51 protein-coding genes and 1 tRNA gene (1 of these 52 running past the window's edge) are annotated in these 57,671 nt (G+C 51.9%); 34 read left to right on the top strand and 18 right to left on the bottom strand.

Annotation, left to right across the window (positions count from 1 at the left end):
- The 5 genes from ABWV33_RS11820 to ABWV33_RS11840 all read left to right on the top strand — a co-directional run.
- Nucleotides 1-688 (top strand): calcium-binding protein (locus tag ABWV33_RS11820; RefSeq protein ID WP_353330948.1); only part of this gene is annotated, 688 nt, incomplete at its 5' end.
- Nucleotides 689-1,726: 1,038 nt separating this feature from the next.
- On the top strand, nt 1,727-2,032 hold the full coding sequence (locus ABWV33_RS11825; protein WP_353330950.1) for an NHL repeat-containing protein: 306 nt from the start codon (nt 1,727-1,729) through the stop codon (nt 2,030-2,032).
- 17 nt (nt 2,033-2,049) lie between these two features.
- Nucleotides 2,050-2,160: a hypothetical protein gene (locus ABWV33_RS11830; protein WP_353331491.1), complete on the top strand. Its 111-nt coding sequence runs from the start codon at nt 2,050-2,052 to the stop codon at nt 2,158-2,160.
- A gap of 209 nt (nt 2,161-2,369) precedes the next feature.
- The gene (locus ABWV33_RS11835) at nt 2,370-4,106 is read left to right on the top strand and encodes a calcium-binding protein (RefSeq protein WP_353330952.1); all 1,737 of its coding nucleotides are present in this window, start codon (nt 2,370-2,372) and stop codon (nt 4,104-4,106) included.
- A gap of 599 nt (nt 4,107-4,705) precedes the next feature.
- Complete coding sequence (locus ABWV33_RS11840; protein WP_353330954.1) at nt 4,706-5,578, top strand: mechanosensitive ion channel family protein; 873 nt, start codon at nt 4,706-4,708, stop codon at nt 5,576-5,578.
- Here the strand turns inward: ABWV33_RS11840 and cls are convergent.
- A complete protein-coding gene (cls, locus tag ABWV33_RS11845) occupies nt 5,562-6,974 on the bottom strand; it encodes a cardiolipin synthase (RefSeq protein ID WP_353330956.1) in 1,413 nt (470 codons plus the stop codon). The genes ABWV33_RS11840 and cls overlap by 17 nt on opposite strands.
- Before the next feature lie 243 nt (nt 6,975-7,217).
- On the opposite strand from cls, the gene ABWV33_RS11850 reads away from it, so the two are divergent.
- Complete coding sequence (locus tag ABWV33_RS11850) at nt 7,218-8,489, top strand: AI-2E family transporter (protein WP_353330958.1); 1,272 nt, start codon at nt 7,218-7,220, stop codon at nt 8,487-8,489.
- Between the two features lie 867 nt (nt 8,490-9,356).
- Here the strand turns inward: ABWV33_RS11850 and hpt are convergent.
- Nucleotides 9,357-9,905, bottom strand: coding sequence for a hypoxanthine phosphoribosyltransferase (hpt, locus tag ABWV33_RS11855; protein WP_164617245.1), 549 nt, complete (start codon nt 9,903-9,905; stop codon nt 9,357-9,359).
- 72 nt (nt 9,906-9,977) lie between these two features.
- Here hpt and ABWV33_RS11860 point away from each other — a divergent pair, with 72 nt between their 5' ends.
- Entirely contained in the window at nt 9,978-10,421 is a 444-nt protein-coding gene (locus tag ABWV33_RS11860; RefSeq protein WP_113824189.1) for a type II toxin-antitoxin system RatA family toxin, read from the top strand.
- 36 nt (nt 10,422-10,457) lie between these two features.
- Complete coding sequence (locus ABWV33_RS11865; protein ID WP_353330960.1) at nt 10,458-11,759, top strand: MmgE/PrpD family protein; 1,302 nt, start codon at nt 10,458-10,460, stop codon at nt 11,757-11,759.
- Nucleotides 11,760-11,803: 44 nt separating this feature from the next.
- Here the strand turns inward: ABWV33_RS11865 and guaB are convergent, their stop codons facing one another.
- The gene (guaB, locus tag ABWV33_RS11870) at nt 11,804-13,252 is read right to left on the bottom strand and encodes an IMP dehydrogenase (RefSeq protein ID WP_113824191.1); all 1,449 of its coding nucleotides are present in this window, start codon (nt 13,250-13,252) and stop codon (nt 11,804-11,806) included.
- A gap of 230 nt (nt 13,253-13,482) precedes the next feature.
- Here guaB and ABWV33_RS11875 point away from each other — a divergent pair, with 230 nt between their 5' ends.
- Nucleotides 13,483-15,531: an ASKHA domain-containing protein gene (locus ABWV33_RS11875; protein ID WP_353330962.1), complete on the top strand. Its 2,049-nt coding sequence runs from the start codon at nt 13,483-13,485 to the stop codon at nt 15,529-15,531.
- Nucleotides 15,532-15,724: 193 nt separating this feature from the next.
- Here the strand turns inward: ABWV33_RS11875 and mepK are convergent, their stop codons facing one another.
- Nucleotides 15,725-16,294 (bottom strand): peptidoglycan L,D-endopeptidase MepK, encoded by a 570-nt coding sequence (gene mepK, locus ABWV33_RS11880; RefSeq protein WP_113824193.1) that lies wholly within the window; start codon nt 16,292-16,294, stop codon nt 15,725-15,727.
- 369 nt (nt 16,295-16,663) lie between these two features.
- Here mepK and ABWV33_RS11885 point away from each other — a divergent pair, with 369 nt between their 5' ends.
- From ABWV33_RS11885 to ABWV33_RS11900, 4 genes are read left to right on the top strand one after another with little or no spacing between them, the layout of a single operon-like run.
- Entirely contained in the window at nt 16,664-18,277 is a 1,614-nt protein-coding gene (locus ABWV33_RS11885; protein ID WP_353330964.1) for a L,D-transpeptidase family protein, read from the top strand.
- Nucleotides 18,278-18,315: 38 nt separating this feature from the next.
- The gene (gene lpxD, locus ABWV33_RS11890) at nt 18,316-19,392 is read left to right on the top strand and encodes a UDP-3-O-(3-hydroxymyristoyl)glucosamine N-acyltransferase (protein ID WP_353330966.1); all 1,077 of its coding nucleotides are present in this window, start codon (nt 18,316-18,318) and stop codon (nt 19,390-19,392) included.
- A 47-nt stretch (nt 19,393-19,439) separates the two neighbouring features.
- Complete coding sequence (locus ABWV33_RS11895; RefSeq protein WP_113824196.1) at nt 19,440-19,697, top strand: acyl carrier protein; 258 nt, start codon at nt 19,440-19,442, stop codon at nt 19,695-19,697.
- Nucleotides 19,698-19,710: 13 nt separating this feature from the next.
- A complete protein-coding gene (locus ABWV33_RS11900; RefSeq protein ID WP_353330968.1) occupies nt 19,711-20,919 on the top strand; it encodes a beta-ketoacyl-[acyl-carrier-protein] synthase family protein in 1,209 nt (402 codons plus the stop codon).
- A 441-nt stretch (nt 20,920-21,360) separates the two neighbouring features.
- Here the strand turns inward: ABWV33_RS11900 and ABWV33_RS11905 are convergent, their stop codons facing one another.
- Entirely contained in the window at nt 21,361-21,969 is a 609-nt protein-coding gene (locus tag ABWV33_RS11905; protein ID WP_174217225.1) for an invasion associated locus B family protein, read from the bottom strand.
- Between the two features lie 456 nt (nt 21,970-22,425).
- Here ABWV33_RS11905 and ABWV33_RS11910 point away from each other — a divergent pair, with 456 nt between their 5' ends.
- Nucleotides 22,426-23,967 (top strand): helicase HerA-like domain-containing protein, encoded by a 1,542-nt coding sequence (locus ABWV33_RS11910; RefSeq protein ID WP_353330970.1) that lies wholly within the window; start codon nt 22,426-22,428, stop codon nt 23,965-23,967.
- Between the two features lie 77 nt (nt 23,968-24,044).
- Here the strand turns inward: ABWV33_RS11910 and ABWV33_RS11915 are convergent, their stop codons facing one another.
- The 5 genes from ABWV33_RS11915 to ABWV33_RS11935 form a co-directional block, all read right to left on the bottom strand.
- A complete protein-coding gene (locus ABWV33_RS11915; RefSeq protein ID WP_353330972.1) occupies nt 24,045-25,349 on the bottom strand; it encodes a branched-chain amino acid ABC transporter permease in 1,305 nt (434 codons plus the stop codon).
- Nucleotides 25,346-26,359 (bottom strand): branched-chain amino acid ABC transporter permease, encoded by a 1,014-nt coding sequence (locus ABWV33_RS11920; RefSeq protein ID WP_113824201.1) that lies wholly within the window; start codon nt 26,357-26,359, stop codon nt 25,346-25,348. The genes ABWV33_RS11915 and ABWV33_RS11920 overlap by 4 nt, the downstream gene beginning before the upstream one ends.
- Nucleotides 26,360-27,073: an ABC transporter ATP-binding protein gene (locus ABWV33_RS11925; protein ID WP_353330974.1), complete on the bottom strand. Its 714-nt coding sequence runs from the start codon at nt 27,071-27,073 to the stop codon at nt 26,360-26,362.
- Nucleotides 27,074-27,152: 79 nt separating this feature from the next.
- Nucleotides 27,153-27,938: an ABC transporter ATP-binding protein gene (locus ABWV33_RS11930; RefSeq protein WP_113824203.1), complete on the bottom strand. Its 786-nt coding sequence runs from the start codon at nt 27,936-27,938 to the stop codon at nt 27,153-27,155.
- A 131-nt stretch (nt 27,939-28,069) separates the two neighbouring features.
- Entirely contained in the window at nt 28,070-29,266 is a 1,197-nt protein-coding gene (locus tag ABWV33_RS11935; protein WP_121999608.1) for an ABC transporter substrate-binding protein, read from the bottom strand.
- Between the two features lie 170 nt (nt 29,267-29,436).
- Between ABWV33_RS11935 and ABWV33_RS11940 the strand changes: the two genes are divergently transcribed.
- Nucleotides 29,437-30,552, top strand: a complete 1,116-nt coding sequence (locus ABWV33_RS11940) for a PQQ-dependent sugar dehydrogenase (protein WP_353330977.1) — start codon at nt 29,437-29,439, stop codon at nt 30,550-30,552.
- A gap of 33 nt (nt 30,553-30,585) precedes the next feature.
- Nucleotides 30,586-30,999, top strand: coding sequence for a hypothetical protein (locus ABWV33_RS11945; protein WP_353330979.1), 414 nt, complete (start codon nt 30,586-30,588; stop codon nt 30,997-30,999).
- 6 nt (nt 31,000-31,005) lie between these two features.
- Here ABWV33_RS11945 and ABWV33_RS11950 read toward each other — a convergent pair whose 3' ends face one another.
- Entirely contained in the window at nt 31,006-32,010 is a 1,005-nt protein-coding gene (locus tag ABWV33_RS11950; protein WP_113824207.1) for a GlxA family transcriptional regulator, read from the bottom strand.
- A gap of 168 nt (nt 32,011-32,178) precedes the next feature.
- Here ABWV33_RS11950 and ABWV33_RS11955 point away from each other — a divergent pair, with 168 nt between their 5' ends.
- Nucleotides 32,179-33,549, top strand: coding sequence for a class II 3-deoxy-7-phosphoheptulonate synthase (locus tag ABWV33_RS11955; protein ID WP_113824208.1), 1,371 nt, complete (start codon nt 32,179-32,181; stop codon nt 33,547-33,549).
- A gap of 90 nt (nt 33,550-33,639) precedes the next feature.
- Here the strand turns inward: ABWV33_RS11955 and ABWV33_RS11960 are convergent, their stop codons facing one another.
- Nucleotides 33,640-34,329, bottom strand: a complete 690-nt coding sequence (locus ABWV33_RS11960; RefSeq protein WP_353330981.1) for a PAS domain-containing protein — start codon at nt 34,327-34,329, stop codon at nt 33,640-33,642.
- 241 nt (nt 34,330-34,570) lie between these two features.
- Here ABWV33_RS11960 and ABWV33_RS11965 point away from each other — a divergent pair, with 241 nt between their 5' ends.
- The 10 genes from ABWV33_RS11965 (at nt 34,571) to phoB (ending at nt 44,243) form a co-directional block, all read left to right on the top strand.
- The gene (locus tag ABWV33_RS11965; RefSeq protein ID WP_353330983.1) at nt 34,571-35,461 is read left to right on the top strand and encodes a YicC/YloC family endoribonuclease; all 891 of its coding nucleotides are present in this window, start codon (nt 34,571-34,573) and stop codon (nt 35,459-35,461) included.
- A gap of 19 nt (nt 35,462-35,480) precedes the next feature.
- Nucleotides 35,481-36,122, top strand: coding sequence for a guanylate kinase (gmk, locus tag ABWV33_RS11970; RefSeq protein ID WP_113824211.1), 642 nt, complete (start codon nt 35,481-35,483; stop codon nt 36,120-36,122).
- A complete protein-coding gene (locus tag ABWV33_RS11975; protein WP_164617221.1) occupies nt 36,119-36,643 on the top strand; it encodes a gamma carbonic anhydrase family protein in 525 nt (174 codons plus the stop codon). Before gmk ends, ABWV33_RS11975 begins: the two co-directional genes overlap by 4 nt.
- Nucleotides 36,644-36,779: 136 nt before the next feature.
- A complete protein-coding gene (locus ABWV33_RS11980) occupies nt 36,780-37,826 on the top strand; it encodes a sensor histidine kinase (protein WP_353330985.1) in 1,047 nt (348 codons plus the stop codon).
- Nucleotides 37,827-38,024: 198 nt separating this feature from the next.
- Entirely contained in the window at nt 38,025-39,080 is a 1,056-nt protein-coding gene (locus ABWV33_RS11985; protein WP_113824214.1) for a substrate-binding domain-containing protein, read from the top strand.
- A gap of 99 nt (nt 39,081-39,179) precedes the next feature.
- A complete protein-coding gene (gene pstC / locus ABWV33_RS11990; protein ID WP_353330987.1) occupies nt 39,180-40,658 on the top strand; it encodes a phosphate ABC transporter permease subunit PstC in 1,479 nt (492 codons plus the stop codon).
- Entirely contained in the window at nt 40,655-42,010 is a 1,356-nt protein-coding gene (gene pstA / locus ABWV33_RS11995) for a phosphate ABC transporter permease PstA (RefSeq protein ID WP_353330989.1), read from the top strand. Before pstC ends, pstA begins: the two co-directional genes overlap by 4 nt.
- A 14-nt stretch (nt 42,011-42,024) precedes the next feature.
- Nucleotides 42,025-42,822 (top strand): phosphate ABC transporter ATP-binding protein PstB, encoded by a 798-nt coding sequence (pstB, locus tag ABWV33_RS12000; RefSeq protein ID WP_113824217.1) that lies wholly within the window; start codon nt 42,025-42,027, stop codon nt 42,820-42,822.
- A 17-nt stretch (nt 42,823-42,839) separates the two neighbouring features.
- Nucleotides 42,840-43,547, top strand: coding sequence for a phosphate signaling complex protein PhoU (phoU, locus tag ABWV33_RS12005; protein WP_113824218.1), 708 nt, complete (start codon nt 42,840-42,842; stop codon nt 43,545-43,547).
- Nucleotides 43,548-43,553: 6 nt separating this feature from the next.
- Nucleotides 43,554-44,243 carry a phosphate regulon transcriptional regulator PhoB gene (phoB, locus tag ABWV33_RS12010; protein WP_113824219.1) on the top strand — a complete coding sequence of 230 codons (690 nt, stop codon included), beginning with the start codon at nt 43,554-43,556 and terminating at the stop codon, nt 44,241-44,243.
- 3 nt (nt 44,244-44,246) lie between these two features.
- Here the strand turns inward: phoB and ABWV33_RS12015 are convergent, their stop codons facing one another.
- Entirely contained in the window at nt 44,247-45,158 is a 912-nt protein-coding gene (locus ABWV33_RS12015; protein WP_353330992.1) for a LysR family transcriptional regulator, read from the bottom strand.
- 97 nt (nt 45,159-45,255) lie between these two features.
- On the opposite strand from ABWV33_RS12015, the gene ABWV33_RS12020 reads away from it, so the two are divergent.
- Nucleotides 45,256-46,482 carry an acyl-CoA dehydrogenase gene (locus ABWV33_RS12020; RefSeq protein ID WP_353330994.1) on the top strand — a complete coding sequence of 409 codons (1,227 nt, stop codon included), beginning with the start codon at nt 45,256-45,258 and terminating at the stop codon, nt 46,480-46,482.
- Between the two features lie 160 nt (nt 46,483-46,642).
- Nucleotides 46,643-48,403 carry a SulP family inorganic anion transporter gene (locus ABWV33_RS12025; protein ID WP_353330996.1) on the top strand — a complete coding sequence of 587 codons (1,761 nt, stop codon included), beginning with the start codon at nt 46,643-46,645 and terminating at the stop codon, nt 48,401-48,403.
- 43 nt (nt 48,404-48,446) lie between these two features.
- Here ABWV33_RS12025 and ABWV33_RS12030 read toward each other — a convergent pair.
- Nucleotides 48,447-48,520 (bottom strand) — tRNA-Gly (locus ABWV33_RS12030).
- 180 nt (nt 48,521-48,700) lie between these two features.
- Between ABWV33_RS12030 and ABWV33_RS12035 the strand changes: the two genes are divergently transcribed.
- The 3 genes from ABWV33_RS12035 (at nt 48,701) to ABWV33_RS12045 (ending at nt 51,435) form a co-directional block, all read left to right on the top strand.
- Complete coding sequence (locus ABWV33_RS12035) at nt 48,701-49,819, top strand: acyltransferase family protein (protein WP_353330998.1); 1,119 nt, start codon at nt 48,701-48,703, stop codon at nt 49,817-49,819.
- Between the two features lie 185 nt (nt 49,820-50,004).
- Entirely contained in the window at nt 50,005-50,205 is a 201-nt protein-coding gene (locus ABWV33_RS12040; protein ID WP_353330999.1) for a hypothetical protein, read from the top strand.
- 459 nt (nt 50,206-50,664) lie between these two features.
- Complete coding sequence (locus tag ABWV33_RS12045) at nt 50,665-51,435, top strand: SDR family oxidoreductase (protein ID WP_113824225.1); 771 nt, start codon at nt 50,665-50,667, stop codon at nt 51,433-51,435.
- On the opposite strand, the gene ABWV33_RS12050 is transcribed toward ABWV33_RS12045, so the two are convergent.
- The 4 genes from ABWV33_RS12050 to ABWV33_RS12065 are packed head-to-tail and all read right to left on the bottom strand — an operon-like array spanning nt 51,436 to nt 56,317.
- A complete protein-coding gene (locus tag ABWV33_RS12050) occupies nt 51,436-52,305 on the bottom strand; it encodes an acyl-CoA thioesterase (RefSeq protein WP_353331001.1) in 870 nt (289 codons plus the stop codon).
- Nucleotides 52,306-52,315: 10 nt separating this feature from the next.
- On the bottom strand, nt 52,316-54,277 hold the full coding sequence (locus tag ABWV33_RS12055; RefSeq protein WP_353331003.1) for an acetoacetate--CoA ligase: 1,962 nt from the start codon (nt 54,275-54,277) through the stop codon (nt 52,316-52,318).
- A complete protein-coding gene (locus ABWV33_RS12060; RefSeq protein WP_353331005.1) occupies nt 54,274-55,512 on the bottom strand; it encodes a serine hydrolase domain-containing protein in 1,239 nt (412 codons plus the stop codon). Before ABWV33_RS12060 ends, ABWV33_RS12055 begins: the two co-directional genes overlap by 4 nt.
- A gap of 55 nt (nt 55,513-55,567) precedes the next feature.
- Nucleotides 55,568-56,317: an enoyl-CoA hydratase/isomerase family protein gene (locus tag ABWV33_RS12065; protein WP_353331007.1), complete on the bottom strand. Its 750-nt coding sequence runs from the start codon at nt 56,315-56,317 to the stop codon at nt 55,568-55,570.
- 182 nt (nt 56,318-56,499) lie between these two features.
- Here ABWV33_RS12065 and ABWV33_RS12070 point away from each other — a divergent pair, with 182 nt between their 5' ends.
- Both ABWV33_RS12070 and ABWV33_RS12075 read left to right on the top strand, forming a co-directional pair.
- Nucleotides 56,500-57,105 carry a glutathione S-transferase family protein gene (locus tag ABWV33_RS12070; protein ID WP_121999586.1) on the top strand — a complete coding sequence of 202 codons (606 nt, stop codon included), beginning with the start codon at nt 56,500-56,502 and terminating at the stop codon, nt 57,103-57,105.
- On the top strand, nt 57,105-57,671 hold the 5' portion of the coding sequence (locus ABWV33_RS12075; protein WP_353331009.1) for an SDR family NAD(P)-dependent oxidoreductase. The gene runs 165 nt beyond the window's last position; 567 of the gene's 732 nt are visible here — the first part of the coding sequence; it begins with the start codon at nt 57,105-57,107; the stop codon falls past the right edge of the window. The genes ABWV33_RS12070 and ABWV33_RS12075 overlap by 1 nt, the downstream gene beginning before the upstream one ends.

A 57,671-nucleotide genomic window follows, 5' to 3' on the forward strand; every position in this document is an offset into this window, starting at 1 on the left:
AGCTGATATTGATTTGACCGGCAACGAGCTGGCGCAATACCTTCTGGGGAATGCGGGTGAAAACTACCTGAAGACTGGAGGCGGTGCGGCCGATTTCATGAGGGGGATGCAAGGCGATGACAAGTACCGAGTCTACAATACTGCAGATTCTGTCGTTGAAAGTTCCGGGCAAGGCACTGACAAAGTTTACACTTCTGTCAACTACGCTCTGATGGCCTCTTCCCACGTTGAGTATCTTCAAACCAATAGTTCAAGCGGCACCAGTGACATTGGGCTTACGGGGAATGAGCTGGCGCAAACGATCATCGGCAATACGGGTGACAACCGCATAGACGGCAAAGATGGTACCGATATTCTCCGAGGATTGGGTGGCAGCGATACCTTTGCGTTCTCCAGTTCTTTGGGGGCCGGAAACGTCGATACGGTTCTCGATTTCAACGTAGCAGATGACCAATTTGAATTGGAAGATGCGGTCTTCTCTGCGCTGTCCCTAGGCACCTTGGGAGCAAGCAGTTTCGTCGCCAATGTTGCTGGGCAAGCGGTAGATGCTTTGGACCGTGTCATTTATGATGTTAATGACGGTGGATTGCTCTACGATGTGGACGGAGTAGGAGGAGCGGACGCCATTCAGTTCGCGTCGCTTTCCGCGGGTTTGACGCTTTCGAACAATGATTTTGTTATTGTGTAAACCCAAGCGTTACGCTGTCGCGAATTGGACAAGTCCAAAAATTGTGTCCGTGGTATTTGCGATTCAACCAGTGCAGTTGCAGAGTCATTGCGTGCCGTCACCATTAGTGAGGTGAATTGGGGTAACCTCTTCATCTGGGATAGTTCCATTCGGAAGCTTTTAGTAAAAATGTTTCCCCATCATGACGATGGCATGGTTCATGCTGATGCAGGTCAACAGAAATGTTCAGGGCAAACTTGGCAATTTTCTTTGCTTCGGAAGCCGAAATTGCATCATTCTAATTGGCACCGATGAAACCGACAGAAGCTGCCGTTTCATAGACCGGCGTATCCCGTTAGACATAGTCGTCCATTAGTTTCTAGGGGTGCAATGAGGCTGCCTTTAGCCTGAGCTTAGCGCGAATACTTGCACTCATCGGTTGGGATGTTGTTCATTATTCCTATTAAGGCGATTGACCGTTTCTCACCGAACTCGGGCAAGACACCGGACGGAGTATTCGCGCTCCACTTAGGCTTCCCAACTCTCCAGACTGTGCAATCTGAACGTACGCTTGACCAATAGATTTTTCCCTAAGGTCAGCAGTAAGGATGATGGTCTCATTAACACCTATGGCTTGGACCGAGACGAATTAAGCATTCATTTTTCTCCGCAGTTGGACGCATCCACGATGCTGTTAAAAAATTTTCGATGGTTTTCTGCGTCGATTAGCACGTCATGATCGTGTTCCACTTAAGGTGCCTTCTTAGCGCTAGAATAATCGGAAGAAACCTGTCTTTTGTCACGCTCGTCGCACGTCGAAATCGCTCCTACTAGACGCAACAACGACCACATCCGGTCGCTAAAGGGGCCCAAGAGTTGGCACTAAGCGAAGCGAGGCAAATAGTGTATGCTTTGGGTTTAAAGCCTCGCGTGTTGGATGCGACGAGCTACAGGGTTTATCGGTATCTTGCAGATGGCTCTATGGACTAGAAATTTTCATCCCCGCTTACAGATGCGAGCACAACGATCCGCGAAGGTGAGGCGCTTGCAGACGGCGGCGTGCTTTTGGTTATGGAAGGCAACAAAAGGCTTTCACTGACCAAAATGACCGATGCCGGTATTTTAGACATTGGCTTTGGAACCAACGACCGTGTGAACATCCTTTTCAATGCATTCGAGCAATCCCCTCATACTGTAGATGGTGGCGCTAATGGTGAAATCTATCTGGCCGGAGAAGCCGACCGAGATTTTGTCGTTGTACGTCTGAATGCGGATGGGTCGCTGGATACAAATTTAGGCGCAGATCGGACCGGGTATATAAAACACCTGTCGGAACAGCCGGTGACAACGGTCTGGAAGTTCTGATCTAGGATGATGGTAAAATTGTCGTCCTCGGAAATCGCCAGAATTCAGATATCAACCAATTGGATGCTGTCACAGTTCGCTACAAACCCGGTGGAACACTGGACACCGCTTTTGGTGAGAATGGCTGAACTGTTGTTCGAAACGCAGAAGATGGATCGGCCCAGTTGCTGGATGACGGAAGCATCGTTGTCGCGGGTACCCGAGGTATTTTTTTCTGACCAAGAACGGTCTGTTCGATCACTCATTTTCAAAGGCTATTACAGTCGATTCCATTGTTACACTTCGAAACGACACCCCTATTCTCCTGTTAAACACGGCAGGTGTATTTGACGAAGAGTTGTCAGCACTGAACGATGGCGCAGGGGACTTTGACGGTGCATTCCTAACACTTGGAGGTTTGGACGGTCGTGATGCGCGGGACGAATTTAATTTCAAACTGAACCAGTCCAGTACATTTTCGGTTCCCGGAAATTCTCTCTTAAACGACGAGAATACCTTCGCAAAATTTTCTAACTCTGGCGGCCAATTGAAATTTGAATTCACCGGAACTGGCGGCGTGACCCCGCCCACCGCTCCGGTTCACGAGGTGGTGTATACCATAGCTTACGTCAATACAGCATTAAGCCGTCCAAAAACTTTCTTTTTCGATTGGACGTTCAACGACGGCAACATGGGTAATCAAGGTAGCGGCGGTGACTTACACACCAGCGGAGCCACAAGCGTTTCAATCCACGGTAACAACGTTGAAAGATTGATAGCGGATGACCTGAACGCCATGGCGATTGATGAAGGCTATTATGCAACCGAGTTTGTGACCTTTAGATTTACAGCGACGGATATTTTGCGGCGGAACAAGGAGTTGTCAGTTTCGGATGAACGCTTTGGAATGGGCACGACCGTTGAATCTGACACATTCGAACTTGTCCTACGATCCGGCACCAATATCGACTATGAATATGGGAGGGACGCCGGTCCGATTGGCTTCGTTGTCTCTGGCCATCGCGCGGGAAACCCAGAGGATGTTTTAGGCGAGCAAACTTTTTCTCTGATGATAAACGATATTGAGGTTGAAGGACCATCTCGGCTGATAGGCGCTGCAGGTAATGAGTACATATTTTCGACAGGCGGAAATGACACGTTGCGAGGTGGCGAAGGTGATGACAGGCTTCATGTGTCTATCTCGACCGCATTGCCGGGTGTTTATGACAGTGGAGATGGTCTGGATTCTCTGATTTTGCATTCTTCTAGTGCGTCTCGCAGAGACCTGCGATCTCACGATATCAGAAACATCGAATCGTTGGCGATCAAAGCCGGGCACATAATCGTGTCCGGGCAACAATTCCGTGAGTGGGGGGGAGGACTGCAGCTCAGCCACAGGGTCGTGAACGTCCACAATCGTATCCTGGAAATTCAATTTGGAGAGATTACGAAAGTGGATCTGTCGAACAGTATGGAGACAGTGATCCATGGTGGAAATAGTGATGATAAGGTCCGCATAGCTGCGGGTGATCAATTTACCAAAACAATAGGGTCTCTGGCGCGCGATCACGTGTTGGGTGGATTGGGCGGCGACCAGATGTTGGGTGGGTTGGGTGATGATACATTGATCGGTGGCGATAGCGAGGATTTGACGATTATCGTCACAGTCAGTACCGACGCCGAAATTTATAACAATTCGAATGGTGTTCGGATCACATCGGAGCAAGGCAATGATGTCACTCGCAGCGACGTAGAGTCTGTTCAGTTTTTTGGTGGGACACTTGACTACGCCGCACTTGCTGCCGTGGCCCAAGATGCAACGGTGACCGGTACGGACACCTCCGAGAACGTAAAAGGATCTGCGGCCTCAGAACAGATTAGCGGGTTAGGTGGGGCTGATTGGATTACTCCGGGTGGCGGCAACGACACGATCAATGGCGGCGCGGGCTCGGATTACGCACTGTTTTCCGGCAATCGGGCTGACTACACATTAACGCGGACCACGGCCACCGAGGTAACCGTGTCCGGTGCAGATGGCGTGGACGATGTGGGGAATGTCGAATATTTCCAGTGCTGCGGTCAGTATCAAGAGTAGCGATGTGCAGAAAGCGGTTCTTTCGAAGTGACCAGATCTATCCAAGCTAAATCTGGCACTATTGTAGACAAACGAACCGTGGTTTCCTGCAAGATATTGTTTGAAAAGTATGTCATTTTTCAATTTGGAGCGAAAATTCTTCTGCATCGCTCGAATAGTTAGGCACTGCTGGAACAGACGTTGTAAGACTGTTTTCGGATCACAGGCCACAAACTCCAAACTTGGAAAACTCATTTGCATTGCACTACTATCACCGGGGGCCGCCACACAGAAAGGCTGGTCAAAGCAATTTTCACGTGCAACGAATTGTGCCAAATACCTTAACTTGAGGCGACCTAGTGGAGAACTCCAGCGGAACGATCTCTTCTTTTGTGACAGAGGTTACAAACGGCTTCCAAAGCTGGATGACTTCTTTTACGTTTGAAGCCCTATTTTGGCCTTTGGCTTTTGTCCTTCTGGTTTTCCTTTTCAGGCGATGGTTTTCTGCACTCTGCTTGTCAGCAATGCGGGTTCTGCTTAAGCGGTTTCAGGTGGAATTATCTGACGAAGTGGCCCAGTAATTTCGAACTGCTGCTCAAATCCTGGTTGTCACGTTCGCGGTGTTTGCGGCCAGTGAAAATCTGGTTTCCGATGGTGTTGGCAAAGTCTTTCTTGACCGGGTTCTCGCATCCATTGCCACAATCGCGATCTTTGGCGCTTGGTTTCAACTAAGCGGGCCATTTGCCTCTTTGTTAAGAAGCGAAAACTCTCAACGCATTGCGGTTGAAGCTGATTGGATACAACGTTTGACCCAATTTGCGATCTTGCTTTTCGGTCTGACATCGCTTTTGAAAGTCTGGCAGATAGACATTACCGGAGCGTTGACAGGTGTGGGTGTCCTTGGTGCAGGGTTAGCCATCGCCACTCAGGATCTGATTAGAAACCTGGTCGCGGGAATGACAAATATCAGCGAAAAGCGGTTTGAAACAGGTGATGCCATTCAGATTGAAGGACAGTTTGTCGGGACAGTGAAACGCATCGATTTGAGATCGACACTGATCGTCGGTTTCGATCAAATTCCCCGCTATATCCCCAATTCTGATTTGTCGAACTCCATTGTTCTGAACTACTCGGCGCGAAAACACCGGCGGATCATGCTAAAAGTGCCATTGGTGCTGTCCGCAACACAGGAACAAATCGAAACCGTCCGGGATGCGCTCAGGAACTATTGCACAACGTCCGGAGATTTCTATTTGGACGAAGACGCTCCTAACTATGTTTATGTTGGGGACTTGGGGCCGAGCTCTGTTGATATCCTGATCTATATCTGGACGAACGGACCGGATTATGAAGAGTACCTTGCGGTTTCCGAACGATTGACCCTAGCTATTTTGAAAATTACGAGGGATGCCAACACGGCATTGGCTTATCCAACGCAGACCCTAAAGGTCGACCCCACTTTGGATTTTGAGAGCCTCAAAGCAAAGGGCTGAACAGGCGAGCCAAAGGCGCACCGTGCCGCTGTTTGAAATTTCGATCTGACACGGACTGGGTCAAACGGAATGATCGCTTGAAATCAGCTTCGAACATTGCCGCCGTTTTTTCAGCAGTTTCTTCACCAAAAACGATGGCGGTCTCTTCAAAATTCAAGCGGCAGGAGCGATTGTCCAGATTGGTTGTGCCGATCGAGGATATCATATCATCTACCAAAATGACTTTCTGGTGCATGAACCCTTCGTTGTACCTCCAGACCTCTACGCCCGCCTCCATGACCTCGTCAAAGTATGCTAGTGCCGCAAGCCAGGGGATCTGATGGTCGACCACTTCTGGCGTCAAAACCTTCACGTCAACGCCACGCATGGCCGCCAGTTTAAGGCATGTAAGAATATCTGTTTCCGGGACAAAGTAAGGTGACGCAATCCAGAGCCGACTGGTTGCAGCATTGATCAAGCTGCAAAAGTAAAAACTGCCGGTGTCAAATACGTCCCCCGGGCCAGTGGCCAACATAACACCGTCTCTGTTGGCATCAGCAACTTCGATATCCCAATTCAACGAAGCAATTAGGCTCTCTTTTGTGGCCCAGTGCCAATCTTCAACAAAGATGAGCTGTAGTTGCTGGACAACAGGGCCGGTTAACCGAGCATGAGTATCGCGCCAAAGGCCAAACTTTGGATTTTCGCCCATGTACTCGTCGCCCATGTTCAATCCGCCGGTAAATCCGACTTTCCCGTCAACAACGACCGTTTTCCTATGGTTTCTGAAATTGATTTGAAACCGGCTCTTGGGTCCTCCTCTTGCATGCGCATTAACAACCTCAACACCCCCGGCAGAAAGGCTGTCGAGATAAGGTTTGGGTAGTTTGATGCAACCAACGGCGTCGTAGATCAGGCGAACCTTCACACGATTGCGCGCACGATCCAACAGAACATCCCGCAGTCTTCCACCAACTTTGTCATCATTAATGATGTAGGACTGTACGAGCACATAATCTTGGGCGGCGGCAATCGCATCAAAAATCGCAGAGAACGTTTCCTGACCATCGATCAGCAGGTCCATATCGTTCCCTGAACCAACCGGTATGTCACCAATTTTCTCAAGAGCCGCGTATATTCCGGCATTGTCTTCAATTCTTGGAGGGAACTTTTCCTTAAAGGTCTTCAGCCCACTGATGACTTCGTCACTATCCCGACGCCCCGTCAGGTAGCCCTCAAAGTGGAAACTGCCCAGAAATAGAAATGCCGGAACTGCCACATAAGGGGCCGCTAGCAAAAAGGCGACCCAAGCGACCGACCCTTGTGGTGTTCGCGCATGCCGAACCGCTAAGACTGCACAATACACAGCAGCAGCTTCTAGCAGTAAAAAGAGAAACAGACCTATTTGAAAAGACAATGAAACCTCATATCGAAAGTGATCTTACTTTCGACAGGCTAGTGCATAAAATGAAATTCTCATAAGTGTTTTGAAACTCGCTCCACGCAAGGTCTGTTCGGTTTCAGATTAAACCCTGTTCACTGCATTTTTGTCGCTTTGGGTAGGCACATTCACAAAAATTCTCGACCTTACTCGACTGACCTGTACGATGCATTTGCAAAACCAAATGGGAGCCACACTATTTGGTAGGGGGAGTATTCGATGACCAAAACAGATGAGCAGGCCCATTCGCCTGTACCGGTTGCGTGGACTCCAACATGGTTTCTTACGATTGTGACCCTTCCTATTCTTCTCGGATTGCTCTGGTTTGGTCGGGACTTTTTAATGCCGGTTGCGCTTGCGACGCTTCTCTTCATTTTGAACATGGCGCTAATCGATCGCCTGAACTCGGCGACTTTCGCCGGACGAAACGTACCACGCTGGGTGGCCTATATTGGTGCGACTGCCCTGATTTTCGCGCTTCTCTTATTGTTGGGATACAGCGTTGCATCACAGGCTGAGGCGTTTCAAACCGAACTGCCAAAATACACCGAAAGGTTGGCGCAAATCAGGGTTCAACTGCAGGGCTTCATAGGCTCTGAAAACCTGACTGCCGCCGAAACCTCCATTGAAAACTTCGATGTCGAGGGCCTGTTAACCGGATTTGCGTCGTCTACAGCAAGTGTTGCTGGCAACGTCGGATTGATCCTGATGTATCTGGCCTTCATGTTGGCCGAGCGTGGGGCGTTTACCGAAAAACTGCCTCGCTTGTGTAACACGACAGAGCAGGCACAGCGCGTGAAAGACATCTTGGATGCTATCTCTGCGGGTGTGCGTCAGTACATGTGGATCAACGCCGCAACCAGTGCGATGAGCGGAACGCTCGCCTTTATTGTTCTCAAATTTCTTGGCGTGGATTTTGCAATTTTTCTCGCGTTCAGCGTCTTCTTGCTAAATTTCATACCAAATATCGGTTCATTCCTCGCTGTATTGTTCCCGACGCTCGTAGCATTCCTTCAGTTTGACACCCTAACGCCCGCACTGATCGTCGTCGTTGTCTATGGCGGTGGGGACGCAATCATCGGAAACATCGTGCAACCCCGCCTTCAGGGGAAGTCACTCAATCTCAGTACCTTTTTTGTAATGCTCGCTCTGACATTCTGGGGCATGATGTGGGGCGGGGTAGGCGCTTTTATCGCGGTTCCTCTTACTGTGGTGATTATGATCATCTGCTCGCAAATCCCGGGGCTTCGGCCGTTTGCTAAGTTGTTGTCCAGTGACGGAATTTTACCTGATGATCCGGCCACTGCCTCTGATCTATCGGGCGGTTCTAGGTCACCAGAAATAGCGCCCGGCTTGAGAGAGCAAACCGCGTTTGGGAGCAAAGAGCCTATCGACGAGGATCCGGAGCTTATTGCCATAAAGCAGGAGCTTATTGAAAGAAAGAAAACGCGCCAAAAGGCGCGAAAATCTCCGAGAGGGTCCTCCAATTAGACGTTCTTTAAAGGGTAAAAATTTGTTTCCTTCTCGACGTTCAAAGTAGCCTACTTTCCTTTCATATCCGAAAATACTGTAGTCAGAACCGACACCCCAAAAGTCGAAAGGGATCCTAAGGACTGGTCGTCAAGTCCTTGATTTATTGATAACTTCATGGAGTTTTGCCAAGTATTCCAACACACCCTCGATATCGGAAATCGCCATCTCACAGACTTCAACTGCGGGAACACATTCTTCCCCAACACTGGTGTGGTTAGCAACCAGCGAAATCTACCTAGACTTTAACATAAAGAATAAGGCGAGATTCGACAGGATCAGGCCGATCAGAACGGCAATTCCAACGAAGGCCATCGTCAAGGTTGATTACGGAACAAACGCAAGCAAATAGTGCGTGATCAACTTTTGGGCTCGATAGCCCATCGTAGGTCTCAGGTAATCCAACGGCAACTCGCCAAACTTTTTCTTCAAGTTACCAGGCCTGGGTTCCGCTTTCGCGAATTCGATACTGCATCAGGCTCATTTCCTGCGCTTGGAATCTTCCTCGCACGGGCCTCACAACTCAGCATTGCCATTTGACTAATGAGCTGGGTCACCCTTCGTCGTTCTGACTCCGTGTCAGGGTTTCAAGGAGTTGGTTTTGGCCCAGTCTGGCCAGAAACCGGCGTATTCGATTCCGAACAGGATCAGGCAAAAAGCGATGATGGCGAATACCATTAATACTTTCTTTTCCGATGGTGGATTTCGCGCCCAGCGCGACATTCGCAGAAAATGGCGCATGTTCATGAGAAACACCATTGCTGCGCCGCAGCGGTGCACGGGGGGTGCACGTAAGGTGCACCGATATCACCCTCAGGGATTTGGGGGTTATTCTGCATCCGCGACAAATCGTACCTTGCCGATGAACGGCAGGTTTCGGTTGCGCTGTGCGTAATCAATTCCATACCCCACAACAAATTCATCAGGGATTTCAAAACCGATCCAATCAGATCTGAAATCAACCTCGCGCCGGCTGGGTTTATCCAGCAGGGCAATAGACTTCAGACGCTTGGGATTGCGGCTTTGCAGTAGTTGGGTCACGTGGTTCAGGGTGTGTCCGGTGTCAACGATATCTTCAACAACCAGCACGTCACGACCTTCAATTGCGCCACGCAAGTCTTTGAGAATGCGAACTTCCCTGCTACTTTCCATGGTATCACCATAGGATGATGCTTCCAGAAAATCTACTTCGATCGGCAGGTCTAGTTCGCGGACGAGATCAGCGATGAACACAAAACTACCGCGCAAAAGACCCACAACAACAAGCTTGTCGGTGCCACCAAATTCATTCACAATTTCACGACACAACTCTTCGATCCGGGCCGCAATGGCCTTGGCTGAGATCATTGTATCTATCACATATGCGCGGTCGCTCATCGCTGCCCCCTTGATCTTTCGCGCGCAACATACGACATGACGCGCCATTGTCACCCAATAATGCAGGCCCCTATGCCCACCCATTCAGAAACCAGACCGCTGCCGTACACCGCTCAGCAAATGTACGATCTGGTCGCTGACGTCGCCAAGTATCCGCAATTTTTACCGTGGTGTGCCGCAGCCCGCATACGGCGCACAGTGCCTCAGGGCGATGCCACGATGATGGAAGCGGATTTGATAATTTCGTTTAAAGTGTTCCGCGAACGCTTTGGCAGTCGGGTGGTTCTGTTTCCAAACGATCTGAAGGTGGATACCGAATATCTGGACGGTCCGTTTAAGTACATGAAATCCACCTGGAGTTTTGTGGATACAGAGCAGGGGTGTGACGTTTCCTTCTTCGTGGATTTTGAGTTCAAGAATGCCATTTTGCAGGGCATTATCGGCGTTGTTTTCAACGAAGCCATGCACCGCATCGTACGCGCGTTTGAAAATCGCGCAGCTGATCTGTACGGATAAGCTTTACCGCCCGGATATGGGCGTTAGACTGCCCGCATGACACAGTTTTCTAGTTCGTTGGCCGCATTTACAGCCGGCCCCGTAACCACCACAGCCGCCGCTCGTTTGGTAACTGCTTTGTCTGCGCTTGATTGGATTTCGGTCGGGCGAGCAGGCGTGAAGGAACCCGTATCCCAGATTACACATGATATGGTTTTAGGAGAATCCGGGGCGGGCCAGTCAACGTTGTTTGGGGCAGGGGCTGCACCAGCTCGCTCTGCTGCCTTGGTGAACGGAACCACGTCGCACGCGTTGGACTATGACGACACTCATTTCGCCCATATCGGTCATCCATCCGTTGCCGTTTTTCCTGCGGCTTTGGCTATGGGACAGGTGCACAACAAACCTCTTGTTGATGTGCTTGAGGCCGCTTTAGTTGGGATGGAGGTCTCTGTCCGCGTTGGGTTGTGGCTGGGTCGGGATCATTATCAAACCGGATTTCATCAAACCGCAACGGCTGGGGCGTTTGGCGCCGCGGCTGCTGCGGCGCGTTTAGCCGGTTTGAATAGCGAAGAAATTCAGATGGTTCTGGGTCTGACCGCTACCCGTGCAGCTGGCCTAAAGGTGCAGTTTGGAACCATGGGCAAACCCTATAACGCAGGCCTTGCCGCATCGGCCGGGGTCGAAGCAACGGAATTGATCAAACGCGGCTTTGTTTCACAGCCCGAGGCACTAGAGGGGGCGTTTGGATTTGGCGCAACGCACCATGGTCAGCAAGACGTGCAAGCTGGACTTGACGGTATTGGAGATGAATGGCTGTTTGAATCTGTCAGTCACAAATTCCATGCCTGTTGTCATGGGCTACATGCTGCCTTGGAAGCCGCCCGGACGTTGGATATCGCAGAACCAGAAGTCGCTGAAATCCAAGTGAAAACAAGCCCACGCTGGATGAGCGTTTGCAATCAGATTGCGCCGACCACCGGATTGGGGGCCAAGTTCTCATATCGCACAGTCTTGGCGATGCGCGCCATTGGGTACGACACCGCTAAGCTGGAGAGTTATTCAGACAACGTTTGTGCAGATCCGCGTCTGATCCGGCTCAGGGATAGGATCAAAGTAGAAGCTGATGAAAGCCTATCTGAAACAGAAGCAAAACTGACCATCCTACGTCGGGATGGTGCGCGGTTAGAGGCGCATCACGATTTGCAATCGCCGCTGTCGCTTTCGGATCGCGAAGATCGTGTGCGGCGTAAAGCCAAGCTGTTGATTGGAAACCAGATGGCAGACGAAATTTGGGCGATGTTACAAAGCGGTGGCAGCGCACATGGGTTGGCCAAATACCTAACGGTCACATCTTGAGTGAAAGGGCCGATTCATTTGGAACCGGCCCCTGAACTTTGGTTTTACCCAATCCGATAGTTCGGAGATTCTCGGGTGATCTGAACGTCGTGCACGTGGCTTTCTTTCAAGCCGGCACCCGTAATTTTGACGAACTCACAGTTGCGGCGCATCTCATCCACGGTTGCACACCCAGTGTATCCCATAGCCGCGCGCAGACCGCCAACCAGCTGGTGAATGACGGCGCCTGCCGTGCCTTTGTAGGCAACTTGACCTTCGATACCCTCGGGAACTAGTTTGTCGCTTGCGGCATCCTTTTGGAAATATCTGTCTGCAGATCCGCGTGCCATTGCACCCAAAGACCCCATGCCGCGATACGATTTGAACGACCGGCCTTGGTACAGGATCACCTCGCCGGGGCTTTCGTCAGTACCCGCAATCATCGAACCGACCATAGCGCAGGATGCACCCGCCGCGATGGCTTTAGCAAAGTCGCCAGAGAATTTGATACCACCATCCGCAATAATCGGAATATCACCAGCAGCCGAGGCGCAATCCATGATCGCAGTGAGCTGAGGAACACCGACACCGGCAACCATACGTGTGGTACAGATTGATCCGGGTCCGATACCAACTTTTACCGCATCCGCTCCGGCGTCGATCAAGGCCTGCGTTGCGCGAGCCGTGGCAACGTTGCCAGCAATGATCTGAGTATCGCCGGGCAGGGCGCGTGCACGTTTGACAGCTTCTATAACACCAGCGGAATGCCCATGCGCCGTATCGATCACAACGATATCAACACCGGCGTCAATCAACGCCTCGGTCCGGGCAAACCCTGAATCCCCAACAGAGGATGCAGCAGCGACCCGCAGACGGCCCAAATGGTCTTTGCATGCTGTTGGGTTTAGAACCGCCTGTTCGGTGTCCTTGAGGGTCAGAAGGCCTGTCAGCTTGCCTTCACCATCGGTGACAAGCAGCTTTTCAATCCGACGCGCGCGCATCAGGCTTTTGGCCTCTTCCAGCTCGGCAGGTTCCTGCAACATAGCGAGATTGTCGGACGTCATCATGACACGAACGGGCGTGTCATCATCGCTGGCAAAGCGCATATCGCGGTTTGTAACGATCCCCACAACACGACCGGTCTCATCCACCACGGGGAAGCCGGTGACACGATAACGTTCTTGCAGGGCTTTGGCATCCGCAAGGGTTTGATCCGCTGTCAGCGTGATCGGGTTGTAGACGATCCCGGATTCAAACCGCTTAACCCGGCGAACTTCTTTGGATTGTTCTACCAGATCCAGGTTTTTGTGGATCACACCGATACCACCGGCCTGAGCCATTGCGATCGCCATTCTTGCTTCGGTCACGGTGTCCATGGCCGAGCTGAGCAGCGGGATGTTCATGGTAATTGCACGCGTCACTTGCGTGCTGGTATCCGCCGTCGACGGCAAGACCGACGAGGCCGCCGGTACCAATAGAACATCATCAAAGGTGAGTGCCTCACGAATCTGCATCTAGTAACCCCTATGCATAAGCCCGTTTGACGGCCACCCTATCGCATGGATTGCCAGCAGGGGAAAGCCCCCAAGCGCATAGAGTGATTCACGGGTGATTTTGGACGAATTTGTTCCGCAATCGCGAAAAACGACGCCATGAACAATCAACGTGCCGTTCTCTGGCCTTTCCCTTTCTGTCGAAACCCATATCTTGCGACGAAACGCGCAACACCAAAGGCAGTCCCCGCATGACAACCGATCCTCTTGTCGTCTTCACCCCATCCGGCAAACGCGGGAACTTTCCCGTCGGTACGCCGATTCTGACCGCAGCACGCCAGTTAGGCGTTGATTTGGACTCGGTCTGTGGCGGGCGCGGAATTTGTTCCAAATGTCAGATTACTCCGTCTTATGGTGAATTCCCCAAGCACGGTGTCACCGCAACAGAAGGTGCGCTGTCGGACTGGAACGCGGTGGAGCAGCGCTACGAGGATAAACGAGGGCTCAAGGCTGGGCGTCGGTTGGGGTGTCAGGCAACTGTTTTGGGCGATATCGTGATTGATGTTCCCCCAGAAAGCCAAGTCCATCGTCAAGTGGTACGCAAAGCAGCCGCCGCGCGTGCCATTACGATGGACCCTGCAACGCGGCTGTACTTTGTCGAGGTCGAAGAGCCTGACATGCATTCGCCAACGGGTGATTTGGAACGCTTGGAACGCGCCCTCAAGGATCAGTGGGATATCCCGGCGATCACAGCCGATTTGTCGCTGATGTCAAAACTGCAGCCTGCCTTGCGTAAGGGCAAATGGCAGGTGACAGTGGCTGTCCACAAAAGCCATTCGGGTGCAACCGCCAGTATCACCGAAATCTGGCCGGGCCTGCACGAAGGCGGGCTTTATGGGCTGGCGATTGATTTGGGGTCTACAACAATTGCCGCCCACCTGACGGATCTGGAAACAGGAGAAGTTACTGCATCGTCGGGATTGATGAACCCGCAGATCCGTTTTGGTGAGGATTTAATGAGCCGCGTCTCGTACGCAATGATGAATCCGGGCGGCGACAAAGAAATGACCCGAGCGGTGCGCGAGGCGATCGATGATCTGACCAAGGGCATTGCCGAAGAAGGGAATATCGATCCCAACCTGATCGTCGAAACCGTGTTTGTCTGTAATCCGGTAATGCACCATCTGCTGTTGGGCTTGGATCCGGTTGAATTGGGACAGGCACCGTTTGCGCTGGCAACGTCTCAAAGCATGTCACTGGACGCGCGCGACCTTGATTTGACGACCATGAATGATCGGGCACAGGTGTACATTCTGCCCTGCATCGCGGGTCACGTTGGGGCGGATGCTGCGGCTGTAGCGCTAAGCGAAGAACCCGGTAAATCCAAAGACTTGGTTTTGATAGTTGATGTGGGAACCAATGCTGAAATCCTGCTTGGTGACACCTCTCGTGTACTGGCGTGTTCGTCCCCAACAGGGCCAGCGTTTGAGGGTGCCCAGATCAGCTCTGGCCAGCGCGCCGCGCCCGGCGCGATCGAACGGATTGAAATTGACCCCGCCACCAAAGAACCGCGGTTCCGCGTGATTGGTTCGGACATCTGGTCCAACGAAGATGGTTTTGATGCGGTTATCGCAACAACTGGCATCACTGGCATTTGTGGATCTGGTATCATTGAGGCGGTCGCTGAATTGCGCATTGCGGGCCTGCTTGATTCATCTGGCTTGCTCGGGTCCGCTGCGCAGACTGGAACGGAACGAATGGTTCCCGAAGGGCGCACCCATTCCTATCTGATCCATGATGCTACCGCCGTAGGGGGGCCGCGTATCACAGTGACTCAGGGCGATATTCGGGCGATTCAGTTGGCGAAATCAGCGCTCTATGCAGGGGCACGGTTGTTGATGGATGAAATGAAGGTCGACAAGGTTGATCGAGTTGTTTTGGCCGGCGCCTTTGGCGCGCATATCTCTACAAAACATGCGATGGTTTTGGGCATGATCCCGGACGCACCGCTTGAAAACGTATCCAGTGCTGGGAATGCTGCGGGTACAGGCGCACGCATTGCACTGTGCAATGTTGCAGCCCGGGTCGAGATTGAGCGTGTAGTTGGCGAGATCACTAAGGTTGAGACTGCGATTGAACCAAAGTTCCAGGAACACTTCGTTGCAGCGAATGCGATTCCGCACAAGACGGACCCGTTTCCTGAGCTATCCAAAATCGTCAGCTTACCAGATCTTACTTTCAATACTGGCGGTGAATCAGATTCGACCTCGGGTGGACGTCGACGTCGGCGCCGGGGTTAACCCTTTCTATAACATGTGTCCTGTCACCCTTATGTTGGCAGGACAAGCGGCTCACTGCTGGGTGTTTTGAATGCTCAGGGCAATCTTTGGTCATCTAATCCGCTACAAGATTGAGATGCCTTCAGAATCAAAGAAAAAGCCTGCGTAAGATACGCAAGCTTTCAAAAAGGTCCGTTGTATTAGAAACTCGGAATCAGCGGCCCCAGTTCCGTACTTCGCCACAATCCATGTGTACGAAATTAGAACTCGAATACCGGCCCACACCACCTGCACGGCACGAAGACGCGGCTCTTGCGATCTGGCTTACCGACCGGGAAGACAACCTAAGGTCAGCCGCCTTACCTTGCATATGAAGTGAGTTTTTTGCGACCCCACGCGACCGACGGCGCAACATGGCATTGGTTTTTGGGCTACGATACCCCGACAACATCATGTAGGGTTCGCTGATATCCATCAGGTTGTGAGATGCAGCCATGATGTCAATTGTGCGAAGATCGATGCCTTTGACCTGATCCGTTCGCCAATCCCGCATGAAGTGGTTCACTTCTTTCACAGCGTCTTTGATATACTTTCCGTCGATCCAATACACCATATCGATGCGCTCCCCGGTGCGCCCCGAATACATCCGGATGCGGCGAATGTCGCCACCTCCGCGAAGAAAGCCTGCTGCGTTGGAATAAGTAGGCGCGGCGATTACAGCTGTTGCTGCGAATGCTCCAAGTAGCGCGCGCCGGGTCAAGCCCGATGAGCAAATTTCTGTCATTTCCTGCGTCCGTCCCGTATGTCGTCCTGCCTGCGCTCGATGTTACGTGCGCATTGGTTAATATCCATCCCCGGATGTGCTGTGTATGCCACAGGTCGATTCTCACGCCAAGAAGTGTTTGTCGGTGGTTCAAATTAGGGGGAATTTTCGGCAGGAACTTGCGCAAATGCGATTTTTTCGCTGAAAACGAGAAAAATCCACTCAATCGCGAGAGGCCTCAAAGGATCCGAAAGGCACGCCTGTAAATCTCATCGGCCTTGAAAAATTAGGCCCTCATGGATTTGTGAGTAGACTTTTCCCCGTGATTTTTCACAAAATGGGTTGGATATTCGACCCTTATAGCTTTGCGCCTCTTCCAAGGAAATTCCTATGATTCCCCGATTCGTCCAGCCATCTGGCAAAACTTTGATAAAATTCCTGAGTGTTGCTTGGTTGGTTCTAAGTGGAGCAGCGCCTGTTTCAGCCCAAATAACGGCGTTTAAGCAAGCGGTAGCAGAGGCTGCATCTGAAAACGAAGGCGTTTCCGCCTTTTATCGGGACAGTGGCTATAAAGCGATCTGGACAGGAAAAGACGCGGAATCGATGGAGCGCCGTTCTGCACTGTTTAACGCATTGTCGTTGGCTGATCTTCATGGGCTTCCACAAGATCGTTACAAAGTTGAAGCGCTCAAGGCGCAAATGGCAGACGTCCGGTCCGTACGTGATCTGGGGCAGGTCGAAGCGGCCTTGAGCCAGATCTTTGTTAAATATGCCAGAGACCTGCAAAGCGGCTTTATCAAACCGTCTACGATCGACAAAGATATCGTTCGCAAGATCACTCGCCCGGAATCTAACGTTCTTCTCAGTGAATTCGCCAACGCGAAACCAAGCGCTTACCTACGGCAGTTGGCCCCCGCATCGTCGCAATACCGGGCGTTGCTCAAAGAAAAAATATCTTTGGAACAATTGCTCGCAGCGGGTGGTTGGGGGCCATCGGTTCCTGTTCGAAAAATGAAGAGTGGGGATACCGGGCGCGATGTCATAGCGTTACGCAATCGACTGATTGAGATGGGGTACCTGAATCGTACCGCAACATCCCAATACGATTCCTCTATGCAAAAGGCCGTCGAAGCCTTTCAGAGATCGCACGGGCTTGAAGTGGATGGAGTCGCCGGAACTGGAACAATCAAAGAGATCAACAAATCCGTCGCGGATCGCCTTAAGTCGGTGATCGTTGCCCTTGAACGAGAGCGGTGGTTGCCACGTGAACGCGGCAAACGTCACATTCTGGTGAACCAAACGGATTTCTCCGCGCAGATCGTTGATGAGGGATACGTCACGTTCCAGACACGGTCTGTCATCGGCAAGAACATGGAAGGTCGGCGGACTCCTGAGTTCTCTGATGAAATGGAACACATGGTGATTAACCCCAGTTGGTACGTCCCACGTTCGATCATCACCAAAGAATACCTGCCAAAACTGCGGGCCAATCCAAATGCGGTGTCGCATATAGAAATCACCGACAGCCGAGGCCGACGGGTTAATCGGGGCGCAGTAAATTTCTCAAACTACTCCGCAAAGACATTTCCGTTCTCTATGCGTCAGCCGCCCAGTAAGCGAAATGCGCTCGGCCTGGTTAAGTTTATCTTCCCAAACAAGCACAACATCTATCTTCACGACACACCGCAAAAGCACCTTTTTGCGCGTGAAGTTCGAGCGTACTCTCATGGGTGTATTCGTTTGTCGCAGCCGTTTGAATTTGCGTATGCTCTTCTGGCCCATCAGGAAGAGAACCCCAAGGACTATTTCCACAGTGTCTTGAATACCGGAACCGAAACCAAGGTTCCTTTGAAACAGAAGCTGCCCGTTCATATTATTTACCGTACAGCCGTTGTTACGAATACCGGCAAGGCCGAGTTCCGCAAGGACATCTATGGGCGTGATGCAAAAATCTGGGATGCAATGCGCCGTGCAGGGGTGGCCCTGTCCGCCGTTCAGGGGTAAGCACATCAGACCACCACAGTCACCTTGGGGTCTTAGGCATGGAATTCACAGTGCAACACATCGCGGAGGCTCTTGGAGCTGAAGCAGCGGGAAACAAAGACCTAATTGTATGCGGGGCATCTGAACCGGCTGATGCGACCGTGCAGGATCTTGCTTTGGCAATGTCACCTAAATACGGCGACGCCCTTCGCCAAGGACAGGCGCGCGTAGCAATTGTATGGCCCGGCGCAGATTGGCAGTCATTTGGGCTGGAGGCTGCGATTTTCACGCCGAGACCTCGGATGGCGATGGCGGGTGTCACGCAGATGATGGATGCTGGGCAGGGTGTTCCAGAGGGGGTCCATCCGGCTGCGGTTATCGATCCCAGCGCAATTATCGAAGCGGGCGTATCGATCGGCCCCTTAACCGTGATTGGTGCCAGGGCACGCATTGGGGCTGGATCAGTGATCGGAGCACATTGTTACATTGGTATGGAGGCCACAGTTGGGCAGGGCACATTTCTGCGGGAAATGGTCAGTATCGGTGCCCGGGCCATCATCGGTGACCGGTTTATTGGACAACCCGGAACACGCATTGGGTCTGATGGTTTCAGTTTTGTAACGCCAGAGGTGTCCGGGGTCGAAAACGCGCGAAAGTCGCTTGGTGACCAAGGGGACGCCAAAGCGCAAAGTTGGATGAGAATTCACTCGATCGGGGCCGTCGAGATTGGCGATGATGTAGAAATAGGTGCCAATTGTACTATCGATAATGGAACCATACGGAACACCTATATTGGATCTGGAACTAAGTTGGATAATTTGGTTCACATCGGACACAATGTGCGTATTGGAAAAGACTGTCTTGTATGTGGACAAACCGGTATTTCCGGGTCTGTTGAGGTCGGCAACAACGTTGTGTTTGGTGGGCAGTGCGGTGTGTCTGACAATATTTTTGTCGGAGACGGTGTTGTAGCAGCTGGTGGAAGCAAAATCTTGACCAACGTTCCTGCGGGGCGTGTTGTTATGGGATATCCTGCGGTAAAGATGGAAACACATACAGAGATTTACAAAGCGCAGAGACGCCTGCCACGCCTGCAACGTGACGTAGCTGATCTAAAAAAGACGGTTTCCAAATAGAGGCTAAGCGATTAAATCAGCCTCAGATCAACATGTAGAGGATCGTCATGAGCATCAACGACCGGGTCATCGCCATCATCGCGGAGCAGGCCGTTTTGGAACCTTCCGATGTCACACACGAAAGCACTCTTGAAGATTTGGGAATCGACAGTCTAGGGCTGGTAGAGAGCATTTTTGCTATCGAAGAGGAATTTGACATCTCAATTCCCTTCAACGCCAATGAAACGACACAAAGCGAATTCGATCTTTCAAATGTGGCGGCTATCGTCACGGGGATCGAAAGGCTTGTGGCAGAAAAGGTTTAACAGGCGTCATATCATGAAACGCGTTGTTATTACCGGGGCTGGAACCATTAATGCTCTGGGACATTCTGTGCCCGAAACGTTGACGGCGATGCGCGAAGGGCAGTGCGGAATTGGGGCTTTGGATTTTCGCGATGTCGACAGGCTCACGATAAAAATTGGCGGCCAAGTTCATGGATTTGAAGCTGAAGGGCGGTTCAACCGCCAACAAATGACACTGTATGATCGGTTCACTCAGTTCACTTTAATCGCCGCAAAAGAAGCAATTACGCAATCAGGGATCGTGTTCAGCGGAGAAATGTCTGCCCGGTCTGGTGTAGTTCTGGGAACCGCGGGTGGCGGCGTCAGCACATGGGATGATAATTACCGGTCTGTCTATGAAGACGGGAAAAACCGTGTTCACCCGTTTGTGGTACCTAAATTGATGAACAACGCAGCCGCCAGTCACGTTTCCATGGAATATAACCTCAAAGGGCCTTCCTTTACGGTTTCGACGGCTTGCGCTTCGTCCAACCATGCAATGGCACAGGCCTTCACGATGGTTCGCAGTGGAATGGCCCCGGCAATGATAACAGGCGGCTCTGAGTCTATGCTGTGCTTTGGTGGTGTCAAAGCCTGGGAGGGATTGCGCGTCATGTCCAAGGATGCCTGTCGCCCCTTCAGCGCAAATCGAAATGGCATGGTTCAAGGCGAAGGCGCTGGTGTGTTTGTTTTCGAAGAATACGAACACGCGCGTGCCAGAGGTGCCGAGATTTTGTGCGAAGTTGCCGGCTTTGCTATGTCTTCTGATGCGACAGATATCGTTATGCCCTCGAAGCAGGGCGCTGCACGAGCAATGGCAGGGGCCCTATCGGATGCCCGGATCAACGCCGAAGATGTCGGGTATATCAATGCACATGGAACGGGTACGGCGGCCAACGACAAAACAGAATGCGCAGCTGTCGCAGACGTGTTTGGCCCGCATGCGGACAACCTGATGATCTCTTCAACCAAGTCGATGCACGGGCATTTGATTGGTGGAACCGGCGCTGTTGAGCTTTTGGCCTGCATTATGGCCCTGAAAGACAGGGTGATTGCCCCGACGATTGGATATGAAGAGGCCGATCCAGAATGTGCGCTGGATGTAGTGCCGAATGAGGCCCGCGATGCCAACGTGGATGTGGTTTTGAGCAATGCATTTGCGTTTGGCGGTCTCAATGCGGTGCTCGCCTTGCGCAAAATTTGAGATTTGAAAACAAAAAAGTACTAAGAGCCAAGTTCCGGCTACTCAGTTCTTTGCCAGAAGTGTTATTAATAAATACTTGCACCATAGGTGTGGATCTCTCAGCGCAAGAAATTCTCCAGGTCCCTTATAGACCCCTGTCACTGCCGTCTTTCAGCCTAGGCCCGTGCTGCCGAGGGCGCGAAGCCTCTCTTTCGCCTCCATGTCGCGCTATGCAACTCAGTATCCGGCTATGTTTTAGATCGTCTACACGCCCCTTGGCTGAATGAGTATTGGTGACATTCATTTGCTTTCCTGTCTGGCTTCAATAGGAAAAAAACCGGTTCGTCCGAAGATACCAGAAATGAAAATATCGGTGAAATACATCACCGATATTTGCAAAATAATTCATGGAAAAAGCTGGTCCGTAAAGGGTCAGAATTTTTCTAGGTCGCGGTTGGTAAATCAGTTGCTGACAACGTCAACAATATCATACCCCGCCGTGAACCCTTTCAGCGACATTGTAAGATCGATGATCTGATCAGGCGCGGGTGCAGGAACCAAAGAGATTTTTGCTTCTGCCCCTTTTTTGAACGCATCAATGTCAGCTTGCGTCAGGCCAATCTGAGCGACACAGCCAATAGGGTTACAAAACGAATAATTGTATCGTTTGCCCGGGGCGCCATCGACAGAAATAGTCAATTGTGCGGGCAGCAAGGTTTCTAACGGGACCACAATGGTTGCGCCAGCAACTGCGGCTTGACCGGACTCTAGCCGAAACAATGAGAATTCGGCCATCGGATTATCCGCAGAGTCCGTCAGAACTTGCAAAAGCGAGCAAGGGTCTGTCTCTGCTTCAGTTTTGACGCAAGCCAAATCCCAAGACCCAAATGTTTCTTTCGAATACCGCTGACCCAAAGCTGGACCTTCGGCAACGGGTTGACCGAGATCCAAAACCTCTTCGACAGGTTTCGCGTCTTCGGTTTCGGGCGTTGTTGTTTCCTGGGCCGATACACCCGCTGTCATGGTCAGCAGCGCAAGAGCGCTCAGTGCGGAGAGTCGTGTAATGTTCATCTGATGCCTCATTCATCGAAACTGCTTGAAATTCGTCTAGCATGCCCCGGTTCCAGTGTCAGTCGCAATTGGGTGACGTAACTGGGAATTGACAAGAATTCGCTGATCCGATTGGTCGGAAAGCAAAAGAAAAAGGAGACCGCATATCGATCTCCTTTTCCTTATTTTTCTCCCCGTCGGACTGGCCGACTTAGTTATTGAGCGGAGGTTACGAGAGGGGGAGAGATCGGTCAACAGCTAACAGAAAATTTTGTGACAAGAATTTTGATTACTTGAAAACCCTTATGATTGATTGAGTTACAAAAAGGCCGTGCCCAAGGGCACGGCTAGTCTGACAGGGAGGAAAAACGTCCCTACCCAGAAAACGAAAATGGGCAGGAACAGAAAGAACTATCGCAGCCAAAGGTTAACTTTGTATGGTTGGCATAGAACGATACAATTTGAGGCAATAACTCCATGAGTACAGAGGTTTTTCTTGGCGGCGGTGGTGAGTCATATGGCGAGCGCCAAGGCTTATCGTTGAAGTACGCAAACAGGCATGGCTTGATCGCAGGTGCGACGGGAACCGGCAAGACGGTGACCCTGCAAATCCTGGCCGAGGGGTTTTCGCAAGCGGGTGTTCCGGTGTTCATGGCTGATGTAAAGGGTGACCTGTCAGGCTTAGCCAAAAGCGGCAGTGCGGACCACAAATTGCATGGTGCTTTTCTAGAGCGGGCTCAGACCATAGGGTTCAGTGATTTTGCCTATGGGAGCATGCCTGTTACCTTTTGGGACCTGTTTGGCGAACAGGGTCATCCTGTGCGCACAACCGTCTCAGAAATGGGTCCGTTGCTGCTGTCGCGCTTGCTGGAACTGTCCGAAGCACAAGAAGGTATTTTGAATATCGCCTTCCGGTTGGCAGACGAAGAGGGTTTGCCACTGCTTGATCTGAAAGACTTGCAAGCATTGCTTGTCTGGATTGGTGAAAACCGGAGCAAACTTTCGCTGCGCTATGGCAACGTGTCGACAGCTTCGATCGGAGCAATTCAGCGCCGATTATTGGTCATAGAAAACCAAGGTGGAGCCAAACTGTTTGGGGAACCGGCCCTGGATCTGGCTGATCTTATCCGGGTTGATGAAAACGGACAGGGTATGGTGAACATACTTGCCTCAGACAAATTGATGGCAGCCCCCGGTCTCTATGCGACGTTCCTCCTTTGGTTGCTGAGTGAACTATTTGAGGAGCTGCCCGAAGTTGGTGACCCAGACAAACCCAAGCTTGTGTTCTTTTTCGACGAGGCCCATCTGCTGTTTGATGACGCTCCCAAGGTTTTGATCGACAAGGTTGAACAGGTAGCCCGTCTGATCCGCTCCAAAGGGGTAGGTGTCTATTTCATTACACAGAACCCAGCAGACGTGCCTGAGGACATTCTCGGCCAGCTTGGAAATCGGGTACAACATGCGTTGCGAGCGTTTACTGCAAAGGACCGTAAGAACCTGAAACTTGCGGCTGAAACCTATCGCGACAACCCACGGTTCAAGACAGAAGATGCCATTCGCGAAGTCGGCGTTGGTGAAGCGGTCACCTCGATGCTGCAGAAAAAGGGGGTACCGGGCATTGTGGAACGGACGTTGATCCGCCCTCCTAGCTCACAATTGGGACCGCTGACGGGGGCCGAACGAAAGGCGATTCTTGCGGCCTCAGATATGGCGGGAAAATACGACACCGCTAAAGATCGTAGATCAGCGTATGAAATTTTAGCCAAACGCGCCGAGGATGCAGCACAAGCTGCTGAAACAGCGGAAGCCGAAGAAGAGGACCAACCCGCGATGCAGCGGGAATATTCTGCGGCACGCCGCTATTCAGGAGCTCGTGTCAGTCGGTCGTCGTCCCGTTATCGCAGAAAGAAAGATACCTTTGCCTCGGCGATGAGCGAAGCCGTCATCAAAGAGCTGAAAGGCACGACAGGGCGGCGGATTGTGCGCGGTATTTTGGGTAGTTTCTTTAAAGGGCGCTGACCCTTTTCTCGGCCTGTCTGCCAGGAACGCCCCTAAAATGAAAACGCCGCGCTCTTTGCAGAGCGCGGCGTATTTTTCTATTTTTCAGGGATAAGCCCGCGTGGGCTAAACCTGAGAACCAAAAGCAATATGACCCCCATCGTAAGCAGCCGCATATGGGCCGCGCTATCGATGAGATGCTTTTTGAGATCACTGTCATCAGCCATGCCAGAAGTGATCAGTTCCATGAAGAACAACCCCATCGGTTCGACCTGCACCCAAAGGAACCAAATGAGCATGGCCCCCAGAACAGCACCGAAGTTGTTGCCAGATCCACCTACGATCACCATTACCCAAATCAAAAAGGTAAAACGCAATGGCTGATAAGTCCCTGGTGTGAGCTGACCGTCCAGAGTAGTCATCATTGCCCCTGCGACACCGCAGATGGCCGAACCAAGGACGAAAATCTGCAGATGGCGTTTTGTGACGTCTTTACCCATTGCTCTTGCTGCAACTTCGTTGTCACGAATGGCACGCATCATGCGCCCCCATGGGCTTTTCAGCGCCATTTGCGCCATCCAAAGCAGAACCAAAAGCACCACAGTGAACAGAACCGAATACCCCAGCTTTACATAGAGCGTAGATGCAGTCACCGGATCCAGACCCAATGAGGCGGCGGATTCAACAAAACCGGGATCGTTTTGCAGGTCGATCTCGTTTGGCAACGGACGCGGTAGACCGATCACGTTCTTAACGCCACGCGCCAACCAATCTTCGTTTTTCATCACGGCAATGATGATCTCTGCAATGCCGAGCGTTGCAATCGCAAGATAATCAGACCGGAGACCCAAAGCCGTTTTACCGATCAACCAGGCAGCTCCGGCAGCCAATAGACCACCAGCAGGCCACGCCAACAGAACAGGCAGGCCAAGACCTCCGATATTGCCTTGCGCGGCTGGGTTGATTTTCTCGATCCCCGAAACCGCGGGATCAAAAACCGCGCGGAACAGAAAGAACCCGCCGATCAAAATCGCCAGCATTATCAATGTCCGCGAGCGCCCAGGTTGCATCATTTTGTTGAGAACTGTGGCCGCGACGATTGTCATCGCGCCAAGGATCAGGGCCATGATCACGCCGACCCCGCCACTGGTCCACGCACCAGGGGTCGGAACTTCGGCAATCAGCACAACGGCCAAACCGCCAAGGGCAACAAACCCCATGATCCCGACGTTGAACAACCCGGCAAACCCCCATTGTAGGTTTACACCAATCGCCATAACGGCCGAAATCAACCCCATGTTCAGAATAAAGATCGCCGAGTTCCAGCTTTGGTAAAAGCCTGTAATCAAGATCAATGCGGCAACAAGCGCAAAGAGCGCGGTGTTTTTTATCATCTCGCTCATACCGATTTCCCTTTGAAGAGGCCCGTAGGCTTGAACAGAAGAACGATCAGCAGAATGACAAAGCTGACAGCGAACTTATAATCCGTACTCAGAAGTTGAACGAGACTGGACGGTTCAAGATTTTCCGGCAGCAAGTATTTCAGCACTTTTTTCCAGGCATAGGTCACGGTGACTTCGGAAAACGCGATGACAAACCCGCCTGCAATTGCGCCCAAGGGATTGCCAAGACCACCAACGATGGCTGAGGCAAAGATAGGTAGCAAAAGCTGGAAATAGATAAAGGGTTTGAAGGTTTTATCGAGGCCGTACAAAACCCCGGCAACAGTGGCAAGTGTCGCCACAATCAGCCACGTATACATGACAACACGTTCCGGGTTGATACCAGACAACAGCGCAAGATCTTCGTTGTCCGAATAAGCGCGCATCGATTTGCCAGTACGCGTTTTGTTGAGAAACCAGAACAGCAGAGCCACACAAATAATGGCAACAACAACGGTCAAACACTGCGTGGTTTTGATCGCCAGGCCTTCGCGCAAACCCGTCAATTGCTTGAACTCACGGGCAGAGATCAAAAACCGCTCACCATCCGCGAATTTTTGATCGCCGGGCCCGATGATAAAACGCACGAGACCGTTCATGATGAACATGACGCCCATCGAAACGATCACAAGGATCACCGGCTTGGCCTTTTGTTCACGATAGAATTTGTAAACGACTCGGTCCGTAAACAGAACCAAAGCCATACAGCCAAGAATACCAAAGGGCAGGGCGAGCAAGGCAGTTGGTAGCGGCCCAAGGTTGATACCGACGCTCTGCATCCACCACGTAATCAGAACCGTAATCATCGCGCCAAATGCCATGGTGTCACCATGGGCAAAGTTCGAAAACCGCAGGATTCCATAAATCAACGTCACACCCAAAGCACCCAGAGCAAGCTGGCTGCCGTAAGCAATGGCGGGGATCAGAACAAAATTGGAAAGTGCCACAAGGGCATTGAGGAAATCGACCATTTAGCCCCCCAGGAATGATTTGCGCACTTCGGGATCTGCGAGCAATTCCTTGCCAGTTCCCGTATATGCGTTGGCGCCTTGAACCAGGACATAGCCTTTGTCCGCGATTTCAAGGGCTTGTTTGGCGTTTTGTTCGACCATCAGGATCGGCAAACCGGTTCGGCTGACTTCGATAATACGATCAAACAGTTCGTCCATGACAATTGGCGACACGCCAGCAGTGGGTTCATCCAGCATCAAAACCTTGGGCTGGGTCATCAACGCACGACCTACGGCCACCTGCTGACGCTGACCACCTGACAATTCACCCGCGGCTTGATACCGTTTGTCTTTCAGGATCGGAAAGAGATGGTAAACCTGCTCCAACGTGTCCGAAAAATCGTCTGTACGAATGAACGCACCCATTTCCAAATTCTCTTCGACGGTCATCGATGTAAAGATATTGTTGGTTTGGGGCACAAAGCCCATGCCTTTGACCACGCGCGTCTGTGGGCTGAGTTTGGTGATGTCTTCACCATCCAACCGGACAGAACCTGAACGAACATCAAGCATTCCAAAAACGGCCTTCATCGCGGTGGATTTCCCAGCGCCGTTCGGACCAACAATAACGGCAATCTCGCCGGGATTCACAGCGATGGTACAATCGTGAAGAATGTCCGGGCCCTTACCGTAGCCACCGGTCATCGTGTCCCCGATCAGAAACGGTTCTGACATCGGATCGCTCCTTGTTTGTGTTGGCCAAAAACATCATGCAAACAGGGGCAGATCCCCTGGAAAACAGAAGTCACAACGCTCATGCTTGCTCCAGTTTTTCTTTGTTTTTCAGCCCAGTGCCCAAATAAGCCTCGATGACCTGTTCGTTGGCTTTGATTTCAGCAAGCGAGCCTTCGGCAAGAACCTTGCCTTCGGCCATGCAGATGACGGGGCCACAAATCTTGCCGATGAAATCCATATCGTGTTCGATCACGACAAAGGTATACCCGCGCTCTTTGTTCAGCCGCATGATTGTGTCGCCGATGGTCATCAACAGGGTGCGGTTCACCCCGGCACCAACCTCATCCAAGAATACAATCTTGGCATCAACCATCATGGTACGGCCAAGTTCGAGCAATTTCTTCTGTCCACCAGAAACCTGCCCGGCCTTGTGATCCGCCAGATGTTCAATTGTCAGAAATTCAAGAACCTCATCGGCCTTGGCTTTCAACGCGCGTTCTTCGTCAGCAATGCGTTTGCGTCCGAACCATGTATTCCACAATGCTTCACCGGATTGAGCACCCGGAACCATCATCAGATTCTCGCGACACGTCATTGAGCTGAATTCATGCGCGATCTGGAAAGTACGCAGCAGCCCTTTGTGAAAAAGAGTGTGCGGAGGCAATCCAGTGATGTCCTCACCGGCCATCGTGACCTTGCCGCTGGTGGGTGGTAAAACGCCAGCTATCACGTTGAAAAGTGTTGTTTTTCCGGCGCCATTTGGGCCGATAAGCCCCGTAATGGTACCTTCAGCGATCTCCAGCGATGCTCCGTCCACCGCATGAAATCCGCCAAAGTGCTTATGCACGTCTTCGACGACGATCATGATTTCCCCCGGCCGCGATCAGGCGCGGTCCCTTTGTTTTATTGGCCTCATCCATTTGAGGTGCGACCTTTTGGTATAGAAACAGCCCGGGCACAAGTCCCGGGCTGCCTCTTAGAATGGTCAATTCCACATTAGCGGAATTGGACAGTGGTGATCTTACCGTCTTTGATTTCGTACTGACGGTAGTTGCCAGCAGACTCACCGCCACCAATCAGCTCAACCGCGGTTGCACCGACATAGTCGATTTCGCCGCCGTCTTTGAGGATCTGCAGGGCTTTGGCCAGCTCACCCGGATAGATTTTTTCACCCGGTGCGTTGGCAACGTCCATGACTTTGCCTTTGTAATCGGCAGGGTCTTTGGAGTTTGCAGCCTGCATCGCCAGCATGATCAGAGCAGCAGCGTCGTAGGATTCAGACACGAAAGAAGATGTGCCGTCGAAACCATTTGCTTCGCCCATCGCTTTGATGGTGTCTGCGCCGGGGCTGTCAGTGCCAGGCAACTGACCTGTTGATCCGTCGATTTCGTCACCAAAATCGCTTTCCAGCTTGGCGCCGTACATGCCGTCTGGGAAGTGGAATGTATCAAACGCGCCAGAATCCAGAGCCGCACGCATTACGCCTGAACCGCCTTGGTCGACGTAACCAGCAATCACCAGCTTTTCGCCGCCAGCGGCTGCCAATGCACCAACTTCAGCCGAATAGTCTGCTTTGCCGTCTTCGTGAGCTGCGGTGATGGTGATTGTGCCACCTGCGGCTTCGAATGCCTGCTGGAAGCTATCTGCCAAACCTTTGCCGTAGTCGTTGTTGGTGTATGTCAGAGCGACTTCTTTAACGCCCTGTTCCATCAGGATCTCGGTCATCACAACACCCTGACGGGCATCCGATGGGGCAGTGCGGAAGAACAGGCCATTGTCTTCGGCTGTCGACAGAGCAGGCGAAGTTGCAGAAGGCGAAATCATCAGCATGCCGTTTGGCAGCGCCACGTTGGACAGGATCGCACCGGTTACACCCGAGCAGTCACCGCCAACCAGACCGTTGATACCGTCAGATGTGATCAGACGCTCGGCTGCAGACGTCGCCGCACCAGAATCGATACAGGTCGAGTCCGCGCGAATTGGGGTCACAGTCGCAGCATCCAAAAGCAGACCACTGTCGGTAACTTCTTTCATCGCCATTTCGGCAGCTGCAGCCATTGGTGGTGTCAGCGATTCAATCGGACCGGTAAAGCCGAAGATGATGCCGAGTTTAACTTCTTTGGCGTGACCGCCGGCCATTGCAGTGGTGGCCATCAGAGCTGAGGCAGCGGTGGCCATAAGCAGCTTTTTCATGAGGTACTCCCTTATTGGAACGTTTTCGTTCGATCATGAGCCTAGGCAAGCTGCCAATAAAAGAAAAGTCCTAACAGTAACGTGTTCTGAATCCTGAAAAACGGAGCCTTGAAGCTTAATCTGGCCAAATCGTTCGTTATTATCTCCGGAATGGACGGTGATTCTGAGGAATGGTCATGCGTGTGATTCTGCTGATTCTGTTTGCTTCGATCTGGAAGCCGGGTGTTTTATTGTCGGAAACGACTGGGCACATCGATGCAGGCGTTGGGCAGGTAACGGTCACCAAGATGCTAGGTGGTCTAGATACGCCTTGGGCCATCGGCATTCTGCCCGGAGGCGGATACCTTGTTACGGAACGCGACGGTCACTTACTGTTTGTAAGAGATGGAAAGGCAAGCCGAGTGTCCGGTGTTCCAAAGGTTTCTGCCAAGGGCCAGGGGGGGCTGCTTGACGTTATGGTCCCGCGCGATTTTGGTAGCACCCGAGAGATTTTCCTGACTTTCGCAAAACGCCAAAAAGGCGGAGCAGGTACAGCTCTGGCCGTTGGGCGTCTCAGTGCTGATGGCAAGCGACTAAACGATGTGCGGGTTTTGTTTGAAATGACGGGGCCCAACAGCGGTGGGCGTCATTTCGGTAGCCGGGTGGTCGAGGCGCACGACGGCTCGCTTTTTGTGACAATTGGTGAGCGCGGAGATCGGAACTCGGCGCAGGATGTATCCAATCACAATGGCACAGTCGTCAGAATCAAGCGAAACGGAACGGTGCCCCGCGATAATCCCTTTGTCGGAAATCCGGGGCGACAGCCCGAAATTTGGTCCTTTGGACACCGAAACCCACAGGGCGCCGCTTTGGATCGAAAGGGGCGTCTATGGATTGTTGAGCACGGCGCACAGGGCGGGGATGAGGTCAATTTGATCCGAAAAGGCGCGAACTTTGGCTGGCCCGTGATTGCCTACGGGGTTCATTATTCAGGTAAGAAGATCGGAGAAGGCACAACCAAACTCGGCATGGAGCAACCAAAATTCTATTGGGATCCGTCGATCGCACCATCAGGATTGATGATCTACTCTGGTAAGTTGTGGCCGCGCTGGAAAGGAGATCTGTTCGTTGGTTCACTCAAATTCGACTACATCAGCCGTCTTGATGGTGGAAGCCTTCGAGAAGTCGAAAAGCTGAGCAGCAAACAGGCAGAGCGTGTCCGTGACATAGTCGAAGCGCCGGATGGCACGATCTGGTTTCTTTCGGTCGGGCAGGGTGCCGTTTACCGAATGTCCCCGAACCGCTAGAGTCCTGATCTTGGATGTATTGAGGGGAATTCAATGTCACGTATTTTGGTTTTTCTAGCCTGCACCCTGTTTCCTGGGGTCCTTCACGCTGAAATACCCCTGTTCAAGACCCATCAGGACTATGTGGATTTTGTAGATAGCAAAGTTATGTCGCGTGATTTTATTCCTCTGATCAAACAGCTGGGGGGTGACGACGAATACACCGATGCGCAGCTGAGATCGACCAACGCGCAATTGTTGAATGTCATGCCGTTTGATTTCACCGGAACGGAACTGATCAAAAACGTTAGGTTGAGCGCCTCATTTACGCAGGAAATGAGGGTGTTTTGGAACGCGAAAAGCAGTTACGTCTACTTTTATTCGCTTCTACATCATCGCGAAGAAGGAGTCGTGGTGTTGAAGTTTAACCTCAACACCAACTCTGACAAAATTTTCGAAAAATTTTGATTTCAGTTAAACCGACAGCCGGGCTGCTTGCGCACCTCGTTCGCGGTATGGTGTGGTGTTGTAGTGTGAGCGATAGCACTTCGAAAAGTGTGAAGGGCTGGCAAATCCACACGCAAGCGCGACGTTAATTACGCTCATATCGGTTTGCATCAAAAGATTCCGCGCCTTTTGTAGGCGAAGCTCCATATAGTACCGCTTAGGAGACCGGTTCAAATAGCGGCGGAACAGGCGTTCCAACTGACGCGTGGACATACCAACATCTTTGGCCAGAATCGATGGGCTGATCGGCTCTTCGATGTTCTTTTCCATCATCTGAATAACTTGGCTCAGCTTGGGGTGCCGCACGCCAATCCGGGTTGGAACTGACAAACGTTGCGTATCCTGATCTGTCCGGATCGACGAATAGATCAATTGATCGGCGACGGCATTGGCAAGCTCTTCGCCGTGATCGTTGGCAACCAGTTTGAGCATCAGATCGATTGAAGATGTACCACCTGCAGTGGTCATCCGATTGCCATCAATTAAAAAGACGGATTTGGTCAGCTCTACTTCATCGAATTCTTCGATAAAGCTGTCGGCGTTTTCCCAGTGAATCGTCGCTTTCTTACCATCCAGCAACCCGGCACGCGCCAGCACATAGGCACCGGTACACAGACCGCCGATGAGAATGCCCTTACGCGATTCACGGCGAATCCAACCCATGAGCCGCTTACTGGTGGCCTGTTGGACGTTGATGCCACTGCAAAGCAATACGACATCATCGCGAAGCAGATCATCAAGGTCGGCATCCAGTTTGAAAGTGGTGCCAGCGGAACACGTTACGGAATCGCCGCCTTCACCGACAAGCCTCCATTCATACAGCTCGCGATTGGCCATCCGATTGGCGATTCTCAGACATTCGATTGCTGAGGCGAATGACAACATAGAAAAACTGTCCAAAAGGACAAATATAAAGCGGCGGGGCTTTTTGCTTTCGGTGTCCACAGTGACAACTTGACGTTGCTCTTGCATGGCGCGGGTCCTTTTTTACGCTACGTCAGGGGTGGGTGTGTTCGCTGACGTGAAGAGTAGCATGATCAGAGCATTATTACGACGTCAAGAGCTGCAAAACGCATATGGCCTCTGGTTTCGGGATTTTGTATAGAGTGCCTCTGACATCCTTCAGCGGAGAAGAGAGCAATGAGTGAGTGGCAAAAATCGAACTGGCGCGCGAAACCGCGGGTTCAGATGCCCGACTATACCGATCAGGCAGCCTTAACTGCGGTTGAGGGCCAGCTTTCTAATTACCCGCCGCTGGTGTTTGCAGGCGAGGCTCGTCGCTTAAAGCAGCATCTTGCTGCTGCCGGACGTGGCGAAGCCTTTCTGCTGCAGGGCGGGGATTGTGCCGAAAGCTTTGAACAATTTAGCGCAGACGCGATTCGCGATACCTTTAAGGTTATGCTGCAAATGGCGATGGTATTGACGTATGGCGCTAAGGTGCCTGTCGTCAAAGTCGGCCGTATGGCTGGTCAATTTGCCAAGCCACGCAGCGCCCCAACCGAGGTGATCGATGGGTTGGAACTGCCCAGCTATCGTGGTGATATCATCAACGAGCTGGCCTTTACTCCCGAAGCGCGCCTTCCTGATCCCAACAAAATGTTGCAGGCCTATACACAAGCGGCTGCTACATTGAACTTGCTGCGCGCGTTTTCGACAGGTGGCTATGCGGATGTAAACCAAGTGCACCAATGGACACTTGGCTTTACTGAAAGCGAAAAGGCCGAAGCCTACCGCGAAGTTGCCAACCGGATCACCGACACGTTGGACTTTATGCGTGCCGCAGGTGTGACACAGGAAACTGCGCATACGCTGCAATCGGTAGAGTTCTACACCAGTCATGAAAGCCTGCTGCTTGAGTACGAAGAGGCGTTGACCCGTCTTGATTCCACAAGCGGCAATTGGCTTGCTGGTTCAGGTCACATGATCTGGATCGGAGACCGGACGCGTCAACCTGATGGCGCCCATGTGGAATTCTGTCGTGGTGTTTTGAACCCGATCGGCTTGAAAACCGGACCTTCGACCACTGCCGAAGACCTGAAAGTTCTCATGGCCAAGCTGAACCCAACGAACGAAGAAGGTCGCTTGACCCTGATCGCGCGTTTCGGGGCCGGTAATGTTGGTGAACATTTGCCGCGCTTGATCAAGGCCGTTCAGGAAGAGGGGGCAAACGTCACATGGGTTTGCGATCCGATGCACGGCAACACGATCAAATCGTCGACAGGGTATAAAACACGTCCGTTCGATTCTGTATTGCGTGAAGTGCGCGAATTCTTCGGTGTGCATTCGGCCGAAGGCACAATTCCTGGCGGTGTTCATTTTGAGATGACCGGTCAGGATGTGACGGAATGCACGGGCGGTGTCCGCGCTGTCACCGAAGACTCGCTAAGCGATCGTTACCATACCGCCTGTGATCCGCGTTTGAATGCAAATCAGTCGCTGGAGCTCGCGTTCCTTGTAGCCGAGGAGCTGTCGCAACTGCGTCAAGATCGGATCAAACGCCAAGCCGGTTGATCACAGCACAAAAGACAAATGAACGAGGCCCAGAGAACTCCGCTCTGGGCCTTTTCTTTTGTGAAATTTTCAGTTCGTGAAGCGCGCGTATTACGGGTCGTTGCTGGCAACCAGATTGAGGTGCGAACAGGCTGTGTGTTCCGGAGTTCTCACCGAGTTCTGCTCAGCGATGGCTTGGCTTTGGTTAGGTCGCTTTTGACCGCCCGGTTCGCCCGACAGGGCCCGCAGTTCCGACCCGAGGATATCAAATCGGATCGCCCCTTTGTCGGGGGTGCCATCTGCCACTAACACACCCAATACACGGCTCACGTCGCCGAAATCGCTTTTGAGAGGCAGCAGAAGCATACGGGCTTCAAGTGTTGCCCGACCAAACTTTTTTTCCCGAGACAAGCGCAACTCTGCGACTGCCGGGGTATCAAAGATATGTTCAAGCGTTGCTGAAATTTCAGCACGGGACTGGGTGGTAAAGAAGGCGGTCAGCGGCATACCCCGAACTTCCATGCTGGCTATGTCATTCAGGTGATTACCAGCCAAACGAAAGCGTGCGATGCCCGGTGCAATGCGTTCCAGAATGAACGAATACTCGAGTATGTTTTCAAGGCCGCGCGGATCAATGTCAGACCGAAATGGAACGCCGCCTGCAGATTTCTCTGCACGCAATGCCGTCCAATAAGCCTCGGCCTGACGAATAGGAGAAAGGCTGGGACCCGCGCGAAAACCGTCCATCGAGACAACATTACCTGAATGAGCCTTGGAACGGTTGTTAAAAAAGGTCCTCATGTCACACACCCTTGCTTCCCTCGCAATCAGCCTCTTTTTGGGTCAGCATCGCGATAATTAATACAGGTTACTCAATCGTTAATCTGTCATGGATTGACTTAATTTTGGAGCAAATCTTTAACGAATGGTTAATCCCCTAAAAATGTAATGGGTTTGGGCAAGGGCTTGCTCTGCAACGCACTATGGCATTAGGTGCTCGAACCCTTTCGACCCCCTGAAACAAAACGCGGAGCGTGCTAGAATGCTAAAATCAATGACTGGCTTTGCCTCGTCCAAGGGGGAACTCCAACCGCACAATTGGAGTTGGGAACTGCGCAGTGTGAATTCCAAGGGGTTGGATCTGCGGATTCGTGTCCCTGATTGGCTTGAGGGCCTCGAAGCGCACCTGCGCGCCGCGCTTAGCAAAGCCGTTGCACGAGGCAGCGTTACCCTATCGTTGCGTTTATCGCGCGCTGACGATGCGGGTGTTATGACGCTCAACCCTGATGTGCTTGATACTGTGTTAAGTGCATTGTCAGAAATCGAACAGCAAGCGATGGATCGTGGTGTGACTCTGGCGCCGTCCAAAGCGTCGGACTTGCTAGCCATTCGCGGTATGATGGATGCAACTGTGGGGGCCGATGATCCAGCCCCGTTGGTTGCGCAGATCAAAACGGAATTTGCCCCTTTGGTTGAGGCTTTCCTGCAGATGCGAGCGGCTGAAGGGTCTGCCCTGTTGGAAATCCTGTCACGCCAGTTGGATCAGGTCGCACAGTTTACCGAAACCGCTGAGGCTCTTGCCTTGAAACGTCGTGACGCGATGGCGGAAATGCTTCAGACCAATCTTGCGCGCGTATTGGACAATACGGATGGCGCAGATGCAGACAGAGTGGCGCAGGAATTGGCTTTGTTGGTGGTCAAAGCAGACGTCACCGAAGAAATTGACCGCCTGAAAGCCCATATAGCAACGGCGCGCGATTTGTTGTCCCAAGACGGAGCTGTGGGGAGGAAGCTTGATTTCTTGATGCAAGAATTCAACCGCGAAGCCAACACGTTGTGTTCTAAATCGCAAAACGCTGAACTTACGGCTGTTGGCCTTGAGCTAAAGGCCGTTATAGATCAAATGCGTGAGCAAGTTCAAAACGTAGAATAAAGACAGGAAACTGTACGATATGTCCGATCGCCGTGGCCTCTTGATCATTTTGTCCTCCCCATCGGGAGCCGGGAAATCAACTTTGGCAAACCGCCTCAGGAGCTGGGACGAGGGGTTGAAGTTTTCTGTTTCGGCCACCACCCGGGCCCCGCGTCCGGGCGAAGAACACGGGCGCGAATACTATTTCATGTCCGAAGACAATTTTAGACAGCAAGTCACTGAAGGGGAAATGTTGGAGCACGCGCACGTGTTCGGCAATTTCTACGGCTCACCCGCCGGGCCCGTTCGTGACACCATCGAATCCGGGCGTGATGTGTTGTTTGATGTCGATTGGCAGGGGGAAATCCAGATCAGAAATTCCGATTTGGGCAAACATGCTTTGTCGATCTTTATCTTGCCGCCCTCGATCCGGGAACTGCGGCGCCGGCTGGAAACCCGGGGACAAGACAGCGTCGACACGATCTCTAAGCGGATGTTGAAAAGCTGGGATGAGATCAGCCACTGGGGCTATTACGATTATGTGCTGGTCAATGATGATCTGGATCAGACCGAGGAAAAGCTCAGAACCATCATAAGCGCGGAACGCATGCGTCGCATTCAGCAGCCAAACCTGCAGGCGCACGTTCGTACATTGCAATCCGAATTCGAGGAAATGTCATGACCCTTTACGCTTTGAATGGCCATTCGCCACAAATTCACGAAGACACTTGGGTGGCGCCAGATGCCAACCTAATTGGTAAGGTTGTGATGGAGGCCGGATCGTCTGTTTGGTTCGGATGCACCATTCGCGCCGACCACGAGGAGATACGTGTGGGCGAGGGCAGCAATGTTCAGGAAAACTGTGTCATGCACATTGATGCAGGGTATCCGCTGACCATCGGCAAAAATTGCACAATCGGACACAAGGTCATGCTGCATGGCTGCACCATCGGCGACAACTCCTTGGTCGGTATGGGTGCCACGATCCTGAACGGGGCAAAAATTGGTAAGAATTGCTTGATTGGGGCCGGGGCATTGGTCACAGAGAACAAAGAGATCCCAGACAATTCTTTGGTGATGGGTTCACCTGGCAAAGTTGTACGTCAGGTTGACGAAGCGAACGCGCAACGTATCACAATGGGAGCGTTGCATTACCAAGAGAACATGCGGAAATTCCGGGAGACCCTGACCAAAGTGGACTGAACATCCAGTCGACATGGGGAATTGAAAAGCCCGTTTGCGATATCGTATTCGAAGGCCGCACACTACGGAGTGCAGCATCATTTTTACATTCATGCCGTAGCAAGGCCGACAAACGATACAACCTGAGGCCCTCGCGATGTCTAACGATCTCAACACTGCATTTTTGTCGGCTACGCCGTTACCCGCTTTGTTGGTGGATCAGTCTGAGCGGATCATTAGCGCAAATGCTGATGCACACGCGTTGCTTGGGCAACACATTACCGGGCGCCATTTCGCGACCATTCTACGCCAACCGCTGGTCATTGAGGCGATTGAGTCCAGCTTACGTTCCAAGGCCCCGCGCGAGACGCGTCACCTGTCCAACGATGGCGCACGTGATACCACTTATGTGGTGCATTGTCGGTATGTGAATGGCATCGGAGCAGTGCAAGGGGGCGCTGTAATGGTCACCTTCATGGATGTGACCCATCTTGAACATGCCGAACAAATGCGCCGCGACTTTGTCGCCAATGTCAGTCACGAATTGCGAACCCCTTTGACCGCCTTGATGGGGTTCATCGAAACACTGCGTGGACCCGCCCGGGACGATTCACAAGCACGCGATCGGTTTCTAAAAATCATGGATGATGAATCCAATCGGATGAATCGTCTTGTGGGGGATTTGTTGTCCTTGAACCGCGTCGAAAGCGAAGAACGGGTGCGTCCCAAAGAAGAGGTCGATTTGACGGCTCAGCTTGCGTCGACGTTAAACTCCATTCGCCCGCTCGCTGAATCTGCCGGAGTGGATTTGAATTTGGTCGCGCCAAAGGCCCCCTTGATCGTGGCAGGGGATCCTGATCAATTGCAGCAGGTGTTTACCAATCTCATTGAAAACGCGATAAAATATGGCGGCAGCGGAGGCGTTGTAGATGTGTCTCTGACGCAGGTTGAGCGCGATCCAGCGATCCGTGCCCCGGCGATCCACATCCAAATCGCAGATAAGGGTCCCGGAATCGATTCCGTGCACCTGCCTCGGCTGACCGAACGATTTTATCGAGGTGACAATCACCGTTCTCGCGAATTGGGAGGAACGGGCCTTGGACTGGCGATTGTGAAACACATCATTAACCGTCATCGAGGTCGGTTGCGGATTGAAAGCAAATTAGGTCAAGGAACTGTTTTTACAGTCATTTTGCCACGCTAACTGTCTTGGTTTCAAGAAATGTCCAGACCATTAAGCCTGCTGTGCAAAGCCTTTTTTTTGGTTGAGTGTCACATTTTTTGGGGGTTGTCATGAAGCTGTTACATAGCTGTCACAAAAGCCACATGCAGATCTTCTAATCCTCGCCCCAAGGTCATCATGGGGATGACCAAACCAATTCACTGACCCAAGGAGACTGAAATGTCTTTTGTGAAACTCACCGCTTCTGCTCTGGCCATCGCGGCCGTTTCTGCCACCGCTGCCTCCGCGCGTGATCAGGTGCAGGTTGCAGGCTCTTCAACTGTTCTGCCGTATGCTTCGATCGTGGCCGAAGCCTTTGGCGAAAACTTTGACTTCCCGACGCCTGTTGTTGAATCGGGTGGCTCTTCGGCTGGCCTCAAGCGGTTTTGCGAAGGTGTTGGCGAAAGCACAATCGACGTTGCAAACGCTTCGCGTAAGATCAAAGAAAAAGAAATCAAAAAATGTGCTGAAAATGGTGTGACCGACATCATCGAAGTGCGCATTGGCTATGATGGCATCGTCTTTGCGTCTGACATCAAAGGTCAGACTTTTGAATTCACCCCAACCGATTGGTATTTGGCTCTGTCCGACACTGTTCTGGTTGACGGCAAGATGGTTCCAAACGCAGCAAAAACATGGGCCGACGTAAACCCAGCGTTCCCGGCACAGGATATCCAAGCATTCATTCCAGGCACCAAGCACGGCACACGCGAAGTGTTCGAAGATAAGGTGATCCTAGCGGGCTGTGAAGCCACCGGCGCATTCGAGCACCACCTAGCAGCCGCTGAAGGCGACACCGCCAAGAAGAAAAAGAAAGCCGCTGAAAAGGCCTGCATCGCGCTGCGCACAGATGGTCGTTCAGTTGATATCGATGGCGACTATACTGAAACACTGGCCCGCATCGAAAGCAACAAAGACGGCATCGGTGTCTTTGGTCTGGCGTTTTATGAAAACAACACCGACAAGCTGCAAGTTGCGACCATGTCGGGCATCGTTCCTTCGACTGAATCCATCGCAACCGGCGAATACCCTGTATCGCGCCCGTTGTTTTTCTACGTGAAGAAAGCCCACATCGGTGTGATCCCAGGTCTGAAAGAATACGCTGAATTCTTTGTTGCAGATGAAATCGCTGGTTCGGACGGCCCTCTGTCTGAATACGGTTTGGTTGCTGATCCAGAGTTGGAAAAAACCCAAGAGGCTGTCGCAGACGAAGCCATCATGGGTGGCAACTCCTAATCCTTTGACGGATTAACACGATTGGTCGGGGCAGGGCGATCTTGCCTCGGCTTTATTACTTTCCTCACCTTGGATCGCTTGACGCGACTGGAGCCCAAGATGCCGACGATTTGGCTCGTTGTTTCACTGTTTGTCCTGTCAGCCATTGGCTTTTTTGTTGGGCGTAATCGCGCCCTACAGTCAGCTAGTGGCGATACGCGGGACCTGCATTCGCTGCCGATTTACTACGGTATGAACGTAGCACTGACTGCTCTTATTCCTGCGCTTAGTGTTCTTGTAATCTGGGTTCTGGCGCAACCGATGATCATCGACACGCAAGTGTCGCGGACGATCCCGGCTGAATTGATCCCTGAAAGCAGCACTCGTGGTCTGGTGATGTCGGATGTGCGACGGGTCGCAGACGGTCTTGATCTTGCGGTAAGTTTGGGTGGCATGACTGAGGCTGATTCACGGGCCATCAATGCAGAAACGACTGATGTTCGAGCACGTTTAGGTGAATACGGTGTTGCCCTTGGGTCTGATGTCCGTCCCGAAGTGTTAAAAGCTGCACAGAGCTATCGCAATTTAACGGCGACTGCCTCATTGGCAATGAATGTGGTTGTAGCGGTCTTGGCAATTGGCGGTCTCGCCTTTGCCTATTCTAAAACGCACAAAGATTTCCGCGCCCGCAACGTGGTCGAACGCGGAGTTCTGGCCTTGCTGATTTTCGCGGCGTCTTTGGCGATTTTGACAACTGTCGGAATCGTGTTTTCGATGTTGTTCGAGACGCTCAATTTCTTTAGCCTACATGACTGGAAAGACTTTTTCCTTGGCACGACCTGGGCCCCGAATTTCCGCGGAGACAGCGAACTTTCGATTTTGCCGCTCCTGTGGGGCACACTCTACATCTCTTTCATCGCATTGTTGGTTGCGGTTCCGGTTGGCTTGTTTGCGGCTGTTTACCTGTCCGAATATGCGTCCGGGGCGACACGAGCTTTTGCCAAACCTCTGCTCGAAATTCTCGCCGGTATTCCGACCATTGTTTATGGTCTGTTTGCTTTGTTGACCGTTGGGCCAATGCTGGTCAGAGTTTTCGGGCGCGGTGATAATGGGTTGCTTGGTGTCGAATGGATGGCCGGTGCAACCTCTGTTTTGACGGCTGGCATTGTGATGGGGATCATGTTGATCCCGTTCGTATCTTCGTTGTCGGACGATATTATCAACGCAGTTCCGCAATCCATGCGCGATGGGTCTTTGGGGCTGGGCGCGACGAAGTCGGAAACCGTGCGACAGGTGGTTTTGCCCGCCGCTTTGCCCGGCATCGTTGGAGCGGTTTTGCTGGCAGCGTCGCGCGCTATTGGTGAGACTATGATTGTGGTTATGGGTGCGGGTGCAATCGCCAAGTTTTCGCTCAACCCGCTGGAATCTATGACAACTATTACCACACGTATCGTAAGTCAGCTGACCGGAGATACCGATTTTGCCAGCCCTGAAACGCTGGTAGCCTTTGCTTTGGGTTTGACACTCTTTGTGCTGACCTTGGGCTTGAACGTTCTGGCGCTGTTGATCGTGCGCAAATACCGGGAACAGTACGAATGAGTGATATCAGTCAAACACCTGAAAACGGGTCCAGTAAACACGCTGGTTCGTTGCTCACGCCGAACCCCCGTACCATCAAACGCAACAGTGCTGAAAAACGCTTTCAGATCTATGGAATTGCGGCGATTGCCGTCGGTCTGTTGATGCTGGTTGTGTTGGTCACAACGATCCTTGGAAAAGGAGTTGGGGCCTACAGCCAGACTTTCATCACACTGGATGTGGAACTGCTGGAAAAGAAACTGGACAAGAAGGGAACCCGCAACATTGATGACATCAAAAAGGTCACAACGTTTGGGTACTCTCCTCTGATCAAGAACGCATTCAAGACTAAGGTTGCTGAGCTAGGAATTGAAACCGATCTGAAGTTAAAAAAGCAGGCCGCATTGCTGTCCAAAAGCGCAGCAGGTCAGTTGCGGAACTACGTGATCGCGAACCCTGACATGATTGGCGAGACAGTCACGTTCCGGTTCCTGACCAACAGTCGCGTGGATGGGTACATGAAGGGGCGCGTAAGCCGCGATAGCATCGCAAACGACAAGAGTATTTCCCCCGAGCAACTTGATCTTGTTGATGAGTTGGTTGCCACAGGAACCATCAAAAAGACCTTTAACATCGACTTCATTCTGGGCGCAGATGCATCTGACCAACGTCCCGAAGCCGCGGGAATGGGCGTTTCGATGTTGGGTTCGTTGTCCATGATGTTTGTCGTGCTTGGTCTTGCCTTGCCAATCGGTGTCGCTGCATCAATCTATCTTGAAGAGTTCGCCCCGCAAAATTGGCTGACCGATATCATTGAGGTCAATATTTCAAACCTGGCTGCGGTTCCATCGATTGTGTTTGGTATTCTTGGTTTGGCCGTGTTTATCAATTACATGCATCTGCCCACATCTGCGCCGTTGGTTGGTGGTCTGGTTCTGACACTAATGACATTGCCGACGATCATCATTTCCACACGTGCCTCGCTGAAGTCCGTTCCGCCGAGCATCCGTGATGCGGCGCTGGGGGTCGGGGCAAGCAAGATGCAGGCGGTGTTCCACCATGTTTTGCCTTTGGCAGCACCCGGTATTCTGACTGGGACAATCATCGGGTCGGCTCAGGCGCTGGGGGAAACGGCACCGCTGTTGTTGATCGGTATGGTTGGCTTTATCGCCTCAAATGCGCCGGACAGCGTTGCATCAGGCTTGTTGGATCCCAACTCGGCCATGCCTGCGCAAATCTACGAATGGGCCAAACGCGCGGACCCAGCATTTTATGAACGCGCCTGGGGTGGTATCATCATCCTTCTGGTCTTCCTCGTCACCATGAACACGGTGGCTGTGATCCTGCGCCGCCGCTTTGAACGCCGCTGGTAAGAAGGGGTAGAACAATGAACGACATGACACTCGTGGAGAGAGATGTGGAAACACGTAAAACCAAGATTTCCGCAACAGACGTTCAGGTCTATTACGGTGAAACCCATGCGATTAAAGACGTGAACGTCGAGATCGAAGAAAAAACCGTAACCGCTTTTATCGGCCCTTCGGGTTGCGGAAAATCCACATTCTTGCGTTGTCTCAATCGGATGAACGATACAATTGATGTTTGTCGGGTGCAGGGCAAGATCCTGTTGGATGGTGAGAACATTTACGACAAACGCGTCGATCCAGTTCAGCTGCGAGCCAAAGTCGGAATGGTATTTCAAAAGCCAAATCCGTTCCCCAAGTCGATTTATGACAACGTTGCATATGGGCCGCGCATCCATGGTTTGGCTCGGAACAAAGCCGACCTTGATGACATCGTTGAGAAATCCCTGCGTCGCGGTGCGATCTGGAATGAGGTTAAAGACCGCCTGGATGCTCCTGGTACGGGCCTGTCAGGTGGTCAGCAGCAGCGGTTGTGCATTGCCCGCGCAGTTGCAACCGAACCCGAGGTTTTGCTGATGGACGAGCCGTGTTCCGCGCTCGACCCGATTGCAACGGCGCAGGTTGAAGAATTGATTGATGAGTTACGTCAGAGCTATTCCGTCGTGATCGTGACCCACTCGATGCAGCAGGCCGCACGTGTCAGTCAGAAAACCGCGTTTTTTCATTTGGGCAACTTGGTTGAATTCGGCGAAACGGGACAGATATTCACCAATCCCCGAGACCCACGCACCGAAAGCTATATCACCGGCCGGATCGGCTAAGTCAGGACGACATAAACATGACAGAACAACATATTACATCCGTTTATGATCGTGATCTTGAAGCTGTTCAGGCCCATATCATGAAGATGGGCGGGCTGGTCGAGGCAGCCATTATGAGCGCTGCGCGGTCACTTGAAACCCGGGATGTCGAGCTGGCTACCGAAGTTCGGGCGGGAGACAAAGCAATTGATGCCCTCGAAGAGATCATCAACGAAGAAACCGCCCGTTTGATCGCATTGCGGTCGCCAACAGCAAGTGATTTGCGCTTGGTTTTGTCCGTTCTCAAGGTTTCAGCAAACCTGGAACGGATTGGCGATTATGCCAAGAACATTGCCAAACGCACCACAGTTTTGGTTGAAACACCTCCCGTGAACGACAGCGCCGCTGCATTGCGACGGATGGCGCGCGAAGTGGAGTTGATGCTCAAGGATGCATTGGATGCATATATTCAGCGGGATGCGGAGTTGGCGATGGATGTGATCACGCGTGACCACGAAGTGGACCAGATGTACAATGCTCTGTTTCGAGAATTTCTGACCTTTATGGCAGAAGATCCACGCAACATCACCGCATGTATGCACTTGCATTTCATCGCCAAGAACATCGAACGTATGGGGGATCACGTGACCTCTATCGCAGAGCAGGTGGTCTATCTGGTTACGGGTTCGCGCCCAGAAGACGCGCGTCCAAAAGCAGACGTCACCTCAGTTCCATCAAAGGAGTAAGGTCCAATGTCAGCAGATCAGCCGACAGTCCTTGTTGTCGAAGATGAGCACGCACAGCGTGAAGTTTTGGCTTACAACCTTGAGGCCGAAGGTTTTAAGGTGTCCAAAGCCGAGAACGGTGAAGAAGCGCTGCTTTTGGTGGATGAAGACAACCCGGATATCATTGTTCTGGATTGGATGATGCCGAACCTGAGCGGAATCGAGGTTTGTCGCCGATTGAAAACGCGCCCCGAGACTCGTTCGATCCCGATCATTATGTTGTCTGCACGCTCTGAAGAGGTCGACAAAGTGCGCGGTCTTGAAACCGGGGCTGACGATTATGTGGTTAAGCCGTACTCCATCGTGGAATTGATGGCGCGCGTGCGCTCTCAGTTGCGACGGGTTCGACCCTCTACAGTTGGGCTGCGATTGGAGTTTGACGACATCATTCTGGATGCGGAAACGCACAAAGTCAGTCGGGATGAAAACCCGTTGAAATTGGGGCCAACTGAATTCCGGTTGCTGTCGACGTTCATGGAAAAGCCCGGGCGGGTTTGGAGTCGTGAGCAGCTTTTGGATCGTGTTTGGGGGCGGGATATCTATGTTGATACGCGCACCGTAGACGTCCACATTGGCCGGTTGCGTAAAGCTTTGACCCAATTTGGTGGTGTTGATCCAGTGCGAACTGTGCGCGGCGCGGGTTATGCGTTGGGTTAAGACTTAACGCGGCAGGTCGTCTTCTGGTTGGGCTTTCGAGGCCAGCCAATGACGGAATTCCGTCAAAGATTGGTCCCGCGATTTATTGCGTGGCCAGACCAGGTAATAGGCCCCATTGGCTTCGATCGCTTTGGGGCTGAGGGCGATCAGCCGGCCCGTCGCCAAGTCTTGTTCAATTAAATACTCAGGCATCAAGGCTACACCCAATCCGTGCAATGCGGCTTGGGTAATGGTTGAAAATTGATCGTACAGCGTCCCTGCAAGTGGCGCTTCGTTCTCAACCCCCATTTCTCTGAACCAATCCTGCCAGGCATTCGGACGGGTTTGAATGTGCAACAAAGGAAGTCGTAGCAATTGCTGCGGGGAAACGTTCAAATTCTGCTGTATAAGAGAAGGCGCGCAAACGGGTAATACGCGCTCTTTCTTTAGCATCAATGCATCGGTATCAGGCCAATTTGGAATGCCAAAATGGATGGCAGCATCAAAGGGTTCGGTGGCAAAATTGAAAGGCCGCAACTGTGTGGACATGTTGATTGTCACATCGGGATGCAGGCGCGAAAATTCGGGCAAACGTGGCATCAGCCACCGCATCCCAAAGGTCGGCAATATCGCAAGGTTCAATGTGCCGCCGACAGGGGCGACCTGCAACCGTAAGGACGCCTGTGCAATCTGGTTCAGGGCCTGTCGGATCTCAATGACGTAGTCCTGAGCCGAAGCAGTAAGCGACAGTCGCTTTCGATCGCGTTGGATAAGGTCAATGCCCATTTGTGTCTCTAGGGTCTGAAGCTGTCGGGATACCGCGCTTTGGGTCAGGTTCAGTTCCTCGGCAACGGCCGATGCTGATCCAAGGCGATCCAAAGCTTCCAACGCACGAAGCGAAGAAATAGAGGGGAGAAATCGGCGTGATGTGCTCATGTATGCGTTTTACTCATGAAAGCATGCGAAAGTCTCGCTGTTTTTTGAACTTTTCGCACGATAAACTCCACACAACTTGTTATTTGGAGACAGCGCCATGAACGCCCCGGCAAAACCAACCCTGCGTGCCAAAGATGCACCTGATCTCAGCTCATTTGATTGGGAAGACCCGTTTCGTTTGAACGATCAACTGGAAGAAGACGAACGTATGATCGCGGCCAGTGCCCGTGCCTATGCGCAGGAAAAACTGCAACCGCGCGTAACGGATGCGTTTCAAAACGAAGAAACTGATCCGGAAATTTTCCGTGAGATGGGTGAAATGGGCCTGTTGGGTGTAACTTTGCCCGAACAGTACGGAGGTTTGGGATCAGGCTATGTCAGTTATGGTCTGGTTGCGCGCGAAGTTGAGCGTGTTGATTCCGGATATCGCTCGATGATGTCGGTTCAATCCAGCCTCGTCATGTATCCGATCTATGCCTATGGCAGCGAAGAGCAGCGTATGAAATATCTGCCCAAACTGGCCTCTGGTGAATTCATTGGCTGTTTTGGTCTGACTGAACCCGATGCAGGCAGTGACCCGGCCGGCATGAAAACCCGTGCTGAAAAGACAGACGGTGGGTATCGTTTGACTGGATCGAAAATGTGGATCTCAAATGCGCCCATCGCGGATGTATTTGTGGTTTGGGCAAAATCCGATGCACACGATGGCAAGATCCGTGGCTTCATCTTGGATAAAGGTATGAAAGGCCTGAGCGCCCCTAAGATCCTGAACAAAATGAGCCTGCGCGCCTCGGTCACGGGCGAGATTGTCATGGACGGTGTCGAAGTGGGCGAAGACGCTTTGATGCCAAACGTACAAGGGTTGAAAGGTCCGTTTGGCTGTCTGAACCGAGCACGCTATGGCATCAGTTGGGGTGTCATGGGCTCTGCCGAAGCTTGCTGGTTTGGCGCACGTCAGTACGGCCTTGATCGTCACCAATTCAACCGCCCGTTGGCACACACACAGCTGTATCAGCGCAAACTGGCTGATATGCAGACAGAAATCGCACTGGGTTTGCAGGCATCGTTGCGTGTTGGTCGTTTGATGGACCAAGCAAATGCGGCACCCGAGATGATTTCTATTATTAAACGCAATAACTGCGGCAAAGCATTGGACATCGCACGGATGAGCCGGGATATGCATGGCGGCAACGGCATCAGCCTTGAATTCAATGTTATCCGTCACATGGTGAACCTAGAAACCGTGAACACCTATGAAGGGGCACATGATGTACACGCCCTGATATTGGGTCGCGCACAGACAGGTTTGCAAGCCTTCTACTAAGTACTGAATTAGACCCCGAAAAGCACGTGTCCTTGTGGGCGCGTGCTTTTTTTATGCCTTTGAACCTTTAGGGGTTCACAAAACCTTACCCATACACATATAGATACTTGAATGTATTTATTGGCGCAGAGCCAAAATACGATGGGCACGGGGCAGGGCAATGCGATTATTTACCAACCAGAAAAAACTCTTCCCGTTGTTTCCAATTCTAGATTGGGGAAGCCGGTATAATCACGCCAATTTTATGGGGGATTTGACGGCCGCTGTTATCGTCACGATCATGCTGATACCGCAGTCGTTGGCCTATGCTTTGTTGGCGGGCTTACCTGCTGAAGTTGGGCTTTATGCATCGATTTTGCCCCTGGTTGCCTATGCCGTGTTTGGGACCAGCCGTGTGCTTGCGGTTGGGCCGGTGGCCGTGGTTTCCCTGATGACGGCATCCGCTTTGGCCCCGTTGGGTTTGGAAAGCTTGCCGGCCTATATCGCAGCGGCGGCTGTGCTTGCCTTGTTATCGGGTGCCATATTGCTTGCAATGGGAGCGTTGCGATTGGGGGTTGTGGCTAATTTTCTGTCCCACCCAGTGATCGCTGGTTTCATCGCGGCCTCGGGTTTGTTGATTGCCGCCAGTCAGTTGAAACACATACTGGGTGTTTCGGTACATGGTCATACTTTACCTGAAATCTTAAGTGGCTTGGTGCACCACCTACCGGAAATGAGCTTTGCGACTTTGTTGATTGGTACGCTGGCGCTTGGGTTTCTGGTGTGGGTGCGCAAGGGCATGGCGCAGACCCTACAAAATAAGCTGGGCCTAGAGCCCAACCTAGCCAAAACCATCGCCCGCGTTGGCCCGATTTTCGCTGTGATAGGAACCACGGTTCTGGCCTGGGCTTTCAATTTGCCTGCGTTTGGTGTGGCCGTCGTTGGAACCGTTCCAACCGGACTGCCGCCATTTGGTATCCCTATGCTGGATTGGGAGTTGATACCGGCTTTGGTTGGGCCTGCTGTTCTTATTTCAGTCATTGGATATGTCGAAAGTGTTTCAGTCGCTCAGACGCTTGCATCCAAACGGAAACAACGTATCGACCCTAATCAGGAATTGATCGCATTGGGTGCGTCAAACGTTTCATCCGCTCTGTCTGGCGGGTATCCCGTGACGGGTGGGTTTGCGCGTTCGGTGGTGAACTTTGATGCGGGGGCGGAAACGCCAGCCGCTGGTGCCTTTACCGCAATTGGGTTGTTGGTCGCGGCGATGTTTTTAACACCGATGCTGTATTTCCTGCCAAAGGCTACCTTGGCGGCGACTATTATTGTTGCGGTCTTGTCTTTGGTCGATCTCTCCATCCTGAAACGCGCATGGGACTATTCAAAGGCGGATTTTGCCGCTGTTTCAGCAACCATCCTGTTAACTCTGGGGGCAGGGGTTGAAGTTGGGGTTGCCAGCGGCGTCGGCCTTTCTCTGTTGTTGTATGTATATAAAACATCGCGCCCCCATGTCGCCGAGGTTGGTTTGGTTCCAGGTGGACAGCATTTTCGCAATATCAAACGTCACAGCGTGATTGTGGAACCCAGCTTGGTCACTCTGCGGATTGACGAAAGCCTGTACTTTGCAAACGCGCGTCGGATGGAGGATCTCGTTCTTTCGCGGGCGCACCAGAATACAGGTGAGCTCCGCCATGTGATCCTGATGTGTTCGGCAGTAAATGAAATTGACCTGAGCGCGCTTGAATCGCTAGAGGCTATAAACCAACGTCTAAAGGATCTGGGCATTCAGTTGCATCTGTCCGAAGTCAAAGGGCCCGTCATGGATCGGCTAAAACGGAGCCACTTCCTTGAGGAATTGACTGGTCGCGTATTCTTGTCCCAATACAATGCATTCAAAGAGTTGCTGCAGAATGACGATGTCGCCGAACACGTGGCCTGAACTGATGCGTTCAGACAAAAACTGAGACATTTCAACGTTGAATTGGAGCGGGTAGCGGGAATCGAACCCGCACTTCAGGCTTGGGAAGCCGGCGCGCTACCACTACACCATACCCGCAACACGTTGTGTGTTACAGAGTTGCTGACGGGGTTTCAAGGCCATTGCGCCGCATCTGATCGCAAAAATATGGGCTTATTGGATCTTAGAGATGACACCTGGTGCGACAACACCATAGCATAGGAACAGCGCTTCAATTACTGATGAAGCAACTAGGCCGGGCAGGGTGATACACAAACCGTGACAAGCGATACAATAAGCCAAGAACCATCTTCAGTTTACCCTGATCATGATCAGTATCTTAGTGTGCGCTATTTCGGCAGTCTGAACGGCCTAAGGTTCTTTTGTATCTTCGCCGTTTTGTGGCATCACGCCCCCATATGGACACAGCTCTCTGATCCTCAAAGGATCCTGACGCGAGGGTTTCTAGGGGTAGATTTTTTCTTTGTTCTCAGCGGCTTCTTGATAACTACGCTGCTCTTGCGGGAAGAGGATCGAACAGGGCGCTTTTCGCTTAAAGGGTTCTATTGGCGCCGAATTTTACGGATTGTTCCAGTGTACTTCTTGGTAGTGACGGCCATTTCGATTTATTACATTGGTATCAAAGGGATGGGTGAGCTTCTTGAGCTTGTTCCGTTTTACTATCTCTTCCTGTCCAACTTTTTGGTAGAAGACATTCCCATGTTAGCACCAACTTGGTCTTTGTCGGTTGAGGAACAGTATTACCTGATCTGGCCAATGCTTTTGCTGCTTATGCCACGGCGTTCCATTTTGCCACTTCTTGTAGTGTTAATTTTTCTCAATCTTGTCGCTGTGACAGGTGGGTTGCGTTTGATTGGCATTCAACCGATTGAAGCCTATCCGCTACTTTTTAAAATGTTCACAGCAACTTATGCTCCAATCCTTATTGGATCCGGACTGGCGGTTCTGCTGCACAAGCGCGAGAGTTTTCGTCGGTTTGCCCAACTATTTGGGTCCAAGTGGTCGAGCCCAATCTTATTCACAACCTTACTTATCTTGATTCAAATATTGCCAGCGGACATGACAGGGTGGCCAAACCTTATCTTACATCTTGCCATGGCATCATGTCTGGCAAGTATCGTAATCCGCGAAGATCACCAGCTGCGTTGTGTATTTGAGTGGTCACCGTTTATTCGTGTTGGCGAAATTAGCTATGGTGTTTACCTGTACCACTTGATCGGATTGCATATCGCAACCCTCATCTTACCCAAGCTTGGTACAGATGAGGGCTGGATAATCTTCCTGGTTTACAGCGCGATTTCCATTTGTATCGCTGAGCTGAGTTTTCGCCTGTATGAAACACGCTTTCTCAAACTTCGGTATAAAACCCAAAGGTAAGGGCTGGCATATGCCAGGATACACATAGCGTATAATCATGATTATGTAAATTAAGACATACCCAAAAAGTGCCCAACGTCATTTAGATACGCTGTATTGGCAGAATATGCTTTGATGATTAGAGTTTGACGGCGCATTGGTCCGTTTGCTTTTGTCAGGATCACTACGTGTGGGGAGAACGTGTCATGACTGATGAAATCGCACCAACAACACACTTGATTTTTATATGTCCTAAGGGTGGGTTCTTGCGTGATATCAAAGGTGTAGCCAAGTGTTTGACCCAAAAGTTAGGTAGTAACTTCGGTGACCGTGTCAGCCTGACGATGCTCACCTGCCCTGATTTTCTGGTTCAGAGGACGGCGCAGCACTGGCACCGCGCTCTATGACCCTCACTACTAAACCGCGAATGCACGTAATGACCTCACATCCGGGCTTTCTTCTGAACCTGCTCGCGGGCGCAAAAGACTTGTTCGTAAACAATTGGAACGCAAAGACTGCGGATCCTTTGGCTAAACAAGAACATGTTACTCGGTATATTGGTGCCCCAACTCAATCTGTGATTTTTCGACTAAAAAAGTATAGCAACCTGTTGAAAATGCTAAATTCAGTTGTCTCTGGTGGCGTTGAACGACCATCTTTTCAAGTACAGAAATTGAAAGTTTTTCCGCACGGGTTTTGTGCGCGCACTTTGGGAAAGTCTTGATATTGATAATCCAATCAAAAATGACATTTCGCTCCGCCGTTTGGGGCAGCCGGATGAACTGGCCTCAGAGGTCAGTCAATATATGACCAAACAGGCGCTTGCCGTCTGTAACGGTTTGAACATGTGGACGTAAGGAACTGAGATGGAAATAAAAAATAAGATCGTTGTGGTTACTGGTGCAGCTAGCGGTATCGGTAAGGCTCTGGCAGTAAAGTTTGCGCAAGAAGGCGCGAAATGCGTTGTGTGCGCCGACCTGAACGCCGATGGAGCGATGGCCTGCGCCGATGAAATCGGTGGCGTTGGGTTTTCAGTGAATGTCGGGATTGAGGCTGAGATCAAAAACCTGATTGATCATGTTGAATCTGAAATTGGGCCGATTGATTTGTTCTGTTCCAATGCTGGTATTCTTACGACCGGGGGAGTGGATGCACCAAATGACGACTGGCAGCGGATTTGGGACATCAATGTCATGTCTCATGTTTGGGCCGCGCGACATGTAGTGCCGTTAATGACTGCGCGTGGTGGTGGGTACTTGCTAAATACTGCCTCGGCTGCTGGATTACTGAACCAAGTGGGTGCAGCGCCTTATGGCGTGACCAAACATGCCGCCGTGGGTCTTGCCGAATGGTTGGCGATGACACATGCGGATGATGGGATTGGTGTTTCTGTCCTGTGTCCTCAGGCCGTGCGTTCTGAGATGACACGGGGTCACGAAGAGTCCGTGGCCGCCTTGGACGGAATGCTTGAGCCGGAACCCGTTGCACAGGCCTGTGTCGATGCTATCCGGGATGGGCATTTTCTTGTGCTGCCGCATCCTCAAGTTCTGGATTATATGCGCATGAAAACAGCCGACTATGATCGTTGGCTCGGAGGAATGCGCAAGCTGAACCGCCAATTTGGCGGCACGCTTTGATCAGCTACGGGGCTTTTGCGGACGCATGAGCCCCTCTTGCGCCACGCTTGCAACCAATGTGCCGTCTTGGGAATAAATTGACCCCCGGTTGAAGCTACGACCGCGACCTGTCCATGGCGAATCCATCGTGTAGAGGTGCCAATCGTTGAACGCTATGGGGGCATGAAACCACATAGTATGATCCAGGCTGGCACCATTCACTTGTTGGGTGAACCAACTCAACCCATGGGGCCGCAAGCCAGAACTGAGCAAAGCCATATCCGAAGCATAGGCCAACAGAATATGTTGAAACTTAGGGTTCTTCCCAGCAGCAGCAGCCATGCGAAACCAAAGATTATGAGCGTCTTCGCTAGGCTTTGGCTCGAACAGATCAAGCGGGTCAACTTCACGCACCTCGATCGGACGTTCCCGCAAATATTCTGATCTGTGCTTTTCAGGAATCCGGTCAAGATAGCGATCTCTGACCGCTTCGCGTGTTTCATGGGCGTCAGGTTCTGCGACTGGGGGCATGGGGTGTTGATGGTCCCATCCTTCGTCCTCGGTATGGAACGACGCCGAAAGGTTCAAGATCTGCTTCCCATGTTGGATCGCAACCACTCGCCGTGTGGTAAACGATCCGCCGTCTCGTGCACGATCTACGGAATATATCACTGGAATTGACGGATCACCCGGGCGAATGAAATAGGCGTGCAATGAATGACACAGACGATCAGGGACCGTTCGATAGGCAGCTGCCAATGCCTGTGCAATGACTTGCCCGCCATAGATCCGGGTGGGTGTTTCACCACCCGAGCCTTGGCCACGGAACAGGTCGACCTCGAGTTGCTCGATGTCCAAAAGATCAAGGAGTTTCTGCTCCGCCTCTGTCATGGGTTCGACCTCATGTGTTGTTCAAAGCCTTTGCATAGTCGACAAATATATCAAAGCTCTCTGGGTTCACCATCGAGTCCCGGTTGACGACTTTTACAGGGTCCCCGCCCAATAACAGCTTTTTAACAGGAACCTCCAGCTTCTTACCGGACATTGTGCGCGGAACTTCGGCGATCTGGACGATTTCGTTAGGTACAAAACGAGCTGAGACGGACTCGCGTATTGCTCCGTTGATCTTGGCTTTCATGGCGTCATCCAGAAGTTCGCCTTCAGCCAGTACAACAAACAGCGGCATAAAGCTGTCGCGCCCGAGGAATTCTAGATCAATGACAAGTGTATCCAACACCTCGCTCAGACCTTCGACCGCCTGATAGATTTCAGAAGAACCCAGTCGCAAACCCTGTCTGTTGATCGTCGCATCAGATCTACCGTAAATAACGGATCCACCCTCTTCGGTGATCTCAATCCAATCGCCATGACGCCAAATACCGGGATAAGTATCAAAATAGCTTTCGTAAAGCCGCTGACCGTCTTCATCTCCCCACAGGAACAATGGCATCGAGGGCAATGGTTCAGTGCAAACCAGCTCTCCAACTTCTCCAATTAATTCAGTGCCATGCGCATCAAAGCTGCGAACGGCGTTCCCCAAGGCACGACATTGCATTTCACCAGCGCGTACCGGAAGCATGGGATTGCCTCCTACAAATGCGCCACAAAAATCGGTGCCACCAGAAATGGGCGCGAGCCAGATGTCAGGACGTACGGCGTCATAGATCCAATCATACCCATCTGACGTCAATGGCGACCCAGTTGTTCCCAGCGACCTGAGCGCACTCAAATCAAGATCATCACAAGGCCGGATCCCGGCTTTTGCGCAAATCGTGACATAGGCCGCGCCAACCCCGAAATAGTTGACACGTTCCTGTGCGACACTGCGCCAGACGGTCATCATATCCGGGTGGTTCGGGGCACCGTCATACATCAACACCGAGGCACCCTGCCCCAACGCCACAAATTGAGCATTCCACATGACCCAGCCCGATGACGTTAACCAACAGAACCGGTCACCGGCCTTTAAATCTTGGTGCAGGGATTGTTTGCTCCCTTCGAGTAAAATACCGCCATGACCGTGGACAATCGGTTTCGGATTGCCTGTGGTCCCCGAAGAATACACCACCCAAAGGGGGTGATCAAAAGGTACCTGCGCGAACTCGAGCTCTGCTTTGGTATGGATCAGATCAGACCAGGCGTGGACCCCTTTACTGACCTGCCCGATCACCGGCACCAGCACAGTTTGTTCTAGAGTTGGTAAACCGTTTCTGATCGTTTCGAGGACGTCGGATCGATCAATCATTTTGCCGGCATGAACATACCCATCCTGAGCAATCAGCACCTTAGGTTCGATTTGACGGAACCTGTCCAAGATCGCGACATGCCCCATGTCGGGTGCGCACAGGGACCAGATGGCCCCGATACTGGCCGTCGCGAGGCAAGCCACAAAGGCAGTTTCGGTGTTCGGCAAAATCGCCACAACCCGATCGCCCTGCCCGACCCCCATTGATTTCAAATGCTGAGCAACACTAGCCACCTGTGCCGCGAATTCGCCCCAAGACAATTCGGTCCTGCCAAATGTTTCTGATTGCACGATCAGGCATGGATCATTTGGGGTCTTGGCAGCGTGCAACAGCATCTGTTGCGCAAAGTTGATCTTTGCTCCGGGAAACCAGACGGCGCCTGGCATCTTGCGGTCAGCAAGAACCGCCGAATGCGGCGCGCTGGACTGAATCCCGAAAAATTCCCAAACCGCAGACCAGAACCCGTCCAGATCATTCACGCTCCACTGCCATAAGGCTTGGTAATCGTCGAACTGCATATTCCGCGTCTGTTCTAGCCAACCAGTAAACTCAGCCATACGGCTACTATCTGCGCGTTCCTTCGATGGTTTCCACAAGATGGGTCGAAGATCTGTCATGTTAAAAGGGCTCCGTGAATAAGGGCTTTGAGCTCTGCGCGAGACGAATAGCTGCTAGAGGGAGAAAGTTGAGTGAAGAAGACAACAGACAGGTCGAGAACTGGATCCACCCAAAAGAAAGTTGAGGCCATGCCGCCCCAACTGAAATCGCCAATGCTGCCGGGACAGCGCGCGCGTGCCGGGTCCAAGACAACAGCACCGCCTAAACCAAAGCCCATGCCCTCCATCGGTTGTTCAGCAAAACTCTGTGGGCCCATGGATGCAATGTCACCGGGCAGATGGTTCGACATCATGAATTCCAGGGTTCTTGGGCTGAGCAAGTGCCCTTCCCGGCCTTTACCTCCCTGCCGTATCATTTCTGCAAAAAGCATATAGTCATCTAGAGTTCCCAATAGCCCGCCACCGCCAGACCAAACTGTTGCGGCTTCAAATGGGGAACTGCCTGCTTCGTCAGCAAGGCGCAAAGACGACCCCCCGATTTGAGCGGCATTCAGGTCCATGGCGTTGCCTTCAAGCGGTGTATAGAGTGAGGCGAACCGATTAATATTTTGGCTACGAACACTAAATTCAGTATCAGTCATGCCGAGTGGAAGGAAAATTTCATCCTGAAAAAACTGATCGAGGGATTTCCCAGATACGATTTCGATGATGCGACCAAGTATGTCGATGCCAACCGAGTATTCCCATCGCGTACCCGGTTCAAAAGCCAATGGCAAAGCGGCGACCAACTCAACTTGCTCTGCCAAGGTGCCGCCGCGCGGCTTGAACACAAGATCCTGTGCCTCCATCTCTTGCGCCAAAACGCCGGGGTTGAAGGGATAGCTTAACCCGCTGGTGTGGGTCAAAAGGTGGTGCACCGTCGGTGTCGCACACGGCGTAACCTGGTCAATCGCCGTTGCTCCGGGAACAAGGGCTTGCATGTCACTAAAAGAAGGGATGAATTTCGAGATCGGCGTGTCGAGCGTGAACAGCCCACGTTCAACTAGCATCATCACCCCGACCGTCGTGATCGGTTTAGTCATCGAATATATGCGTGCAACAGTATCCCGTTCAAATGGCAGATCGTTTTCGACACTGCGTTGACCACAGGCGTTGAAATACACCTCTACGCCGCCTTGTTTGATCAAGACAGAGCTGCCAGCGTATTTTCGTTGATCAACATAGGCTTGCATCCAATTGCCAATGCGATCTAGTCGTTGAACGTTAAATCCGTGTCCGTTGAAATCGGTGACCATAGAATTTTACCCCTTTGAAATATTTGGATATGGCAGGTGAAATCAGAACACGAAGTTAGCCAATCATGCGCTGCATTGCCGATTTGGTTTCATCGCTGAACCAACCATTATTGGGGGTCTTGGCTTGCTCTTGCATCGTCCGTTCGATCAAAGTGATTGTTTCACCGCGGATTTGGCGTTTGATCGAAGCGTACGTTTTAGGTGGGTTTTTGCCCAATTTCCGGGCCTCGGAGATGGCCTTTTCAATAGGCGTTTCGTCCAGGACATCAATAATACCTGCGCGGTGCGCTGTTTCAGCATCAATCGGAAATCCGGTAAGCATCAGACGGCGCAACATGTTGGGGTCCAAAGTTGCGCGGGCGATTTCTAATGGACCTACCGGGAAATCTGCACCGACACGCACTTCGGCCAAACCAAATGACGCTTTTGTATTGGAGACGCGCAGGTCGCTTGCCAAGACAAAGAACAGGCCCCCGGCAATAGCTGCGCCATTAACGGCGCAAACCGTTGGTTTTGGGCAGTCAAACAATTTTAGAAAACCTGCATTCAAACCTTCGACGATCGCGTTTTGTTGAGGTAAATCGAACGCCTGTGCCTCGCGCAAATCAAGCCCGGCTGAAAACACCTTGAAATTGCTGGAAATAACGATTGCACGAACTGCATCATCTTGACCCAACGCTTCAATCTCAGCAGCGAAATCCATCAAAAAGATCGCGCTTAACGCATTCACTGGTGCACGTCCTAAAACCAGTTCGACCACGCCATCGCCGTGGTCTTTGCGCGTCAAGTTTGCTCGTGATGTCATGTGTCTCTCCTCCGTTCTAGAACAGTAGCGGGCCGGGTTGATCTGCGTCGAGAGCTTATAGGAGGGAAACCAATATAACCTTGGGTCGCAACGTCGTTTTTACATTCGTTGACAGAGTTTTACTCATCTCTTTACGCTCGGGAGAAACTGACCTGCGACCTGTTGAGACATCCGGAGGACAAATGAAACTATACTATGCTCAAAACAGCCGTGCCGTGCGCATAGCCTGGCTTCTTGAAGAGTTGGAACTGCCCTACGAGATTGAAAAGTTTTCGTTAGGTGACAAGGCCATGCGAGATCCATCCTATCGTGAGATTCACCCGATGGGTCGCGTCCCCTCCTTGGAAGATGGTGATGTTTCTATCTTTGAATCCGGAGCCATTGTTCAATACATACTCGAGCGCTACGCCGATGGCAGGCTTTCCCCCGACGTGAATTCAGAGGAGTTTCCTAACTATTTGCAATGGCTTCATTATTGTGAGGGCATGATTATGCCACCGATCAATACAATTGTGGTCGAAACGATCCTCCTCCCACCGGATCGACGTTCAGAAGCTCATGCGAAACGTGCGCTCAAACTGTTGAACCAAATGTTGATTGTTGTTGAGCATCATATGGACGGACGGCAATACCTTGCGGGTGAATTTTCCGGAGCGGACATTATGACCGGGCATTCGGTAATCATGTCCGGGCGCATGGGTGGTGATCTGAGCGATAAACCCAATCTTCAAGCCTATGCGGATCGGCTGATGGCGCGCCCCGCCTTGCAAAAAGCGTGGTCCTTGTGATGGCTCCTGTTGTTTTAATCGTTGGGGCTGGTGATTACATTGGTGCCGCAATCGCAAAGCGGTTTGCCCAAGGCGGTTTCACGGTCTGCCTGGGACGTCGCAATGGTGATAAGCTCGCGCCGTTGGTGACCGAAATCGAAGCTATGGGCGCACAGGCCCATGCCTTTGGCATGGATGCGCGAGACGAAGAGTCCGTGGTCGAAACGTTCGCCCAAATTGAAAATAATATTGGCCCGTTAGAGGCGGTCATCTTTAATGTTGGCGGCAACGTACGGTTTCCAATCCAAGAAACCACTTCGCGTGTCTTCCGAAAAGTATGGGAGATGGCATGCTTTGCGGGTTTCCTGACTGCACGCGAAGCCGCACGTAGTATGGTGCCACGCAAACGGGGATCCATTTTCTTCACTGGCGCATCTGCCTCCATGCGCGGGAACGACGGCTTTGCGGCTTTTGCTGCGGGCAAAGCAGGACTACGCGCCATGGCGCAGAGCTTATCGAAAGAACTGGGGCCTAAGAACATCCACGTGGCCCATCTGGTCATAGATGCGGGCGTTGATACAGCCTTT

Origin of the sequence: Phaeobacter sp. NW0010-22, assembly GCF_040365955.1 — a bacterium.
GTDB lineage: Bacteria > Pseudomonadota > Alphaproteobacteria > Rhodobacterales > Rhodobacteraceae > OMPR01.

What these genes read in the sequence shown, in the direction of transcription:
- ABWV33_RS11895 (WP_113824196.1), top strand. Translation starts at nt 19,440, where the DNA reads ATGAGCATCAACGACCGGGTCATCGCCATCATCGCGGAGCAGGCCGTT.
- ABWV33_RS11940 (WP_353330977.1), top strand. Translation starts at nt 29,437, where the DNA reads ATGGTCATGCGTGTGATTCTGCTGATTCTGTTTGCTTCGATCTGGAAG.
- ABWV33_RS11915 (WP_353330972.1), bottom strand. Translation starts at nt 25,349, where the DNA reads ATGAGCGAGATGATAAAAAACACCGCGCTCTTTGCGCTTGTTGCCGCA.
- ABWV33_RS11945 (WP_353330979.1), top strand. Translation starts at nt 30,586, where the DNA reads ATGTCACGTATTTTGGTTTTTCTAGCCTGCACCCTGTTTCCTGGGGTC.
- ABWV33_RS11875 (WP_353330962.1), top strand. Translation starts at nt 13,483, where the DNA reads ATGACAACCGATCCTCTTGTCGTCTTCACCCCATCCGGCAAACGCGGG.
- ABWV33_RS12060 (WP_353331005.1), bottom strand. Translation starts at nt 55,512, where the DNA reads ATGGTCACCGATTTCAACGGACACGGATTTAACGTTCAACGACTAGAT.
- guaB (WP_113824191.1), bottom strand. Translation starts at nt 13,252, where the DNA reads ATGCAGATTCGTGAGGCACTCACCTTTGATGATGTTCTATTGGTACCG.
- ABWV33_RS11850 (WP_353330958.1), top strand. Translation starts at nt 7,218, where the DNA reads ATGACCAAAACAGATGAGCAGGCCCATTCGCCTGTACCGGTTGCGTGG.
- ABWV33_RS11865 (WP_353330960.1), top strand. Translation starts at nt 10,458, where the DNA reads ATGACACAGTTTTCTAGTTCGTTGGCCGCATTTACAGCCGGCCCCGTA.
- mepK (WP_113824193.1), bottom strand. Translation starts at nt 16,294, where the DNA reads ATGACAGAAATTTGCTCATCGGGCTTGACCCGGCGCGCGCTACTTGGA.
- ABWV33_RS12045 (WP_113824225.1), top strand. Translation starts at nt 50,665, where the DNA reads ATGGAAATAAAAAATAAGATCGTTGTGGTTACTGGTGCAGCTAGCGGT.
- hpt (WP_164617245.1), bottom strand. Translation starts at nt 9,905, where the DNA reads ATGAGCGACCGCGCATATGTGATAGATACAATGATCTCAGCCAAGGCC.
- ABWV33_RS11975 (WP_164617221.1), top strand. Translation starts at nt 36,119, where the DNA reads ATGACCCTTTACGCTTTGAATGGCCATTCGCCACAAATTCACGAAGAC.
- ABWV33_RS12055 (WP_353331003.1), bottom strand. Translation starts at nt 54,277, where the DNA reads ATGACAGATCTTCGACCCATCTTGTGGAAACCATCGAAGGAACGCGCA.
- pstC (WP_353330987.1), top strand. Translation starts at nt 39,180, where the DNA reads ATGCCGACGATTTGGCTCGTTGTTTCACTGTTTGTCCTGTCAGCCATT.
- phoB (WP_113824219.1), top strand. Translation starts at nt 43,554, where the DNA reads ATGTCAGCAGATCAGCCGACAGTCCTTGTTGTCGAAGATGAGCACGCA.
- ABWV33_RS12070 (WP_121999586.1), top strand. Translation starts at nt 56,500, where the DNA reads ATGAAACTATACTATGCTCAAAACAGCCGTGCCGTGCGCATAGCCTGG.
- ABWV33_RS11930 (WP_113824203.1), bottom strand. Translation starts at nt 27,938, where the DNA reads ATGATCGTCGTCGAAGACGTGCATAAGCACTTTGGCGGATTTCATGCG.
- ABWV33_RS11980 (WP_353330985.1), top strand. Translation starts at nt 36,780, where the DNA reads ATGTCTAACGATCTCAACACTGCATTTTTGTCGGCTACGCCGTTACCC.
- gmk (WP_113824211.1), top strand. Translation starts at nt 35,481, where the DNA reads ATGTCCGATCGCCGTGGCCTCTTGATCATTTTGTCCTCCCCATCGGGA.
- ABWV33_RS11910 (WP_353330970.1), top strand. Translation starts at nt 22,426, where the DNA reads ATGAGTACAGAGGTTTTTCTTGGCGGCGGTGGTGAGTCATATGGCGAG.
- ABWV33_RS11905 (WP_174217225.1), bottom strand. Translation starts at nt 21,969, where the DNA reads ATGAACATTACACGACTCTCCGCACTGAGCGCTCTTGCGCTGCTGACC.
- ABWV33_RS12040 (WP_353330999.1), top strand. Translation starts at nt 50,005, where the DNA reads ATGACTGATGAAATCGCACCAACAACACACTTGATTTTTATATGTCCT.
- phoU (WP_113824218.1), top strand. Translation starts at nt 42,840, where the DNA reads ATGACAGAACAACATATTACATCCGTTTATGATCGTGATCTTGAAGCT.
- ABWV33_RS11885 (WP_353330964.1), top strand. Translation starts at nt 16,664, where the DNA reads ATGATTCCCCGATTCGTCCAGCCATCTGGCAAAACTTTGATAAAATTC.
- ABWV33_RS11960 (WP_353330981.1), bottom strand. Translation starts at nt 34,329, where the DNA reads ATGAGGACCTTTTTTAACAACCGTTCCAAGGCTCATTCAGGTAATGTT.
- ABWV33_RS12065 (WP_353331007.1), bottom strand. Translation starts at nt 56,317, where the DNA reads ATGACATCACGAGCAAACTTGACGCGCAAAGACCACGGCGATGGCGTG.
- ABWV33_RS11920 (WP_113824201.1), bottom strand. Translation starts at nt 26,359, where the DNA reads ATGGTCGATTTCCTCAATGCCCTTGTGGCACTTTCCAATTTTGTTCTG.
- ABWV33_RS12025 (WP_353330996.1), top strand. Translation starts at nt 46,643, where the DNA reads ATGCGATTATTTACCAACCAGAAAAAACTCTTCCCGTTGTTTCCAATT.
- ABWV33_RS11900 (WP_353330968.1), top strand. Translation starts at nt 19,711, where the DNA reads ATGAAACGCGTTGTTATTACCGGGGCTGGAACCATTAATGCTCTGGGA.
- ABWV33_RS11950 (WP_113824207.1), bottom strand. Translation starts at nt 32,010, where the DNA reads ATGCAAGAGCAACGTCAAGTTGTCACTGTGGACACCGAAAGCAAAAAG.
- ABWV33_RS12050 (WP_353331001.1), bottom strand. Translation starts at nt 52,305, where the DNA reads ATGACAGAGGCGGAGCAGAAACTCCTTGATCTTTTGGACATCGAGCAA.
- ABWV33_RS11985 (WP_113824214.1), top strand. Translation starts at nt 38,025, where the DNA reads ATGTCTTTTGTGAAACTCACCGCTTCTGCTCTGGCCATCGCGGCCGTT.
- lpxD (WP_353330966.1), top strand. Translation starts at nt 18,316, where the DNA reads ATGGAATTCACAGTGCAACACATCGCGGAGGCTCTTGGAGCTGAAGCA.
- pstB (WP_113824217.1), top strand. Translation starts at nt 42,025, where the DNA reads ATGAACGACATGACACTCGTGGAGAGAGATGTGGAAACACGTAAAACC.
- ABWV33_RS12015 (WP_353330992.1), bottom strand. Translation starts at nt 45,158, where the DNA reads ATGAGCACATCACGCCGATTTCTCCCCTCTATTTCTTCGCTTCGTGCG.
- ABWV33_RS11860 (WP_113824189.1), top strand. Translation starts at nt 9,978, where the DNA reads ATGCCCACCCATTCAGAAACCAGACCGCTGCCGTACACCGCTCAGCAA.
- ABWV33_RS11925 (WP_353330974.1), bottom strand. Translation starts at nt 27,073, where the DNA reads ATGTCAGAACCGTTTCTGATCGGGGACACGATGACCGGTGGCTACGGT.
- pstA (WP_353330989.1), top strand. Translation starts at nt 40,655, where the DNA reads ATGAGTGATATCAGTCAAACACCTGAAAACGGGTCCAGTAAACACGCT.
- ABWV33_RS11965 (WP_353330983.1), top strand. Translation starts at nt 34,571, where the DNA reads ATGCTAAAATCAATGACTGGCTTTGCCTCGTCCAAGGGGGAACTCCAA.
- ABWV33_RS12020 (WP_353330994.1), top strand. Translation starts at nt 45,256, where the DNA reads ATGAACGCCCCGGCAAAACCAACCCTGCGTGCCAAAGATGCACCTGAT.
- ABWV33_RS11935 (WP_121999608.1), bottom strand. Translation starts at nt 29,266, where the DNA reads ATGAAAAAGCTGCTTATGGCCACCGCTGCCTCAGCTCTGATGGCCACC.
- ABWV33_RS11955 (WP_113824208.1), top strand. Translation starts at nt 32,179, where the DNA reads ATGAGTGAGTGGCAAAAATCGAACTGGCGCGCGAAACCGCGGGTTCAG.